The organism is Rubellimicrobium mesophilum DSM 19309, from assembly GCF_000600335.2.
Classification (GTDB): domain Bacteria; phylum Pseudomonadota; class Alphaproteobacteria; order Rhodobacterales; family Rhodobacteraceae; genus Rubellimicrobium; species Rubellimicrobium mesophilum.
This window is the reverse complement of sequence record NZ_KK088576.1, coordinates 1-50,170: the sequence shown is the minus strand read 5'-3', so window position 1 is coordinate 50,170 and position 50,170 is coordinate 1. Positions and strand designations below refer to the sequence as shown.

The following is a 50,170-nucleotide window of genomic DNA, read 5'->3' as shown; positions in this document are numbered from 1 at the left end:
CGCCGCCCCCGGCCGCCGCCCGACCGAGGAGCTCCTGGACGAGGTCGAGGCCCTCGTGGCCGACCTGCGCGCCCGCGCCCCGGGCCGCGAGGTGCAGGCCATCGGCATCGGCCTTCCCGGCCTCGTGGACCACGGGCGCGGATCGGTGGCCTGGTCGCCGCTCCTCGAAGGCACCGACCTGCCGTTCCGCGAGGCCTGCGAGGCGCGGCTCGGCGCCCCGGTCCAGATCGACAACGACTCGAACCTCCTGACCCTGGCCGAGCTCTGGTTCGGCGCCGGCCGGGCGCTCTCGGACTTCGCCGTCGTCACCATCGAGCACGGGGTCGGCATGGGCCTCGTTCAGGGGGGCCGCCTGTTCCGGGGCGCGCGCGGCATGGGGCTGGAGCTCGGCCACACCAAGGTCCGGCTCGACGGCGCGCTCTGCCGCTGCGGGCAGCGAGGCTGCCTTGAGGCCTACCTTGCCGACTACGCCCTGGCGCGCGAGGCCGCGACCGCGCTCGGCCGCGACCCCCGCCAATCCCAGAGCCCCCGCGCCATGCTGGAGACGCTCTTCGGCGAGGCCAAGGCCGGCCACGAATCCGCGCGCGAGATCTTCGCCCGGGCCGGCCGCTACCTCGCGATGGGCCTCGCCAACCTCGTGCAGCTCTTCGACCCCGGCCTCGTGATCCTGTCCGGCGAGCGGATGCGCTACGACTTCCTCTACGCCGAGGACGTTCTGGCCGAGATGCAGCGCCTCGTCCTCCCCGCCGGACGCCCACCAGTGCGGGTGGAGGTCCATGCCTGGGGCGACCTCGTCTGGGCGCAGGGCGCGGCGGCGCTGGCCCTGGTCGCCGCCACCGACGAGGCGCTCGGGACCTGAGCAAGCCGTTACTTTCGCGACGATCTTCTTGGGATAACTTGCGCGACTCATTTGACGGAGCGAACGGCCCGCCCTAGAACAAAACATGAACACAGGCCCGAGAGGATTCCGTGAGCCACGCCGAGCCCTCCCCCACCCCCGTCGGGGATCGCCCACCGACCCTCTGCGAGGTCTTCGCCACCACGGCGGCCGACGGGGCCGCGACAGGCTTCGTGCTGGCGCAACTGGGGTCCAGGCCGGGCCCGGTCCTCTGGGTGCAGGACCGGGTGTCGCGGCGCGAGGGGGGGCGACCGTCGGCGAGGGGGTTGGCGGCAGCGCTCGGCCATCCCCTGGACGTCCTCTATCTGGAGGTCGGACGCGCCGTGGACGTCCTCTGGGCCATGGAGGAGGCGCTGGGCTGCGCCGCCCTCTCGATCGTGATCGGCGAGGTCTGGGGGGATCCCCCGGCTCTCGGCTTCACCGCCACGAAGCGGCTCGCGATCCGCTCCGAGGCACGGGGCGTCGCGGCCTGGCTCCTCCGCCGCGCCGCCGCGCCCGACCTGAGCGCGGCGCGGGAAAGGTGGCGCGTGAGTTCACAGCCTGCCCTGCCCCATCCCGACGACCCTCGCACCCCCGGCGAGGCGCTCTGGCTGGCCGAGCTCTTCCGCTCGCGGGGGAGACGGACGGGGATCTGGGTGGCCCGTCGCGACACAACGACCAGGAGGTCCGCCCCCGACTCTCCGCCCATGCGGGAGACGCGGTCCGGGAGCAGGACGAAGGACGGACCGGACCGGACCGGGACAATCCTCCGACTCGCCGCCCGACCGGGAGGGTTCGGGTCCCTCGGGACGCAGACAGGCTTCGCGCCCGACCTCCGAGCCGTATCCGACGGGTCGGCCGTGGCCTGACGCGCCATGCCACCCAGTGTCCCCGGCGCTGTCATCCTCCCCTTCGCGAGCCTTGGTGACCGATCGGGCGGAGCCGGGCTGAAGGCCGGGCCATGGCCAACGGGATTGACAGCGGGAGGGATTGGCGGTCCGATTTCGGAGCAGGGCCGACCCGCTGACCGACGGATACTCTCCCTGGCCCTCCCCCGGCTGACCATCGAACGGCGCCTGCGGATCGGGGGCCAGGGTGACAACGTGCTCCTGGCGCTGACCGTTCCGGGACCGCACGGGCCCGTCATCCAAGCCGCGACCACGGTGGCCGAGGCGGCGGGCGCTCTGCCCGGCCTGCGCGTCGTGGACGCGCGCGGCGCCTGCCCCGCGCTGCGGGTGGAGGAAGCGGACCCGGAGGGCGACGCCCGCGCGCTCGGGCGCCTCATGCTTTGGGCGCGCCGCTGGTGCCCCTGGACCGCCCTCGAGGAGACGGGCGGCCCGGGCCTTGTGCTCGACGTGACCGGCTCCGCCCATTTGTGGGGCGGCGAGGCAGCGCTGCTCACGGAGATCGAGGGCCGCCTCTCCGATCTCGGCCTGACCGCCCGCCTCGCCATCGCTCCCACGCGCGGCTCGGCTTGGGCGCTGGCGCGCTTCGCCGGCCCACGCGCGATCTGCGGACCCGGGGAGGTCGAGGCTATGACCGCGCCGCTCCCCGTGCGGGCGCTGCGGCTGTCCCAGGACACGGCGCTCCTCCTCCAGCGACTCGGCCTCAAGACGGTGGGCGACCTCCTCGCCGTCCCCCGCCTCCCCCTCGCGCGCCGCTTCGCCCGGGCCGAGCCGTCCGACAACCCCCTCCTCCGCCTCGACCAGCTCACGGGCCGCCTGCCCGAGCCGCTGCATTGCCCCGACGACCCGCCCCGCTTCGTGGCCCGCGCGGTGCTCTCCGAGCCCGTGCAGGACCCCACGCCCCTCCTGCCAGCCCTCGCCAGGGAGCTCTGCGCCATGCTCGCCGCCAAGGGGGCTGGCACGCGCGGCCTGGCGCTCGCCGTCTACCGCAGCGACGGCGAGGTCTCCGGCGTGGAGGTCGCGACGGCCCGCGCCACGCGCGACCCCATCCACCTTGCGCGGCTCTTCGAGGGAAAGCTCGACCGGCTCGACCCGGGCTTCGGCTTCGACCTCGCGACCCTTGCGGCGACGGTCCCCGAACCGCTCGACGCCCGCCAGCCCGGCCTCGACGGCCGACGCGACGACGGCGAGGACCTCGCCCGCCTCGTGGACCGCCTCTCCGCCCGCTTCGGCCCCCGAGCCCTCCTCCGCCCCGCCCCGCGCGAAAGCCACGTCCCCGAGCGGGCCGAGAGCTGGGTCCCGGCCCTCGGCCCCTCGCCCGGCCCGGTGCCGCCGCCGCCCCGCCCGCGTCCCCTCCGCCTCTTCGACCCGCCGGAGGAGGTGCGCGTGATCTACGCCGTCCCCGAAGGCCCGCCCGCGCAGTTCGTCTGGCGCCGCGTGACCCACCGCGTCGCCCGCTTCGCGGGACCCGAGCGGATCGCGCCGGAATGGTGGCGCGATCCCCCCGGCACGCGGCTGCGCGACTACTGGCGGATCGAGGACCAGGAGGGGCGGCGCTTCTGGCTCTACCGCGAGGGGCTGCCCGGCGACGGCCGGGGCGGCACGCCGCGCTGGTTCATGCACGGGATCTTCGCGTGACCCATGCCCGAGAACGACCACCAGCACCCCAAACGCACCCTGGCGGAGGAGAACGACTTCCAGCCGAACCCCCGCGCGCCCTTCGTGGAGCTGGGCCTCGCCACCTGCTTCTCGTTCCTCCGGGGCGCCTCGGACGCGGTGGACCTCGTCACGACGGCCTCGGCCCTGGGCTACGACGCCATCGGCGTGGCCGACCGCAACACGCTGGCGGGCGTGGTGCGGGTCCATGCCGAGGCGAGGACGGCCAAGCTGCGCCCGGTGATCGGCTGCCGCCTCGTCCTTCTCACCGGCGAGGAATTCCTGGCCTATCCCCGCGACCGCGCCGCCTATGGCCGGCTCTCGCGGCTCCTCTCCAAGGGCAAGATGCGGGACGCCGAGGGGGATTGGCAGCGCAAGGGCCACTGCGACCTGACGCTGGACGACCTCGCGGCCCAGCCGAGGGGGTGCAGCTCATCCTCGTCCCGCCCGATGACCTAACCGGATTTCCCCAGAGGCTCCGCGGGTTGGGCCGCAAGCTTCCCACGTTGCGTCATGTCGCGGCGAGCCATCTCTACCGGGGCGCCGACCGCGCCCGGATCAACGCGCTCGACAGCATGGCCGCGCGGGAGGGCCTCTCGATCCTCGCGACCAATGACGTGCTCTACCATGTCGCCTCTCGCAGGCCCCTTCAGGACGTCATGGCCTGCATCCGCGAGAAGGTGCGCCTGGACGAGGCCGGGTTCCTCCTCGAACCCAATTCCGAGCGGCACCTGAAATCGCCGCAGGAGATGGCGCGCCTCTTCGCCGAATGGCCCAACGCGCTCCGCGCCACGCGCGAGGTGGCCGACGCCTGCGCCTTCTCCCTCGAGGAACTGGCCTACGAATACCCGCGCGAGGTGATCCCCGAGGGCTCCACCCCGCAGGAGCACCTGGAGCGCCTCACCTGGGAGGGCGCCGCGCGCCGCTACGAGGGCGACGTGCCCGCGCCGGTCCGGGCCACGATCCGCAAGGAGCTCGCCATGATCGCGAAGCTCGACATCGCGCGCTACTTCCTGACGATCCACGACATCATCCGCTTCGCGCGCGAGGGCGACGGCTCCGGGGAGCCTTGGACGCCCATCCTCTGCCAAGGGCGCGGCTCGGCCGCCAACTCCGCCGTCTGCTACGTCCTCGGCATCACCGCCGTGGACCCCGCCGCCCACCAGCTCCTCTTCGAGCGCTTCATCTCCGAGGAGCGCAAGGAGCCCCCCGACATCGACGTCGACTTCGAGCACGAGCGGCGCGAGGAGGTGATCCAGCACATCTACGGGAAGTACGGCCGCGACCGCGCCGGCCTCTGCGCGACCGTGATCCACTACCGCCCCCGCTCCGCCATCCGCGAGGTCGGCAAGGTCATGGGCCTGAGCGAGGACGTGACCGGGGCGCTCGCCCGCACCGTCTGGGGCTCCTGGGGTTCGGAGCTGGCCGAGCGGAACGTGAAGGAGGCGGGCCTCGACCTCTCCGACCCGCTGCTGCGCCGCGCGGTGAAGCTCGCCTCCGAGCTGATCGGGATGCCCCGCCATCTCTCTCAGCACGTCGGCGGCTTCATCCTGACCGAGCGTCCGCTGACCGAGACCGTCCCCATCGGCAACGGCGCCATGCCGGACCGCAGCTTCATCGAATGGGACAAGGACGACATCGACGCGCTGGGCATCCTCAAGGTCGACATCCTGGCGCTCGGGATGCTGACCTGCATCCGCAAGGCCTTCGACCTCGTGGCCGCCCACCACGGGCACCGCTACGACCTCGCTACCGTCCCGCAGGAGGACCCGCTCACCTACGCGATGCTGTCCCGGGGGGACTCCATCGGCGTCTTCCAGGTCGAGAGCCGCGCGCAGATGAACATGCTTCCCCGCCTCCGCCCCCACACCTTCTACGACCTCGTCATCGAGGTCGCCATCGTCCGCCCCGGCCCGATCCAGGGCGACATGGTCCACCCCTACCTCCGCCGCCGCTCGGGCCAGGAGGCCGTCGCCTTCCCCGCTCCCGCCCCCCCGCACCCCCCCGACGAGCTGAAGGCCATCCTCGGCCGCACCCTGGGCGTCCCCATCTTCCAGGAGCAGGCCATGAGGATCGCCATCGAGGCCGCCGAGTTCACCCCCGCCGAGGCGAACGAGCTCCGCAAGGCCATGGCCACCTTCCGCTCCAAGGGCCAGATCGGCCGGCTGGAGGGGATGATGGTCGGCCGCATGGTCCGGCGCGGCTACGACGAAGGCTTCGCCAAGCGCTGCTTCGACCAGATCAAGGGCTTCGGCGAATACGGCTTCCCCGAGAGCCATGCGGCGAGCTTCGCCCTCCTCGTCTACGTCTCGGCCTGGCTCAAGCGCCACTTTCCCGCCGCCTTCGGGGCCGCGCTGCTCAACTCGCAGCCCATGGGCTTCTACGCCCCCGCCCAGATCGTCCGCGACATGAGGGAGCACGGCGTCGAGGTCCGCGCGCCGGACGTGAACCATTCCGACTGGGACACGACCCTCGTCCCCGACGGGCAGGGCGGCGTGGCCGTGCGCCTCGGCCTCCGCGCCATAGGCGGCTTCCCCGAGGCGGCGGCAAGCCGCCTGCTGAAGGCCCGGGACGAGCCCTTCCGCGACCTCCCCGACCTCCACCGCCGCGCCGGCCTTTCCTCCGCCTGGATCAGGCGCCTGGCTGAGGCCGACGCCATGCACTCCCCTCTGGATCGACCGCCGCCAGGCCCTCTGGGAGGCCGGCGCCCTGCGCGACGCCCCCGACCTCCCCCTCTTCCAGGGCACCCCTGACGAGGGCGACGAGCCCGTGGTCCCCCTGCCCGTCATGCCTCTCCCCGAGCAGGTGGTCGCCGACTACCAGACCCTCCGCCTCTCGCTGAAGGCGCACCCCATGGCCTTCCTCCGCAAGTCCCTGCGCCAACAGGGCTACGCCGCCGCGCAGGACCTCGCCACGGCCCGCAACCACCAGCGCGTGAAGCTCGCCGGCCTCGTCCTCGTCCGCCAGCGCCCCGGCTCCGCCAAGGGCGTCTGCTTCATCACGCTCGAGGACGAGACCGGCACCATGAACCTCGTCGTCTGGCCCAAGGTGATGGAGGAGTTCCGCAAGACGATCATGCAGGCCCGCCTCCTCGCAGTGGAGGGCCGCGTCCAGCGCGAGGTCGAGATCGTCCACGTCGTCGCCGAGCGCCTGATCGACCGCACCGACGCCCTCCTCCGCCTCGCGCCCGAGGGCTTCGCGCCCGCCTTCTCCCACGCCGACGAGGTGGTCAGGCCCGTCCAGGGCTCCGCGCGCAGCCCCCAGACCGGCCACCCCCGCGACGCCCGCATCGTCCCGAAGAGCCGGGATTTCCACTAGCGGCGCGGTCACGCCAACCTGACCGCCCTCGCCTGCCCCAAGGGTCAACGGGTCTCGACTATGGCGCGCCCGCTCCGTATCAGCCCCCCCCGCGTCCGGGACCGGGGCGCCGTCCCGCCCCGGACAGGGCAGCGGATCGCCCGAAGGAGGTGTCATGACCTATTGCGTGGGACTCAAGCTCAACCGCGGGCTCGTGTTCATGTCGGACACGCGCACCAACGCCGGCCTCGACAACATCTCGACCTACCGCAAGATGTTCACCTGGGTGGACGAGGGCGAGTCCATGATCACCATGATGACCGCCGGCAACCTCGCCACCACCCAGTCCGTCGTCTCCCTCATCGACGAGCGGAACAAGGCCCCCACCGATCGCCACCCCGCGATCCTCGAGTTCCACTCGATGTTCCAGGTGGCCAAGTACGTGGGCCAGACCCTCAAGGAGGTGATCGCCCAGCACGGCGAGAACGGCGAGAGGGCCGAGAGCTACTTCAACGCCACGATGATCGTCGGCGGCCAGGTCAAGGGCAGCGAGCCGCGCCTCTTCCTCATCTACCCCGAGGGCAACTTCATCGAGGCGGGCGACGACACGCCCTTCCTCCAGATCGGCGAGATGAAGTACGGCCGCCCGATCCTCGTGCGGGCCTTCGACGCCGGCATGAGCTTCGAGGAGGCCGTGAAGCTCCTCCTCGTGAGCTTCGATTCGACCATCAAGGCCAACCTCTCCGTGGGCCTGCCGCTCGACCTGCAGATCTACGAGAGGGACAGCTTCCGGAAGGGAAACCAGCGGCGCTTCCGGACCAACGACGCCTACTTCCAGACGATCAGCCACGGCTGGGGGGACGCGCTCAAGCAGGCCTTCGACACCCTCCCCAACATCGTGCTCTGACGTGCGCCGCTACGCCATCGGCGACATTCACGGCCAGATCGACGAGCTGCGCCGCGTCCACGCCTGGATCGCCGCCGACCGCGCGCGGACCGGCGAGGACGCCCCCGTGGTCCATCTCGGCGACCTCACCGACCGGGGTCCGGCCAGCGCCGAGGTCATCACCTACCTCCAGCGCGGCCCGACCCAGGGCGGCCCCTGGATCACCATCCGGGGCAACCACGACTTCATGTTCCGGCTGTTCCTCGATGACCCGAAGCTCCGCGACCCCGGCCTGAACCCCGCCTACACCTGGCTCCACGAGCGCCTCGGCGGCCTGAACACCCTCGAAAGCTACGGCGTGGAGACCTCGCCCGACCGCCCCGTCGCCGACCTCTGGTCCGAGGCACGGGACAAGGTGCCCCTCGCGCATCGCATCTTCCTCGACAACCTGCCCCTTCTCCATCGCACCGACCGGGCCGTCTTCGTCCACGCCGGCATCCGTCCCGGCGTGCCGCTGATCGCCCAGGCGCCGCAGGACCTCATGTGGATCCGCCAGGGCTGGCTCGACGACAGGCGCGACCACGGAATCCTCGTGGTCCACGGCCATACCGCGCTCGATGCGCCCGCCCACTACGGCAATCGCGTGAACCTCGACGCCGGCGCGGGCTACGGCCGCCCGCTGGCGGCGGCCCTGATCGACGGCCGCGATGTCTGGCTCCTGACCGAGGACGGCCGAGTGCCGCTCCTTCCGGGGACGGTTCCGGCCACCTGACCGACGCGCCGCCCCCGGATGGCGGACGCACTTCGCCCTACTCGGCCGACCTTTGGATCGCCGGGAATGCAAGGTGTTGCGTCCCCCGAAAACCCACCGTTCGGTGCCCCCGGGGCGACGCAACACCCCCTCCGGCGGGTTTACAGTGATCCCACGATTCGATTGTGTGCCGCCAAACCCGAAGGAGGACGACATGGAGCAATGCTGGCGCTGGTTCGGACCCCGTGACCCGATTCCGCTCGCCCATGTCCGCCAGGCGGGCGCCACCGGCATCGTCACCGCCATCCACGAGCACTACCGGGGCGAGGTCTGGCCCGAGGACGCCATCGCCGAGAGGAAGCGCGTCATCGAGGAAGCCGGCCTCCGCTGGTCCGTGGTCGAGAGCATCCCCGTTCCCAACGCCATCAAGCTGGGCGGCGAGCCCGCCCGCGAGGCGACCGCCGCCTTCGCCGAGACGATGCGCCGCCTGGCCCGCGCGGGCCTTCGGACGATCTGCTACAACTTCATGCCCGTCGTGGACTGGACCCGGACCGAGCTGCGCCACCCCATGCCCTCGGGGGGCCTCGCGCTCCGCTTCGACATGACGGATTTCGTGGCCTACGACGCCTTCATCCTCGACCGCCCCGACGCCGGCCGCGACTACACGCCCGACCTCCTCGCCAAGGCCGAGGCGCGGGCCAAGGAACTGACGCCCGAGCAGGTCCAGCGCCTCGAGTCCACGATCATCGCCGGCCTCCCCGGCGCCGAGGACAGCCACAGCCGCGCCGGCATCGCCGCCATCATCGCCCGCTACCGTGACACGGCCCCCGACGATCTCCGCGCCCACCTGCGGGCCTTCCACGAGACCGTGGTCCCCATCGCGCGGGAGGAGGGCCTGAACCTCTGCATCCACCCGGACGACCCGCCGTTCCCGCTCTTCGGCCTGCCCCGCGTCGTCTCCACCGCCCAGGACCTCGAGTCGATCTTCGCCGCCGTGCCGGAGCGCGAGAACGGCCTCACCTTCTGCGCGGGCTCCCTCGGCGCGCGGGCCGACAACGACCTCCCCGCGATCCTCTCGGCCCATGCCGACCGCGTCCACTTCGTCCACCTCCGCAACGTCTCGACCGACCCGGACGGCAGCTTCGTGGAGGACGACCACCTCGTCGGGAACGCCGACATGGTGACGCTCCTCGCGATCCTGCTGAAGGAGGAGGCGCGGCGCCGGGACGAAGGCCGGACGGCCGCGACCATCCCCTTCCGCCCCGACCACGGCCACCTCCTCCTCGACGACCAGGAGAAGCGGACGAACCCCGGCTACTCCGCCATCGGCCGCCTCAAGGGCCTCGCCGAGCTGCGCGGCATCCTGACGGCGCTGGCCCACCCCACCTACGGAGCCCTCGCATGACCGCCCGCTTCCAGGGCCAGACCGCCCTCGTCACCGGGTCGAGCGGCATGGGCCTCGCCACCGCCCTGCGCCTTGCGAAGGGGCCAAGGTCCACCTCTGCGGCATCGACGAGCGCCTCAACGACGAGGCCCGCCGCGCTGCCGGCGACCTCCCCGTCACCGTGACCCGCGTTGACATCACCCGCGACGACGAGGTGGAGTCCTGGGTCCGCGAGGCCGGCGAGGCGAACGGCATCGACCACCTCGTCAACGCCGCCGGCATCCAGACCTACGGCGACCTCGACACGACGACCATCGCCGACTGGGACAAGGTGATGTCGGTCAACCTCCGCGCCTTCTTCACGGCCAGCCACTTCGCCTGGCCCCACCTCAAGGCCAGGGGCAAGGGCGCCATCGTCCACGTCTCCTCGGTCCAGGGGTTCGCCAACCAGAAGAACGTCCTCGGCTACGCCACCACCAAGGGCGCCGTCCACGCCATGACACGCGCCATGGCCGTCGATTGCGCCCCGCATGGCGTCCGCGTCGTCTCGATCAGCCCCGGCTCGATCCGCACGCCGCTCCTCGAATACGGCGCCGCCCAGATCGCCGGGCCCGAGGGCGACCCGGAGGAGGTCATCGCCATGTTCGGCCGAGGCCATCCCATCGGCCGCATCGGCACCGCCGAGGAGGTCGCCGGCCTCATCGCCTGGATCTGCTCGGACGAGGGATCCTTCGTGACCGGCGCCGACCTCCGCATCGACGGCGGCCTCACCGCCCAGCTCGGCGTCTGAGCCCCGTCCATGCTCCCGCCCGAACATCTCGCGGCAGCTAGCGGACCCTTGGGCGGCCCTTCGGGTGCGGAACCCTGCCGGCGCCGCCTAGGCGTCCTTGCTCCCCACGATCCGCCCGAGCCAGCCCTTCCGTTGCACCGGCCGCTTCTCGATGGCCGCCGCGAAGCGCTCCACGAAGCCATCGGCGACCTTCTGGGCGGCGAGCTTGACGACGAAGCCCGGCAGGTTCGCCAACTTGCCGCCCAGCTCGGCGGCGATCTCCCAGGAGAGCCGCGTCCCCTCCCCCTCCGGGACCAGCCGGATTCGCGCCCTGCCCTTCGCATGGCTCGCCCCGCCGCCCGAGCCGCCGCCGCTCAGGACGCAGCCCCGCCCGGGCTCCACCTCCGAGAGGTCGAAGAACCCCGTCAGCCGCGCCGTCATCCCGCCTACCTGCCGCGCGACGGTGATGTCGTAGCCGGTCTCGGGGCTTCCGGTCATCGACTCGCAGCCCGGGATCAGCGCCTTGAGGAACTCCGGGTCGATCAGGGCGGCCCAGACCGCCTCCGGTGCCGTCGCGACGGTCTTCTCTCCGGTGATCTGCATGGATGGCCCTCCTGGCCCCAAGCTAAGGTGACGCGCCGTCCCCCGCTAGATCCCGCGGATGTCCGTGGCGACCCGGTCGGGTCCAGGGACGGTCCCCAGCGATGGCCTCGGCCGTTATCAGCCTCAGGCCGTCCTGCCCCGTCCACCCGGCCACGGCCCCGGTGTCCCGCAGTGTCGTCGCGTCGAGCACGAGGCACGGCCTCCCGTCCGCTTCCTGATCCGTGACCAGGATCTCCGCACCGCCGCAGCCCTCGACGCCCGCAAGCGCCTGCTTCCCCCGCATGAGGAGCACGGACTCGCCCCCGACCTCCGCCCGCGCCGTCCGCTCCCCGAGCGTGGGGCCCGACCGTGCGGCGGCGTCCTCCTGCGTCGCGGCGTCGCCGTCGTTCTCGAGCCAGGTCTCCACCACGAAGCCGTCGCCGCTCGCCCTCGAGACCACGCGGCCGGCATCGGTCATGATCCCCATGATCCCGCCGGACGGGGCAACCAGCAGAGCCGGCCTCTCCGCCACGGTCCAGAGGCCGAGCGCCAGGGCCATCACGGGAAGCCCTGCCCAGCGAAGGCGCCCGCGCCACAGGATCGCGAAGAGCCCCCCGAGGGTCAGGAGCGGCAGGACCATCTGGGGCGGCGTCACGACGCCGCCTGTCGCGCCATCCAGCCCGGCCACGACCTCCGCCACCAGCAGGATCCAGCGGCAGCCGAGTTCCACGAGCAGGAGCGCGGGCTGCGTCAGGCCCAGCGGAGCACCAAGCGCCAGGAGCACCGCCCCCGGCATGACGAGGACCCCCATGGCCGGCACCACGAGCAGGTTGGCCAGGAGCCCGTAGGCCGCGAAGCGGTTGAAATGAGCCCCTGCGTAAGGCGCCGTGGCAAGGCCCGCGACGAGCGACGACATGATCACCAGCACGACCGGCACCGCCCAGCGCCACCGCCCGCCCAACCCGTGCAGCCAAGGGGAGCCGAACACGACGCTCAGCGCGGCCACGGCGGCGAAGGACATCTGGAAGCCCGGGTTCACCAGGCTCTCGGGCCGGAGGACCAGCACGATCAGCGCGGCGATCGCCACGGATCGGAGCGTCACCGCCTGCCGGTCGAGGAGCACCGCCCCGAGCATGACGGCGACCATGACGAAGGACCGTTCCGTCGCCACGTCGCGCCCGGCGAGCGCGAGGTAGAAGGCCGCTGCCAGCAGCGCGATCCAGGCCGCGACCTTCTTGCCGTTCACCCGGAGCGCGAGCGGCGGCACCAGCGCGATCCCCGTCCGGACGAGCGCGAAGACGAAGGCCACCAGCAGGCCCATGTGCGTGCCGGAGATCGAGACGAGATGGTAGAGGCCGGAGTCGCGCATCGCATCGCTCGCCGCCATGGACAGCCCAGAGCGGTCCCCCGTCATCACCGCCGCCGCGAGACCGCCGGCGTCGCCGTCGATGCGGGCCCGGACCCCCTCGCTGAGGCGGGTGCGTAGGCGGTGGATCCAGAGGCCCCCTCGGACGGCGCCTTGGCGAGCACGGGCGTCTCGGTCCAGCCCGTGGCCCCGAGCCCCTCGAACCAGGCGGCGCGGCGGAAGTCGAAGTCGCCGGGCTCGGGCGGCCCCGAGGGGGGCGACAGATTTCCGGTCAGGATCACCACGCGCCCAGGCTCCGGGACCAGCCAGCGCTGGTCGCCCCGGAGCGAGACGCGGACGCTGGCCGGCGTCCGTTCCGGTGGCACATCCTCCAGCACGACGTGGTCGAGCGTAAGCCTCAGGGCGTCCGAGGCCGAGCGGTCGATGCCCAGGATCCGCCCCTCGACAGGGCCGTAGTAACGGAAGTCGAGGACCGGCGCAGCGACCGCCCAAGCTCGCCACCCCGCGAGGCCGGCGCCCGCGCCGACCAGGGCCAACCCGAGCAGCAGCGGCGCCAAGGCCGGCGCCACGGCCCGGGACGTCAGCAGAAGGAGGATCACGGCAATGCCGAGCATGGTCCAGGCGGATGTCTCGGGCTCGACCGGAAGGGCGAAGTAGATGCCGATCCCGGTCCCGAGCGCGACGGGCGCCCAGGACAGGAGCTGTCCCCGCTGTGCGAGCAGCGCCGCCTCGGCCCGGCTCCACCAGCGGCCGAGCCTCGGGCCGCTGGTCCCGGCGTCCGGATGATCCGCCAACTCCACTTGTCCTGTCCTTAACCCCTCAGTAATGCGCGGCTGTCAGACTAGACCGGAATGGTGAAGGAGAGGTTAACAGCGATGACGGATTCCCAGGTCGTGACCCGCTTCGCGCCTTCTCCCACCGGGGCACTGCACATCGGCGGGGCGCGGACGGCGCTCTTCAACTGGCTCTACGCCCGGGGCCGGGGCGGCAGGTTCCTCCTCAGGATCGAGGACACCGACCGCGCACGATCCACGCCCGAGAACCGGCAGAAGATCCTCGACGGCCTGACCTGGCTCGGCATCGACTGGGACGGCGAGCCCGTCAGCCAGTTCGCCCGCGCCGACCGCCATGCCGAGGTCGCGCGCGAGATGCTGGCGCGCGGGCAGGCCTACAAGTGCTTCGCCACGCCGGAAGAGATCGAGGCCTTCCGCGAGCAGGCCCGCGCCGAGGGCCGCTCGACGCTCTACCGCTCGCCCTGGCGGGATGTCCCCGAATCGAAGCATCCCGACGCGCCCTTCGTGATCCGCATCAAGGCCCCGCGCGAGGGCGCCACCACGATCCACGACGCCGTGCAGGGCGAGGTCACGATCCAGAACGACCAGCTCGACGACATGGTCCTGTTGCGCGCGGACGGCACGCCGCTCTACATGCTCGCCGTCGTGGTGGACGACCACGACATGGGCGTGACCCACGTCATCGGGGCGACGACCACCTGACCAACGCCTTCCGCCAGAAGCTCATTTACGAGGCGATGGGCTGGCCCGTGCCGGTCATGGCCCACGTCCCGCTGATCTTCGGACCCGACGGCAAGAAGCTCTCCAAGCGCCATGGCGCGACCGCGACGGCCGATTACCAGGCCATGGGCTATCTCGCGTCGGCGATGCGGAACTACCTCGCCCGCCTCGGCTGGAGCCATGGCGACATGGAGGTCTTCACCGACGAGGAAGCCATGGAGGTCTTCGACCTGTCGGGGATCAACAAGTCGCCCGCCCGGTTCGACTTCAAGAAGCTCGAGAACATCTCGGGCCAGCACATGGCCCGCACCCCCGACGAGGCGCTGCTGCAAGAGGTCGAGTCGTTCCTGTCAGCCACCGGCGCTCCTCCGCTTACGCAGGGTCAGCGGGAGCGCTTCCTCCTCGCGCTGCCCGTCTGCAAGGTCCGCGCGAAGACCATCCCCCAACTCCTTGAGCAGGCGCATTTCGCCCTGACCGAACGACCCGTCCTGCCGGACCAGAATGCGTCAAAATCGCTCGATCCGGTATCCAATGGTATACTGCGTGATTTGACGTCGCACCTGCAGAATGCTAGCTGGACGCGCGACATCCTCGAGGGGGTGGTCGCCGCTGGGGCTGAGAAGAACGGCACGACGCTCGGCAAGCTGGCCGGGCCGCTTCGCGCGGCTCTGGCCGGTCGCACCGTGTCGCCCAGCGTCTTCGACATGATGCTCATCCTGGGGCGCGAGGAGACGCTCGCGCGCCTCACGGACACCGTAGAGCGCCAGGGGACTGAGTAATGGGACAACAAGGAGAGGCCTTCATGGCCGAGACCCGGACCGCGACGCTCACCATCGACGGCAAATCCTACGACCTGCCGGTCCTGTCGCCCACCGAGGGGCCGGACTGCATCGACATCCGCAAGCTCTATGGCCAGGCGGATGTCTTCACCTACGATCCGGGCTTCACCTCCACTGCGGCCTGCGAGTCCACGATCACCTACATCGACGGCGACGCCGGGGTCCTGCTGCACCGCGGCTATCCCATCGAGCAACTCGCCTCCAAGTCCCACTACCTCGAGGTCTGCTACCTCCTCCTCTATGGGGAGCTGCCCTCGGCGGCCGAGCTGGAGCAGTTCGAGACCACCGTGACGCGGCACACCATGCTGCACGAGCAGATCCACAACTTCTTCCGTGGCTTCCGCCGCGACGCGCACCCGATGGCGACCATGGTGGGCGTGGTCGGGGCCATGTCGTCCTTCTATCACGACAGCCTCGACATCAACGACCCGCGCCACCGCGAGGTCGCGGCCTTCCGGCTGATCGCCAAGATGCCGACGATCGCGGCCATGGCCTACAAGTACTCGGTGGGCCAGCCCTTCGTGTACCCGCGGAACGATCTCGACTACGCGTCGAACTTCCTGCACATGTGCTTCGCCGTTCCCGCCGAGCCCTATGACGTGAACCCGGTCCTCGCCCGTGCCATGGACCGAATCTTCACGCTCCATGCCGATCACGAGCAGAACGCCTCGACCTCGACGGTGCGCCTGGCGTCCTCCTCGGGCGCGAACCCCTTCGCCTGCATCGCGGCCGGGATCGCCTGCCTCTGGGGCCCGGCGCATGGCGGCGCGAACCAGGCGGCGCTGGAGATGCTGCGCGAGATCGGGACGCCGGACCGCATCCCGGACTTCATCGCCAAGGTGAAGGACAAGTCCTCGAACGTGCGCCTGATGGGCTTCGGGCACCGGGTCTACAAGAACTTCGACCCGCGCGCCAAGGTGATGAAGCAGTCGGCCGACGAGGTGCTCGACCTCCTCGGCGTCCACGACAACCCCTCCTCCAGGTCGCCAAGGAGTTGGAGCGGATCGCGCTCGAGGACGACTACTTCATCCAGCGCAAGCTCTACCCGAACGTGGACTTCTACTCGGGCATCATCCTCGAGGCGATGGGCTTCCCGACCTCCATGTTCACGCCGATCTTCGCGGTGGCGCGGACCGTGGGCTGGATCTCCCAATGGAAGGAGCAGCTCGCGGACCCGCAGCTCAAGATCGGGCGGCCGCGCCAGCTCTACCTGGGCCACTCCGAGCGCGACTACGTCGAGATCGAGAACCGCTGACGGACCCTGACTTCCAGACGTCGAGGCCGCCCTTCGGGGCGGCCTTTGCATTTCGGGGAGTGTCAGCGGCCCAGGAGATCGTCGAGCCGGGCCCGCTCCTCGGCCGTGAGATCACTTACATCCGGCGCAGTGCTTCGGCGGCGCACCACCGACCAGCCCAGGCCGAGCCCGGCCAAGAGAAGCGTCGGCGCGGCGAGCCAGAGGACGAGGTTCGCGCCCTCGGCGGTGGGTTTGAGGAGGACATACTCACCGTAACGCGCCACGACCGCGGCCTGCACCTGATCGTCCGTATCGCCGGCCAGCAGCCTTTCGCGGACGAACAGGCGGATGTCGCGGGCGACCTCGGCGTGGGACTCGTCGATGGATTCGTTGCGGCAGACCGGGCAGCGGAGGCCCTCGGAGATGTCGCGCGCCCGGGTCTCGAGCGCGGGGTCGGCGAGTTGCTCGCCGGGTTCCACGGCAAGGGCAGCCGTCGGGAGCAGGAGAAGCGCGAGGAGCAGGCCCTTCATTCGGCGGCCACCGCGCCGCGCGGCGCCTTCTTGGCTGCCCCTGCCGCGACCCGCAGGCGGCGGTCGGAGAGCGACAGGAGCCCACCAAGGGCCATGAGGATCGCGCCGCCCCAGATCCAGTTGGCGAAGGGCTTGACGTAGGTCCGGACCGCGTAGCCGCCGCCGTCCTGCGGATCGCCGATCACGACATAGACGTCGCGGAAGATGCCATTGTCGATGGCGGCTTCGGTCGTCGGCATCCCGGCCACCGGGTAGAAGCGCTTCTCGGGGAAGAGGCGAGCGACCTCCCGATCACCCCGCGTCACGGTCACGTCGGCGGTGAGGCTCTGATAGTTCGGGCCAGGGACCTGCTCCACGGCGTTGAGCGTCAGGGTGTAGGCGCCGACGTCGAAGCTCTGGCCCAATTGCGCGGTGCGGATGTCCTCCTCCGCCCAAGCCATCAGGAGCGAGACGCCGAGGATGGTCACGCCTAGGCCGGCATGAGCGAAGGCCTTGCCCCAGTCGGCGCGCGGAAGTCGCAGGAGACGGGACGGCCCCGAGCGGCCGATCCGCTGCCAGAGGTCCAGCGCGGCGCCGGCGATGATCCAGGTGCCAAGGGCGGCGCCCACGGGGGCGAGGATGGTGCGGCCCGTGCCGACCGTCCAGGCCAGGGCGGCCATCAGGAAGGCGAGGATCAGGGCGGGGAGAAGCGTGCGGACGGTCCGCCTCAGGTCGCCGCGCTTCCAGGCGAGGAGGCTGCCCACGGGCAGGGCGATCGCGATGGCGACCATGAAGGGCGTGAAGGCCGCCTGGAAGAAGGGGGCGCCGACGGAGAGGGTGCGGCCCAGGAGCATCTCGGCCACGAGCGGCCAAAGGGTGCCCACGAAGACGACGAAGGCGGCGACGGCGAGGAGGATGTTGTTCAGGACGAGCCCGGCCTCGCGGCTGACGATCCCGAAGACGCCCTTGGCCTCGAGCGCGGAAGCGCGGGCGGCGAAGAGGGTCAGGGCGCCGCCGACGAAGATGGCGAGCAGGAGCAGGATGAACACGCCGCGCGTCGGGTCGTTGGCGAAGGCATGGACCGAGGTGATGACGCCCGAGCGGACGAGGAAGGTGCCGAGCAGCGAGAAGCCGAAGGCGAGGATCGCGAGGAGGATCGTCCAGCTCTTCAGCGCCTCGCGCTTCTCGACCACGATGGCGGAATGGAGGAGCGCGGCGGCGAAGAGCCAGGGCATGAGGCTCGCGTTCTCGACCGGGTCCCAGAACCAGAAGCCGCCCCAGCCGAGCTCGTAGTAGGCCCACCAGCTTCCCAGCGCGATGCCGACGGTCAGGAAGATCCAGGCGGCGAGCGTCCAGGGGCGGACCCAGCGGGCCCAGGCGGCGTCGACCTTGCCCTCCATCAGCGCCGCGATGGCGAAGGAGAAGGACATTGAGAGGCCGACGTAGCCCAGGTAGAGGAAGGGCGGGTGGAAGGCGAGGCCCGGGTCCTGCAGGAGCGGGTTGAGGGCCCGCCCGTCCATCGGCGCCACGTCGAGCCGGGTGAAGGGGTTCGAGGTGAAGAGGATGAAGGCCAGGAAGGCCACGCCGACCGAGGCCTGCACCGACAGGACCCGAGCCTTGAGCGGCAACGGCAGGTTCGTCCCGAAGGTCGCGGCGGCGGCGCCGAAGCCCGAGAGGATCAGCACCCAGAGGAGCATGGATCCCTCGTGGTTCCCCCAGACGCCGGTCAGCTTGTAGACCCAGGGCTGCAGGCTGTTCGAGTTGGCGAGCACCACCTCGACCGAGAAGTCCGAGGTCAGGAACGCCCAGGTCAGCGCGGCGAAGGCGAAGGCGATGAGGAGGAACTGGGCGGTGGCGGCCGGGGCCGCCATCTCCATCCAGTTGCGCCAGCCCTTCTGGGCGCCCACGAAGGGCACCGCCATCTGGAGGAGCGCGACCCCGAAGGCGAGGATCAGCGCGAAATGTCCGAGCTCTACGATCATGGTAGGCATATACCGTTTCGGGGGTCGCGGGCCAAGGACGGTGGGCGGGTCAGATCGTCACGCCTTCGCGTTGCGCCAGGCATCGAGGGCGGCGTTCGGGCCGGAGCCTAGGGCATCGGGAAGGAGGTCGGCTTCGCTGTCGCGCGGGACGTCGGCGCGGGTCGTGGGTGCGGTGGTCGCCATCTCGCGCCGGAAGTCCTGGGAGCGGTCCTGGTAGCGGGCGCCGAAGTGCAGGGACAGGACGGCCCCGATGATCCACCAGAGCGCGTCGGGCATGTCGGAGAGGGCGTCCATGCGGGCGGCGAACCAGTCGGGAGCGACGAGGGCGGAACCGAGGAGGACGAGGCTGCCGAGGACCATGAGCGGACGCGGGAGGCGGTTCACGGCGTCCACCAGCCGGTCGTAGGCGGCGCGGCGCCGGGGGGAGAGGCCGGCGATGACGGGCGGCGGGACGGCGTCGGCGCGGGCGCGGAGCTCGTCGGCGAGGTCGAGGGCCTGCTCGGCGATGACAGGAGGCAGGGTCGGAAAGGTCATGATGGAAATTCCTCGGGAAAGGGGTCAGGCCCAGGCGGCGGTGCGGGCGCGGTGCTGGGCGTCGGTCAGGTGGTAGGCGGGCGAGATGAAGGCCTCGGCCCGGACGATCCAGCCGCCCTTCCCGCCATCCCGGCGGCGGCAGAACTTGCGCGAGGCGGGTCGGGCGTCGCCGAGCGCGTAGTAGTAGTTGCGCCGGGCGATGCCGTAGGCGTCGGCGATGTGGTCGGGCGCGAGGGCGGCGGCGGCCCGGGCGGCGGCGATGGTCCGGGGGCCGAGCACGCCATCCACGTCGCAGGGCTGGCCCATATCGGCCAGCAGCTTCTGGAGCAGGCGGATCGCCTGGGCGCCGGCGTTCACCTGCATGTCGAAGACCGAGGGCTGGAGGACCTCGGGCAGTTCGTCGATGCGGGGCGCGCGGTAGTAGTGCTGGATGAAGACCTGCGCGGCCTGGTCGGGGCTGAGGCGGCGGAGGTCGGCCTCGGTCACGCGGCCGTCGCCGGTCAGGTCCATGCGGACGCGGCGCAGCGTGGAGAGCGTCACGCCGTGGTTGGTGGCCCCGCCCGGGTCGGCCAGGTCGTTGGCCCAGCCGCCTTCGCGGGCGACGATCTCTCTCGCAACTTGTTCGACGGTGGTCATGCTGTTCCCCTTCAGGTGGCTGATGGGAACAGGGTCGCGGAATCGGGTTAACGATCCGTTACACTAACGAGCGTTGCGTGGGATCGCTTGCAATCGTTAATTTTGTTAACTTCCGGCCGTCTCCTGGCCCGGGACGGTGCCCTTGCAGTCGTAGGAATGCTGGGCCGTGGCGGGATCGACGCCCTGCGCCTGGAGCGATTCGGAGACCTCCTTGGGCATGTAGTTCTCGTCGTGCTTGGCGAGGACCTCGGTCGCCGTGAAGGTGCCGTCGGCGTAGGTGCCGGTGCCGACCATGCTCTCGTTCTCGGCGAAGAGGTCGGGGAGGAGGCCGGTGTAGGTGACGGGGATCGAGACGGAGCAGTCGGTGACGCGGAAGGTCACCGTCTCGCCCTGCCCGCGCACGAGGGAGCCCGCCTCCACGAGGCCGCCGATGCGGAAGACCTCGGAGGGGGATGGCGCCTCGGTCACGATCTGGGAGGGCGAGCGGAAGAAGTTGATGCCGTCGCGCATCGCGTAGCCGATCAGCACGGTCGAGAAGACCAGCGCGACGGCGGCGATCAGGATGATCTGGATGCGGCGCTTCTTCTTGAGGGGCATCATGGCGGTGGCCTCAGGGGAAGACGGGGGCGAGCATCAGCCCCTCGGTTTCGGGGAGCCCCAGCATCAGGTTGGCGTTCTGCACCGCCTGGCCGGAGGAGCCCTTGTTGAGGTTGTCGAGGGTGGAGACGACGAGGGCCCGGCCGGTGACGCGGTCGCCGGTGACGCCGAGGTGGACGAAGTTCGAGCCCTGGACGTGGGCCATGGCCGGCAGCTCGCCGAAGGGGAGGACGATGCAGAAGGGCTCGTCCGCATAGCGGGCGGCGAGGGCTGCATGGACCGCCTGGGCGTCGCCCTTGACGTAAACCGAGGCGAGGATGCCCCGGTTCACGGGCACGAGGTGGGGCGTGAAGATGATCCGCACGTCCCGGCCGGCGAGAGCGGAGAACTCCTGGTCGAACTCGCCGAGATGCCGGTGCTTGCCTCCCTGGGAGTAGCCGGCGACGTCCTCGCTCCGCTCGGCGAAGAGCATATTCTCCTTGAGGGAGCGGCCGGCGCCGGAGACGCCGTTCTTGAGGTCGCAGACGATGTCGTCGAGGTCGATGAGCTTGCCCTCGATCAGCGGGCGAAGGGCGAACTGGACGGTCGCGGCGTTGCAGCCCGTCCCGGCGACGAGGCGGGCGCCTTTGATGCGGTCGCGGTAGAATTCGGTCAGGCCGTAGACCGCCTCGGGCTGGAGCTCGGGCGCGGCGTGGGGCTGGCCGTACCACGTCTCGTAGGCCTCGGGCGAGAGGCGGAAGTCGGCGCCGAGGTCCACGACCTTGAGGTCGCGCGGCAGGCCCTTGACGAGCGCCTGGCTGAGGCCGTGGGGGAGCGCCACGAAGGCGAGGTCGATGCCGGAGAAATCCACCTGCTCGATGGTCGAGAGCGTGGGCAGGTCGAGGTGACGCAGGTGGGGAAAGACCTGGGCCATGCTCTGCCCCGCCTTGCGGTCGGCCGTGAGCGCGGCGATGCGCATCCCCGGATGGGTGGCGATTAGGCGGACGAGCTCCGCCCCCGTGTAGCCCGATGCCCCGAGGATCGCAATGTTGGCGGCCATGCCCAGTCCCCACTTGGTTCGGCGCCGATCTAAGCCCATGGGGGGCCGGGCGCAACGCCGGGGACGAGGGGCAGGCCCCGCCACGTTGACGCAGCGGGGCGGTGACCGGTCAGTCGGGCGAGGAGCGGTCCTCCTCCTCCTCGAAGAGCTCGGCGGCGTTGGCGCCGGTCGCGGAGAGGCGGACCCGGTCGCCCTCCACCTCGGCGACGAGGCCCAGCGAGATGTAGTGGTGGTGGCCCTCGTGGCTCTGGGTGTTGTCCTTCTTGGTCAGCTTGATGCGGTCGCCCTCGACCTGGTCCACGGTGCCGACATGGACGCCGTCCGCGCCGATGATCTCCATGTGCTCCCTGATCCCGCTTGCGTCCGCCATTGTGCCGCCTCCTTTGCGCGCGTGTTGACGTGCCTTAACGCACGATCGGTGATCTGGTGCCCCGCGGCGCGAAGTCAGGGCCGGAGACTGCCCCAGGCATCGCGGGGCACGGGCGGCGGGGCGGGAGGTCCGAGGCCGTCGCCGTCGCGTCCGACATGGCGGAGGAGCCAGAAGGGGTAGGCCCCGAGGGGCAGGATCGCGAGGAAGGTCAGGACCACGCCCAGCACGGGAATCTGCTGGCCGGGCTCGAGCGGCGGCGCGTCCCGGCCGATGAGGATCAGGCCGAAGTTCCAGGCGGCGTGGAAGAGGATCCCGGGCCAGAGCGACCGGAGCCGCAGGCGCAGCGCCATGAACATCAGGCCGCTCATCATGGCGGCGAGGCTCTGGAACAAGGCGGCGGCGATGTTCCCGATCAGGAAGGCGTTGAGGACGTGGATGATGCCGAAGAGGAAGGTCGTGACGAGGACGGAGGGCCATATCGCGAGGCGGTCGCGCAGGCCGGCGTAGAGGAAGCCGCGGAACATCGCCTCCTCGGAGAAGGCGCCGAGGGCGACGTTCACCAGGAGCACGAGAAGGACGGCGACGGGGGGCAGGCCCGTGGCGATGACGACGGCCGCGATGACGAGGAGGTAGAGCCCTGGCAGCCAGAGGACGCCGAGGCTGTCCCGTCGAGGTCGCCCGAAGCCGACGTCCGGCCATCGCAGGAGAGCCGCGGCGGCGGCGAGGAGCGCGCAGGCGAAGATGAACTGGACCGCGATTCCGCCGGTCACGACGGCGGCGATGGTGCGCGCGTCCTCGGGCGTGCGGCTGGTCGTCAGGTTGATCGCCAGCCACGCGACCAGCAGCAGGAGCGCGGTCGCGGGACGGGGGAGCCGGCGCCTCATGCGGCCTGGAACTCGATGCGGCGGCGGAGGAACTGGGTGGCGCGATCCGAGACCTGGCGCGGCTTGCCGGTGGTGAGGAACACCGTCTCGGCGCCCGGGCCGACCGTGTTGGGGCGGCGGCGCAGATAGTCGGCGAGCGATTCGGCCACGAGGCTCGGCTGGGAGAGGACGCGGACGCCGGGACCCAGCGCCTCGCGGAAGGCGTGCTCGACCAGCGGGTAGTGGGTGCAACCCAGGATTGCGGCGTCGGGGTCGGGCATCTTGCGCCTGAGGGCGTCCACATGGGCGCGGACCAGCGTCTCGGCGAGGATCATGTCGCCGTCCTCGATGGCGTCCACGACGCCGCCGCAGGCCTGCGATTCGACGTCGACGCCGATGGCGCGGAACGCGAGCTCGCGCTGGAAGGCGCGGGAGGCGACGGTGGCGGGCGTGGCGAAGAGCGCGACGTGCTTCACCGCGACCTCGCGCGGGGGGGAGTTGTCGCCCCACTGGCGCTCGGTCAGGGCCTCGATGAGCGGGACGAAGACGCCGAGCACGCGCTTGCTGGGAGGGACCCAGGACTCCTGCATCCGGCGCAGGGCTGCGGCCGAGGCGGTGTTGCAGGCGAGGATCACGAGGTCGCAGCCCGCGTCGAAGAGGCGCTGCGTGGCGGCGGTGGTCAGGCGGTAGATGTCCTCGGCGTCGCGGGTGCCGTAGGGCGCATGGGCGTTGTCGCCGAAGTAGACGAGCGGCAGGTCCGGAAGGCGCTTCTGCACCGCGTCCAGCACCGTCAGGCCCCCCAGGCCGCTGTCGAAGATGCCAACCGCCATGCCTATCCCGCCCCCCTGCCCCGTGTTCCCACAGGTCTAGGCCGCACCGCGACGGAAATCCACCGCCCGCTTGTGCCCGCTTCTCGTGCAACCCTGCCCGAATTTGGGGCGATCCATAAGCGTCATGCACAAATCGCAGGGCAGCCCGTGGAAAATGTCATAGAAAGGACATAGCTCGGTGCCAACCGCCCCCGATGCCCCGGAGGAGCCATGATGGATTGGGACAAGCTGCGCATCTTCCACGCCGTCGCCTCGGCGGGGAGCCTGACCCATGCCGGAGACAGCCTGCACCTGAGTCAGTCCGCCGTCAGCCGCCAGATCCGGGCCCTGGAGGAGAGCCTCAACACCACGCTGTTCCACCGGCACGCGCGCGGCCTGATCCTGACCGAGCAGGGCGAGCTCCTCTTCGAGGCGACGCGGTCGATGAACAAGCGGCTCGACGCCGCCGCCGCGCGCATCCGGGACAGCGAGGAGGAGGTCTTCGGCGAATTGCGCGTCACCACGACCATCGCCTTCGGGACGCTGTGGCTCGCGCCGAGGCTGAGCAAGCTCTACGAGCGGTTCCCCGACCTCAAGATCGACCTGAACCTCGAGGAGCGGGTGCTCGACCTTCCCATGCGCGAGGCCGACGTGGCCATCCGCATGAAGGAGCCCTCGCAGGCCGACCTGATCCGCAAGAAGCTGATGGGCATCCGCATCGGGCTCTATGCCTCGCGCGATTACCTGGACCGGGCGCCGCCCATCGAGAGGTTCGAGGACATCGCCCAGCACCGGGTCATCACGCAGGGGCCGACCTCGGCCCAGGTGGCGGCGGGGCAGAGCCTGGCGGAGCGGCTGCTGAGCCACGAGCCGCAGAGCCTCCTCACCATCAACAATTACTTCGGGGTCCTTCAGGCCACGCTGAGCGACCTCGGCGTGGGTGTGATCCCCGACTACATCACCGAGGACTTCCCGACGCTGGTCCGCGTCCTCCCGGAGGTCGAGTCCGGCGAGGTCCCGGTCTTCCTCGCATACCCGGAGGAGCTGCGCCAGTCGAAGCGGGTCGCCGCCTTCCGCGAGTTCGTGCAGGAGGAGGTGATCGCCCACCGCCGGCGCGTGCGGGAGATGGCGGCCTGAGGTTCCTCCGGCGGGCCAGGACGGGTCATGCTGCAGTTGCATGGCTGCCATGCTGTTAGCGGTCACGTTTGCGACTTGATGGTGCCGCAAACGCCTCTTATCTGGGCAGTCGAAGGCGATGATGCCTAGCGCTCATCATCTTCACCTCCCTGTTGGACTTAGCCGGGCCATCGTGCCCGGCTTTTTTTGCTTTTGCGGGATGACCGACGGGCCCGCAGCCCTTCCGCCCGCGTCCGCGAGTCCGTAAACGGCCCGCCATCAGAGCGGAGGACCCGATGGAACCCGAGATCACCCCCGACCTCGTCGCGGCGCACGGCATCAAGCCCGACGAGTACGAGAGGCTGCTGGGCATCATCGGGCGGACGCCCACCTTCACTGAGCTCGGCATCTTCTCGGCCATGTGGAACGAGCACTGCTCCTACAAGTCGTCGAAGAAGTGGCTGCGGACGCTGCCCACCACCGGGCCGCAGGTGATCTGCGGGCCGGGCGAGAACGCGGGCGTGGTGGACCTGGGGGACGGCGACGCGCTGGTCTTCAAGATGGAGAGCCACAACCACCCCTCCTACATCGAGCCCTACCAGGGTGCGGCGACCGGCGTGGGCGGCATCCTGCGGGACGTCTTCACCATGGGCGCGCGGCCCATCGCGGCGATGAACGCGCTGTCCTTCGGGGAGGTGTCGCATCCCAAGACCAAGCGGCTGATCGCGGGGGTCGTGGAGGGCGTGGGCGGCTACGGAAACGCCTTCGGGGTGCCCACCGTGGGCGGCGAGGTGCGGTTTCATCGGGCCTACAACGGAAACTGCCTCGTGAACGCCTTCGCGGCGGGGCTCGCGCGGACGGACGCGATCTTCTACTCGGCGGCCTCGGGCGTGGGGATGCCGGTCGTCTACCTCGGCGCCAAGACGGGGCGGGATGGCGTGGGCGGCGCGACCATGGCCTCGGCGGAGTTCGACGAGACCATCGAGGAGAAGCGCCCGACCGTGCAGGTCGGCGACCCCTTCACCGAGAAGCGCCTCCTGGAGGCCTGCATGGAGCTAATGGCCTCGGGGGCCGTCATCTCGATTCAGGACATGGGCGCCGCCGGCTTGACGTGTTCCGCCGTGGAGATGGGCGACAAGGGAGGGCTCGGCATCCGGCTCGACCTCGACCGCGTGCCGGTGCGCGAAGTGGGCATGACCGCCTACGAGATGATGCTGTCGGAGAGCCAGGAGCGGATGCTCATGGTGCTGAAGCCCGAGAAGGAGGTCGAGGCGCGGGCGATCTTCGAAAAGTGGGACCTCGACTTCGCCATCGTGGGCGAGACGATCCCGGAGGACCGCTTCCTCATCATGCTCGGCAACGAGGTGAAGGCGGACCTGCCGCTGTCGCAGCTTTCGTCGAGCGCGCCGGAGTATGACCGGCCCTGGGTGCCCTCCCCTGCCCCGGCAGCGCTGCCTGCGGTCCCGGAGATCGGCGCGGTCGACGCGCTGAAGCGGCTGCTGGCGGACCCGAACCACGCCAACAAGGCCTGGGTCTGGGAGCAGTACGACAGCCAGGTGGGCGGCGACACCGTGCGGCGGCCGGGGCTCGGCGCCGGGATCGTTCGGGTGCACGGGACGGGGAAGGCGGTGGCCTTCACCTCGGACGTGACGCCGCGCTACGTGAAGGCCAACCCCGTCGAGGGCGGACGGCAGGCGGTGGCGGAGGCCTGGCGGAACCTCGTGGCGGTGGGCGCGCGGCCGCTGGCGGCGACGGACAACCTCAACTTCGGCAACCCCGAGAAGCCCGAGATCATGGGGCAGCTCGTGGGCGCGGTTCAGGGGATTGGCGAGGCCTGCCGGGCGCTCGACTTCCCCATCGTGTCGGGGAACGTGAGCCTCTACAACGAGACGGACGGGAGCGGCATCCTGCCCACGCCGACCATCGGGGGCGTGGGGCTCCTGCGGTCGCTGGACGAGGTGATCGCGGGGCCGGCGCGGGACGGGGACGTGCTGGTGCTGGTCGGCGAGACGCGGGGTCACCTCGGGCAGTCGGCGCTGCTGGCCTGCCTGGGGGTCGAGGCGGGCGAGGCTCCGCCAGTGGACCTTTCGTCCGAGCGGCGGAACGGGGAGTTCGTGCTGCGCGTGCGGCCGCTGATCCGGGCGGCGACGGACCTCGGGGACGGGGGACTGGCGCTCGCGGCCTTCGAATTGGCACAGGCGGCGGGCCAAGGCGCGACGCTGGAGGCCAGCGACGTGCCGACGCTCTTCGGCGAGGATCAGGCGCGCTACCTGCTGGCGGTGGCGACGGAGAACGCCGAGGGGCTTCTCGCGGCGGCGGGCGAGGACGCGATTCCGGCGGCGATCGTGGGCCGGGTCGGCGGGACGGAGTTGCGGCTGGGCGGAGAGGCGACTCCGATGGAGGAACTCGTGCGGCTCTGGCGGACGGCCTTCGCCGAGGCCGTGGCCTGAGGCGATGCGGGCGCTTCTGCTCGCCCTGTGCCTGATCGCGGCAGGGCCCGCTCTGGCGTGGTGCCCGCTCGGCTGCGACACGACATGGACGGGCGCGGAGGCGGCGGAACGGCTGGCCTACCACTTCGGGTCGCTCCCGAAGGGGACGGAGGTCGTGGCCCTGGCCGAGGGCGGGTTCCAGGATATCACCTTGCAGGCCCGGCTGTCCACGGACGCGAAGGGGCTGAAGGACCTCCTCGCCGTCCTGGGGCTGAGCGAGGACGATCTGAGGCCCAAGGCTCATCCCTTCCTGGGCGGAGAGGGACCGGCCTGGTTCGACTACGCCGCGCAGGAGGGGCTCGTCTCGGCCGAGGGGCAGACGCACTGGCTCGACCCGGTGGCGGTGGCGGCGGCGCCCGACCCGGAGAGCCCGGAGCGCTGGCGCGTCTACCTCTGGGCCAACCTGACCTGAGGTCCCGCCCCTGCTTGCGCCTGGGCGTGCGGGCTCCTACCTTTGGTGCGAACGACAGGGGAGATTCAGAAATGGCCATGCAGGCTCAGGACATCGAACACCTGATCCGGTCGGCCTTTCCGAAGGCGCGGATCTCCATCACCGACCTCGCCGGCGACGGGAACCACTACGCCGCCGAGGTCATCGACGAGAGCTTCCGGGGCATGAACCGCGTCCAGCAGCAGCGGGCGGTCTATGCCGCGCTGAAAGGCCGCATGGACGGCCCCAGCGGGGAACTCCATGCGCTCGCGCTGACCACCAAGGCGCCCGATTGAGGATGGACCAGATGACCGACACCGTGACCGCGCAGGACCAGATCCGCGAGACCGTCAACAGCAACGACGTCGTGCTCTTCATGAAGGGCACCAAGCAGATGCCGCAATGCGGCTTCTCCTCGCGCGTGGCGGGGGTGCTGAACTACATGGGCGTGGACTACGCCGACGTGAACGTCCTCGCCGACCCCGAGGTCCGCCAGGGCATCAAGGACTTCTCCGACTGGCCGACGATCCCGCAGCTCTACGTGAAGGGCGAGTTCGTGGGCGGCTGCGACATCGTCACCGAGATGACCCTGTCGGGCGAGCTCGACGCTCTCTTCGACAAGGTCGGCGTCACCTACGACAAGCAGCGCGCCGAGGAGATTCGGGCCGCCAACGGCTGAACGCGGACCCGCGCGCTTTCGCCCAAGCCCTTGGCGCTTTTGCAACAGTCCCGCGCGGCCGGCGATGGCGCGGCCGCTCTCGGCTAGGCAGGCTTCGGGGCGGCATGGTTAGCTGACCCGACTGCTGCCACAGCCACTGGACGAAACCCTGTTGCAATCCCGGCCCCCGCCCCTGCCGCGCGGCCCCCTGGCGCTTTCCGCGGGACCGCCGGGCCTGGTCCGGGTCGTCCGTTCGGGCCCATGGCCCTACTTCTGAACCTCATCTTCGCGCTGGCCTTTGCGGGGTCGGTGGGCGGGGCCGTGCATCTGTGGCGCGCGCACCTCGACTCGACGCGACGCGACGGGATGCAGGCGCTCGCGGCCCGGCGGGGCTGGGCCCTGACCGTCACGGGCGAGAGGCTCGGGCGCGCGGGGACGCTGCGGCTCGTCCCGCGCGGGGGGCATCCCTGGATGGCCGAGGCGCGGCCGGCGGAGGGCAGACGCGGTGGGCCCGTCACCCTCTACGAGGCCGAGGAGCCCGCCTGGACCGAGGGCACCCTTGTCCTGATCGCCTGCGCACCCGAGGGGCCGCGCGACGCACAGCCGTCAGCCGAACCGCTCCCCCGCCCGCGCGAGGCGGCTCTGCGCGACCTCCTGGGCGAGGATGTGGCCCGTCTTGCGGGGCCGCTCGAGCAGGTGCCCGCGCCCGAGGGCGTCACGGCCCTTGCGAGCGGCGATCCGTCGCGTCGGCTCGAGCTGGAGGATCTCGCGCGCGTCATGTCGGCCTTTGCGCCCGTGGCGCGCGGGACCCGGGGGCGTCCGGTGCTGATTCTCTCGCCCGAGGGGATGCGGCTGCGCCTGCGACGAGCCCTCGCGCGCCCCGAGCAGATGGAGCGCTTCCTCGATCTCGCCTTCGCGATCAGCCGCCTGATCGGACCCTGAGGATCAGGCCGCCGATCCGGCCGCGCGCTCGGGCAGGAGCTGATTGACCGCGTGCGCGAGAGCCTCGGCCTCCTCGGCCACGTCGGCGAAGAGCTGGCGCAGCTCGGCCGGGATCGTCGGGATCTCGACGCGGACCTCCACGGGCACCTCGACCGGGACCTCGATCTCGCGCGGGCCGGCGGCAAGCTGGGCCTCGAGCTCGATCAGGCGGGCCTGCGCCTCCTTCAGGCGGTCCTCGAGGCCGGACGTCTTGTCGGCCAGCAGGAGCCCGGCCATCAGGAGCATCCGAGCCTCAGGCATCCGGCCGATCTGCCCGGAGATGGCCGAGGCTTCGGCGTCCAGCATCGCGGCGGCGGACTGGAGGAAGGGCTCCTCTCCCGGCTGGCAGGCGACCTCGAAGCTGCGGCCGCCGATGACGATCTCCACCTGCGGCATCAGCTCGCCTCCTCGACCAGGGGAATGAGTTCCGAGAGTACGGCGTCGATCTCGCCGCGCTCGGCCTCGCGGGAGGCCTTGAGGTCGGCCAGCTCGGCCCGCAGGCGCGAGAGCTCGACCTCGAGCGTGGCGCGCGACCCCTCCCGTTCGCGGAGCGCGCGGACACGCTCCTCAAGCTGGGCGTTGGCGAGGCGCTCGTCCTCCAGCTCGCCGCGGAGGCGGTCGAGCTCGGCGGCCTGGGCGGCGACGGCGGCCAGCGCTTCGGCGCCCGAGGCGATCCCCTCGAAGGCGGCGACGATCCGCCGTCGCGCCTCCAGAATATCCCCCAGATCGCCCAAACCCGCGTCGTCCATGCAACCCTCGCCCAAACCGTCGCGCCGGGCTTCCCGTCCCGGCCCGCCGCGCCCCTCGCGCCCATTTCCGGAGAGCCTACGGGAAAGCGTCGGCCCTCGCAACGCAGGAGTCCCCTGATTCGGGAAGGGCTTGGCGGGCGCGCTTGATCTTGCTTGTCGGGCTGGTAAGAGGCCCCGGACCCCTCAGGAGTGGACATCATGGACATCGCGAGCCTGCGCAACGCCCATTTCGAGCATTGGCGGCTGGCCGCCGCGATCCGGACGCTGACCCTGGACGCGGTCGCGGCGGCGAATTCCGGACACTCGGGGATGCCGATGGGCATGGCCGACGTGGCGACGGTGCTGTTCGACAAGCACCTCCGGTTCGACCCCAAGGCGCCGTTCTGGCCCGACCGCGACCGCTTCATCCTGTCGAACGGCCATGGGTCGATGCTGCTCTACTCGCTGCTCTATCTGACCGGCTACCCGGATATGACGCTCGAGCAGATCAAGGATTTCCGGCAGTGGGAATCGCGGACCCCGGGCCACCCGGAGGTTCACCACACCGCCGGGGTGGAGACGACCACCGGGCCGCTGGGCCAGGGGCTCGGCAACGCCGTGGGCTTCGCCATCGCCGAGGAGTCGCTGCGCGCGCGATTCGGTGCCAAGGTGATGGACCACTGGACCTATGTCTTCGCGGGCGACGGTTGCCTGATGGAGGGCGTGAGCCACGAGGCGATCTCGCTGGCCGGCAAGCAGCAGCTCTCGCGGCTGATCGTGTGCTTCGACGACAACGGCATCACCATCGACGGGAAGGTTTCGATGGCGGACGTGACCGACCAGGGCGCGCGCTTCGCGGCGGCCGGCTGGCACGTCCAGAGCATCGACGGGCATGACCCCGCAGCCATCGACGTGGCGATCCAGGCGGCGAAGGAGGACCCGCGGCCGTCGATGATCGCCTGCAAGACGCATATCGCGCTGGGCTCCTCGGCGCAGGATACGGCCAAGGGGCATGGGGCGCTCACGGACGCCAAGCTGATCGCCGACGTTAAGGCCGTCTACGGCTGGGACGCCGCGCCCTTCGAGATTCCCGCCGACATCAAGGCGCGGTGGGAGCAGATGGGGCAGCGCGGCGCCCAGGCCCGGACCGAGTGGGAGGCGCGCATCGCCGCCCTGCCCACCGCGCGTCAGGCCGAGTTCAAGCGCGTGGCCGAGGGCGAGGCGCCGCGCAAGCTGGCCGCCGCGATCCGGGGCGTGAAGCAGGCGGCCATCGGCGCGAAGCCAGTCGCGACGCGGAAGTCGTCGGAGCTGGTTCTGGAGGCTGTCAACGCCGTCATGCCTGAGACCATTGGCGGCTCGGCGGACCTGACGGGGTCGAACAACACGCTGACCAAGGACTTGGGCACCTTCGAGCCCGGCAACCGCAAGGGGCGCTACGTCTACTACGGCATCCGCGAGCACGGCATGGCCGCCGCGATGAACGGCATGGCCCTGCACGGGGGCGTGCTGCCCTATGGCGGCACGTTCATGTGCTTCGCGGACTACGCTCGCCCGTCGATCCGGCTCTCGGCCCTGATGGGGGCCAAGGTGGTCTACGTGCTGACGCATGATTCCATCGGGCTGGGCGAGGATGGGCCGACCCACCAGCCGGTCGAGCACCTCGCCATGCTGCGGGCGACGCCGAACCTGCGGGTGTTCCGCCCCGCCGACACGGTGGAGACGGCCGAGGCCTGGGAGATCGCGCTGACCCAGCCCGGCCCGTCGGTGCTGGCGCTGTCGCGGCAGAACCTCAAGCCCGTTCGGACCGAGCACACCAACAAGAACCTCTCGGCGCAGGGGGCCTATGTCCTCGCCGAGGCGACGGGCAAGCGTCAGGCGATCCTGATGGCCTCGGGCTCGGAGGTCGAGATCGCGATGGCCGCGCGCGAGCGGCTGGAGGCCGAGGGCGTGGGCACGCGGGTCGTGTCGGTTCCCTGCATGGAGCTGTTCGCCCAGCAGGACGAGAAGGTGCGGCGGCGGGTCCTGCCGCCCGGCGCGGTGCGGGTCGCGGTCGAGGCCGCCGTGCGCCAGCCCTGGGACCGCTGGCTCCTGGGCCAGGGCGGGCGCGAGGGCAAGGCCGCGTTCGTCGGCATGAGCAGCTTCGGGGCCTCGGCGCCGGCCGAGGTGCTCTACGAGAAGTTCGGGATCACGGCGGAGAACGTCGCCCGGACGGCGCAATCGCTGCTCTGACCTCCTGCGGGCCGGGGGCGGTCGAACGCTCCCGGCCTTCGAGCGCGTAGCGGCCCGGCCCGGCCGCCGCGAGCGCGAGGCAGCCTCCGGCGATGGCCCAGTTCTTGACGAAGATCGACATCTGCCAGCCGTCGCTGGGGATGTAGTGGAAGAGGCTCGTGACCCCGCAGTAGGCCGCGAGCAGGATCGCCAGCCAGCGCGTCCAAAAGCCGAGCGCCAGCAGGACACCGGCCACGAGATTGAAGGCCAGCGCGGGCCAGATGAGCCAATCCGGCCAGCCGAGCCCGGCGAGGAGTCCCTCGACGATGGCGGGGTCGAGCCACTTCTGCGCCGAGCCCAGCAGGAATAGTTGCGCGATCAGCAGCCGCGCGCCGAGGAGCGCGAGCGAGCGTGGATCCATGGACACCCCTCCCGATCCCGCAACCTAAGGCCGGAAACGAGGCGGGCCATGGTCTCGCGGCCCCTCTTCGGTTGACCTTCCGTCCGAAATCGCCATGTTGCCGCGCGACCGGTGCGCGAGGCGCGCGCCCTGAGAAGGAGAACGGACCATGGCGGTCAAGGTGGGCATCAACGGCTTTGGCCGGATCGGGCGCAACGTCCTGCGCGCCATCATCGAGTCGGGCCGCACCGACATCGAGGTCATCGCCATCAACGACCTCGGCCCCGTGGAGACCAACGCCCACCTGCTCCGTTACGACTCGGTCCACGGCAAGTTCCCGGCGACGGTGACGACCGGCGAGAACTCCATCGACGTGGGCCGCGGGCCCATGAAGGTGAGCGCCGAGCGTGATCCGGCCAAGCTGCCCTGGGGCGACGTGGACATCGCGCTCGAATGCACGGGCATCTTCACCGACGCGCAGAAGGCGGCGCTGCACCTGCAGAACGGGTCGAAGCGCGTGCTCGTGTCCGCGCCCGTCTCGGGCGAGGAATGGCAGACGGACCGCGCCGTCAAGACCATCGTCTTCGGCGTGAACGACGAGGCGCTGACCGCCGACGACCACGTCGTCTCGAACGCCTCCTGCACGACCAACTGCCTCGCGCCGGTCGCCTACGTCCTCAACGAGGCCATCGGCATCGACCACGGCTTCATGACCACGATCCACAGCTACACCGGCGACCAGCCGACGCTCGACACCATGCACAAGGACCTCTACCGCGCCCGCGCGGCGGCCCTGAGCATGATCCCGACCTCGACCGGCGCCGCCAAGGCGGTGGGCAAGGTGCTGCCCGAGCTGAACGGCAAGCTCGACGGCGTGTCGATCCGCGTGCCGACGCCGAACGTCTCGGTCGTGGACTTCAAGTTCGTCGCCAAGCGCACGACCACCATTCAGGAAGTCAACGAGGCGATCCGGGGCGCGGCGCAGGGCCGGCTGCGCGGCATCCTCGGCTTCACCGAGGATAAGCTGGTGTCGTCGGACTTCAACCACGACCCGCATTCCTCGGTCTTCCACATGGACCAGACCAAGGTCATGGAAGGCAACTTCGTCCGCGTCATGTCCTGGTACGACAACGAATGGGGCTTCTCGAACCGCATGGCGGACACCGCCGTCGCGATGGGCAAGTTCCTCTGAGCCTTCGGCCCCGCGTGGCCCCTGCGGCAGCCCCCATCGGGGGCTGTCTTGCTTTCTGCCCCTTGGATGGAGACCCGCCATGCCCTCCCCAACCGATGAGCTGAGCCGCCTCCTCGCCATCATGGCACGGCTGCGCGACCCCGAGACGGGCTGCGCCTGGGACGTGGAGCAGACCTTCGCGACCATCGCCCCCTACACGATCGAGGAGGCCTACGAGGTCGCGGACGCGATCCAGAAGGAGGACTGGGCAGGCTTGAAGGGGGAGTTGGGCGACCTGCTGCTCCAGGCGGTCTACCACGCGCAGATGGCCAAGGAAGCCGGGTATTTCGACTTCGGCGACATGGCCAAGGCGGTCTCGGACAAGATGGTGGCGCGGCATCCGCACGTCTTCGGCAGCGAGGAGGTGCGTTCGGCCGAGGAGCAGACCCGCGCCTGGGAAGCTCAGAAGGCCCGCGAGCGGGGCGGGCGGACCCTCGACGGCGTGGCGCTTGCGCTGCCGGCGCTGAAGCGGGCCGAGAAGCTGCAGGCGCGGGCCGCTCGGGTGGGGTTCGACTGGCCGGACGCGCGGCCGGTGCTCGACAAGATCGCCGAGGAGGCTCGCGAGGTCTGGGAGGCTCGGGACGAAGGCGCGGACCGGGTGGAGGAGGAGATGGGCGACCTCCTCTTCGTCTGCGCGAACCTGGCCCGATGGCTCGGCGTGGACCCGGAGGCGGCGCTGCGGCGGGCCAACGCCAAGTTCGAGCGGCGCTTCGCCATCGTGGAGGACCGCTTGAAGGAGCGCGGCCGGACCCCGGCGCAGAGCACGCTGGACGAGATGGACGCGATCTGGAACGAGGTCCGGGCGGCGGACAAGGCCTAGGATGGATCGTCGCGGCGCGCCGAAGTCCGCTCCACCTCCGATGCCATCTGGTGGGAGATCGCCGGCCTTTCCCCGGGTCATCCAGACCACAGGCCCGGGACAGGGAGCGATGCGCTTGGCGGAAGCGGTCTCCGCTTCTAGATTCAGCCCGGTGATGGTTCCTCGCGCGCTCTGCCTTGCGGCCCTGCTCTGCCTGATTGCGGTCCCTGGCCTCGGCGAAGCCGGCCAGGGGGTGACCTTGGACGAGGTCGAGGAGGTGGAGCCGGTGGCCCAGCAGGCCGCCCTCCGCCCCATGGCCCGGCCCACAGGGCAGCGCTGTGCCCGCGACGGGGCGGTCTGCATCGCCCAGATCAGCTACGACGCCGACGTCTGCCGGGCGATCGAGGACGCGGCGCGCTCCGAGGAGCTCGACCCCGGCTTCTTCGCCCGCCTCCTGTGGCGCGAGAGCCTGTTCGACGCGGGCGCGGTGAGCCCGGCCGGCGCGCAGGGCATCGCCCAGTTCATCCCCGCGACGGCCGCGCGGCGGGGGCTCGCCGACCCGTTCAATCCCGCCGAGGCGATCCTGGCCTCGGCCGACTACCTCAAGGACCTCGAACGGCAGTTCGGGAACCTGGGCCTCGCGGCGGCGGCCTACAACGCGGGCGAGGAACGGGTGGCCCGCTATCTCGCCGGTCTGAGCGGCCTGCCCGGAGAGACGCGGGCCTATGTCGTCGCCATCACCGGAGAGCCGGCCGACATTTGGCGGGACGGCCCCCTCCCCTCGCCCGACTATGCTCTCGAGCATGGGAAGCCGTTCCAGGACGCCTGCCTCGCCAAGGCGCGGAGCCGCCTCATGCCGAGCCTCGAGCCCGAGGCGCCACCCCTCCTGCCCTGGGGGGTGATCCTGGCGGCCCAGGGAAGCCGCGACGCCGCCGAGCGACAGGCGCGGCAGATGAGCGACCGGCTCGGCGACCTCGTGGCAGGCGAGCGGATCGACTACTCGCGCGGGCGCGTCCCAGGACTGGCCCAGCGGCGGCACATCGCCCAGATCGGGCGGGACACCCGGGCCGAAGCCGAGGACCTCTGCGGGCGCATCCGCGCGGAGGGGGCGGTCTGCATGGTGCTGCGGAACTAGCGGGGCTGCGAGGCCGGCGAGATGGCGTGCCGGAAAAGGGACGAGCCGCAGGACGGGTCCTCGATTGCGCGGCTTGCCTCCACCGCAGGATATGACGTGCAGGCACAGTTGCGATGTGGTCCAACTTGGGACAGCATTCCTGAGGAAATCACTCGGAAACTATTGACCCGAGAAAAACAGTCGGTTTTAAGAGACCTCGACACCTCCAACGTGACGAGGCCCTCATGACCCTTCGGACCCTTCTTCTCGCCTCGGCGGCGAGCGCCTGCGCCCTGCCGGCCCTGGCCGACGTGAACGTCTACACGACGCGCCAGCCCGAGCTGATCCAGCCGGTGGTCGACGCCTTCACGGCCAAGACGGGCATCCAGGTGAACCTCGCCTTCATCGAGGAGGGCATCGTCGAGCGCCTGGTTGCCGAGGGCGCGCGCTCGCCCGCCGACCTGGTCATGACGGTGGACATCGGGAACCTGGAGCAGATCGTGGACGCGGGCGTGATCCAGCCCGTGGACAGCGAGGTCCTGAAGGCCGCGATCCCCGAGAACCTCCGCGACCCCGAGAACCTCTGGTTCGCCCTAACCGAGCGGGCCCGCATCGTCTATGCGAGCAAGGACCGCGTGGCGCCGGGCGAGGTCACGACCTACGAGGACCTCGCGGATCCGAAGTGGCAGGGCCGCATCTGCACCCGGCCGGGGACGCACAACTACAACCTCGCCCTGCTGTCGGCCGTGATCGCGCACCATGGAGAGGATTCTGCGCGGCAGTGGGCCGAGGGGCTGAGGGCCAACCTCGCCCGCAAGCCGCAGGGCAACGACACGGCGCAGGTCCGGGCCATCTGGGCCGGCGAGTGCGACATCTCGCTCGGCAACACCTACTACATGGGCCAGATGCTCGAGGACCCGGAGCAGGCCGAATGGGCCAACTCGGTCCGCATCGAGTTCCCCAAGTTCGAGGACGGCGGCACGCACATCAACGTCTCGGGCATCGCCATGACCAAGGCGGCGCCAGACAGGGAGGAGGCGCTGCAGCTCATGGAGTTCCTCGTCTCGCCCGAGGCGCAGACGGTCTATGCCGAGGAGAACCACGAATACCCGGTGCTGCCCGGCGCCGAGATCCCGGAACTGGTGGCGTCCTGGGGGACGCTCGACGCCGACACGCTGCCCCTCGACGAGATCGCGGAGCATCGGGCCGATGCACTGCGGATCATGGAAGAGGTGAACTTCGACGGTTGATCCCGTCGCCGCGCAAAGGCAGGCTCCGGGGCGCGCCACCGCCCTGGAGCCTTTTCGCATGAGAGCCGCCCTTCTCCTCGCCCTGCTCCCCAGCGTGGGCGTGGCCGATGACCTCGCCGACACGCATTTCCGCATGAACTTCTGCTACCAGCAGACGTTCGAGGCGAGCGACCTCGCGGCGAATCCCGAGCAGAAGATCCGCCGGATCGCGGTGGGCCGGAAGCCCGTCGGCGTGACCGAGCACCTGGGCGAGGTGACGATGGAGGTGGCGGTCACGCTGCTCGACGGCGCCAGCCCGCTGGAGGGGGTGGCGCGCTGCCATCCCAACGCGGACGGCCTCACCTGCGACCTGGGCCGCGGCTCGGGTGGGTTCGAGCTGAAGGCGCAGGGGGCCGACCTGGCGCTGACGACCGCCGGGCCGGACGGGATGGTCTTCCAAGACTGGACCGACGAGGTCCGGCTCGGGTCCGAGGAAGGTGCGGACCAGTCCTTCCTGCTGCGGCGCTGCGGCTGAGTCAGGCCCCCGCCTCGGCCTTCTCCGCCAGCGTCAGCCACTCCTCCTCGGCCGACTCGAGGGCCCTCTGGCGCTGGGCCAGCATCTCGGAGGCCTTGCGGAATTTCACCGGCTCGCGGGTGAACAGGTCCGGGTCCGCCAGGAGATTGCCCAGGCGGTCGATCTCCTCGGTGAGCCGCTCGATCTCGGTGGGAAGGGCCTCGAGTCGGTGCTTCTCGGTGAAGCTGAGGCCGTTCCGGCGTGGAGCCGGCGCGGCGGCTGGAGCGAGCTTCTCGGGCGCCTTGGGGGTCGCGGGCGCAGGGGCCGCCGCACGGACGCCCAAGGGCTCGCCCCCGCGCTGCGCCATCATGTCGGTCCAGCCGCCGGCATAGGGAATAGCGCGGCCGTCGCCCTCCATGGCGATGGTCAGCGTCGCCACGCGGTCGAGGAAGTCGCGGTCGTGGCTGACGAGGATCACCGTGCCGTCGTAGTCGCCCAGCACGTCCTGAAGGAGGTCCAGCGTCTCGATGTCGAGGTCGTTGGTGGGCTCGTCAAGGACGAGGAGGTTCGAGGGCTTGGCCATGATCCGGGCGAGCAGCAGCCGCGCCTTCTCGCCGCCCGAGAGCGACTTGATGGGCGCGCGGGCCTGCGCCTCCTGGAAGAGGAAGTCCTTGAGGTAGGCCACGACGTGCTTCGGGGTTCCCCGCACCATCACCTGATCCGAGCGCCCGGCCTTGAGCGCGGGATCGGCGGCGAGCGCGTCCCAGAGCGTCATCTCGGGATCGAGGCTCGCGCGGGTCTGGTCGAGGACGGCCACCTCGAGGTTCGTGCCGTGGGTCACGGTGCCGGCGTCGGGCGCAAGTTGCCCGAGAAGGAGCCTCACCAGCGTCGTCTTGCCCGCCCCGTTGGGGCCGACGATGGCGAGGCGGTCGCCACGCATCACGGTAAGGTCGAGGTTCCTGACGATGTTGCGGCCGTCGAAGCCCTTGGTCAGCCCCTTGGCCAGGATCACGCGCTTGCCGGAGGTCGGCCCCGATTCCATGGCAAGAGCGGCCGTGCCCTGGCGACGGATCTGCTCCCGACGCTCGGTCCTCAGGGTCTCCAGCGCGCGGACGCGGCCCATGTTGCGCTTGCGGCGGGCGCTGATTCCCTCGACCGCCCACTTGGCCTCGATCTTGATCTTCTGGTCGAGCTTGTGGCGGGCGGTATCCTCCTCCTCCCAGACGCGGTCGCGCCAGGACTCGAAGTCCTGGAAGCCCCTGTCCTGCCGGCGCACGTCGCTCCGGTCGATCCAGAGCGTCGCGCGCGTGAGGTTCCGCAGGACCGCGCGGTCGTGCGAGATCAGGACATAGGCCGACTTCGTCTCGGAGAGTTGCGATTCCAGCCACTCGATGGCCGCGATGTCGAGATGGTTCGTGGGCTCGTCGAGGAGCATGAGGTCCGGCGCTTCGGCCATGAGGCGCGCCAGGGCGGCGCGGCGGCGCTCCCCCCCGGAGGCGGTCGCCGTGTCGCGGGACGGGTCGAGGCCCAGCCCCTCGGCGGCGATGGCGACGCGGTAGTCCTCGCCCGGGGGCAGGCCCGCGCTGGCGTAGTCGCCGAGCGTGGCGAAGCCGGTGAGGTCCGGATCCTGCTCCATGTAGCCCACGCGGATGCCCGGCGCGGTCGCGCGCAGCCCCCGGTCGGGCTCCACGAGGCCGGCCATGACCTTCATCAGGGTGGACTTGCCCGAGCCGTTGCGGCCCACGAGGGCGATGCGGTCGCCGTCCTGCACGGCGAGGGACAGGCCATCGAAGACGGGATCGCCGCCGAAGGTGAGGGAGATGTCGGACAGTTGGAGGAGGGGTGCGCGCGCCATGGCCGCGACCTATGGGCCGGGCCGGGCGGCGTCAACCGAGGCGCGGGGTCGTAGCGCGGCGGGCTTGGCCCATCGGGAGGCCGCGCCTACATCGGAGGCGAACGGAATGGAGGGAACGAGATGGAGAAGATCGTCAAGTCCGACGAGGAGTGGCGCCAGGAGCTCACGCCCGAGGCCTACCGCGTCACGCGCCAGCACGGGACCGAAAGGCCCTTCACCGAGCACCATTTCGCCAAGGGCCCGGGCACCTTCCACTGCGTGGCCTGCGGGCAGCCCCTCTTCGACGCGGCGACGAAGTACGAGAGCGGCTCGGGTTGGCCGTCCTTCTGGTCGCCCATCGACGGGGTGGGTGGCGAGGCCGTGGAAGAGGACGTGGACCGCTCGCACGGGATGACGCGCACCGAGGTCCATTGCGCGCGCTGCGAGGCGCATCTGGGCCACGTCTTCCCGGACGGACCGAAGCCCACGGGCCTGCGCTACTGCATCAACGGGGCGGCGCTGTCGTTCGATCAGGAGGACGAGGCGGCGCGCGGGGCCTGAACGCCTGCCCGGCCGGGGTCACTCGGCCGGGCGACTCCGCTCCTGGTCGGGACGGGTAGCCACCCAATAGGCCGCCAGCCCGACGAGGAGCCCTCCCACCGGGGTCATCAGAAGCGCGATCACCTGAAGAGCGGTCGTGGCACGAGCCTCCGAAGGTCGCGTCTCGCGATCGGATGCGGCGCAAGGGAGAGCCCGAAACGAATCCCGCTGACGACGACCGAGAGAACCCTGGGCCCTCCGTCGCTGGACAGGGCGGGAATCAGGGAGCCGAGGCAGCCCACCGCGACGGCCACCCCGCTGAGGTAGTTCGCGGAGTGCTTCGCCTGCTCGTTGCGGACGAGGCTCGCGTCACTCCTCGCCGAGGAGGCTCCCCGCGTCGAACCGGCCCACGTTGCCGAAGAGCTGGTTGATGAAGGTGCGGTCGGCGAAGACCTCGCCCGTGATGCGCGGGAGAGCTGGACCACGCGGCCGCGTTCGAGCCCGAACCTCTCGACGTTGCCGAGGCGGCCATCGGGCAGGAACGACAGCGCGAGGACCTGGCGGTTCACCTCCTCCGGGGGGAGGAAGGCGAAGTTACGGAAGCGGCTCTGGACGTAATAGAAGCTCTGGTCGCCCAGGACGCCCGTCGTGGTCGGCCGACCGAGCGAGGCGACCACGCTGTCGCGGGTGTCCACGCCAACCTGCAGCGACGACAGCGCCGTCTCCGGCGGGACGTAGCCGTGGTTGCGGTAGATCGGCGCGCAGGCGCCGAGCAGCAGCGACACGGCCACCACGCCGGCCAGACCCTTCCGCATCGCCGCCCCCTTGCCTTGTCCTTTTCCGCTTCATATCGCGGCTTAGGGCATGGAGCGAGCCCCTTCAAGGACAAGGAGGCCCCCTTGAGCGACGCGACCCGACTTCCCCGTCACATCCTCCGCCTCGCCGACCCCGGCCAGAGGCAGGCGACCCGCTTCGACCTCGCCCCGGAGGCCGAGGAGCGGGAGGCCATCGCCGCCGATCTCGGCGTCCCTGCCGTGAGGAAGCTCCGTTTCGAGGGCTGGCTGCGGCCCGAAGGGCGCAGGGACTGGCGACTGGAGGGCCAGCTCGGCGCGACGGTGGTGCAGGAGAGCGTGGTCTCGCTCGAGCCCGTCACGACCCGGATCGACGAGAGGGTGGAGCGCCGCTACCTGGCCGACTTCGTCGAGCCGGAGCCGGGCGAATCCGAGATGCCCGAGGACGACTCGGTCGAGGAGCTCCCCGCGAGCCTGGACCTCGTGGGCGTGATGCTGGAGGCGCTCGCGCTCGCCCTGCCCCCCTATCCCCGCGCCGAGGGCGAGGAGCTGGGCGAGATCGTCGTGACCGAGCCGGGCGCCGAGCCGCTGACCGAGGAGAAGGCCAAGCCCTTCGCCGCCCTGAGGGACGCGCTCAAGCCCAAGGAGTAGGTCACCCCCACCCTTGCGGCGCCCGCGAAATCCGCTATGTTCGCGGCCTTCCGTCGAGGCTCGACATTCCGGCGGGGAGGCCGTATTGCCGCCCCCGGACCCGCGAGCTTTCGCGAAACTTTCATATCGGGCCATGCGCCCCTGAGACGAACCGAGGTTGTGACATGGCCGTCCCGCAGAACAAAGTCTCCAAGTCGCGCCGCAACCAGCGCCGCGCCCACGATTTCCTCGTTGCCGCCAACCCCAACGAGTGCAGCAACTGCGGCGAACTGAAGCGTCCGCATCACGTCTGCCCGACCTGCGGCCACTACGACTCCAAGGAGATCGTCCCGCCGCACGCCGTCGCCGAGATCGACGAGGACGCGGCCTGAACGGCTGACCGCGTCACCCGTCGATGACCGACAGCCGTCCGTCCATCGGGAGCGCCCCGGCCCAGGCCGACGGCGTCGTCATTTCCCTGGACGCGATGGGGGGCGACAAGGGGCCGCAGGTCGTCGTCGCGGGGCTCGAGGCCTTCCTGGCCGAGACGCCGGGGGCCCGCGTCCTGCTGCACGGGCCTGAGCAGGTTCTGACTCCGCTCGTCCGGAAGCTGGGGGATCGCGTGCGCATCGTCCATGCGCCCGGGGCGGTCGCGATGACCGACAAGCCGTCGCAGGTGATGCGGACCGGCAAGGACACGTCCATGTGGTCCGCCGTCGACGTCGTGCGCGACGGTCGGGCCCAGGCGGTCGTTTCCTGCGGGAACACCGGCGCTCTCATGGCGGTGTCGATGCTGCGGCTCCGCAAGGTGCCGGGCGTCAACCGGCCCGCCATCGCCTGCCTCTGGCCCTCGCGCAACCCGACCCGGTTCAACGTCATGCTCGACGTGGGCGCCGATATCCGCGCGGACGCGGAGGATCTCCTCGTCTATGCGCTGATGGGCACCTCTTACGCGCGGCAGGGCCTCGGCATCGCGCGTCCGCGCGTGGGGCTCCTCAACGTCGGGACCGAGGAGCACAAGGGACGGCAGGAGCTCAAGGACGCGCTCGAGCTCATGCAGGAGGCCGCGCCCAAGGGCGAGTTCGACTTCGTGGGCTTCGTGGAGGGGAGCGACATTCCCTCGAACCGCGTGGACGTGATCGTGACCGACGGCTTCACCGGCAACGTCGCCCTCAAGACCGGCGAGGGGACCGCGACGCTGATAGCGGGCCTCCTGCGCGAGGCGCTGAACCTCGGGCCGCTGTCGAAGATCGGCGCGCTCTTCTCCATGCGGGCGCCGGACCGGCTGCGGCTGCGGATCGACCCGCGCCGGGTGAACGGGGGCGTCTTCCTCGGGCTCAACGGCACCGTCATCAAGAGCCACGGCTCGGCCGACGCGACCGGGGTGGCGGCGGCCTTGACGCTCGCCCACCGGCTGGCGACGGCGGGCTTCGCGGGGCGGCTTGCGGCACGGGTTGCGTCGGCGGTCGCGCTCGCTCAGGATAACGGGACGGACGGGGGGGCAACCCCCGCCACCGGCGTCGAGGCGCCTCAGGAGCAGCAGAGATGACCATCAGGGCCGTGGTGACGGGCGTCGGGCATTACCTGCCTGACCGGGTGGTGCCGAACGCCGAGTTCGAGGCGACGCTCGACACCTCGGACGAGTGGATCCGCGAGCGGACGGGGATCGAGCGGCGGCACTTCGCGGCGCCCGGGCAGACGACCTCGGACATGGCAACGCGCGCCGCGCGCGCGGCGCTGGCTATGGCGGGACGCGAGCCTTCCAAGGTGGATGCCATCGTGCTCGCCACCTCCACCCCGGACCTCACCTTCCCCTCGGCCGCGACGATGGTGCAGAGGGCGCTCGGCATGACCGGGGGATTCGCCTTCGACCTGCAGGCCGTCTGCGCGGGGTTCGTCTATGCGCTGACCACCGCGAACGCGCTGATCGTGGCGGGGCAGGCCCGGCGCGTTCTGGTGATCGGGGCCGAGACCTTCTCCAAGATCCTCGACTGGACCGACCGGACCACCTGCGTCCTCTTCGGCGACGGTGCGGGCGCCGTGCTCCTCGAATGGCAGGAGTCCGACGGAACGGCCGCCCGTGGCGTCCTGGCGACCGACCTCCATTCGGACGGGACCTTCAAGGACCTCCTTTACGTGGACGGCGGCATCTCCACCGGCACGCAGGGCGTGCTCCGGATGGAGGGCAAGGAGGTCTTCCGCCACGCCGTCGGCAAGCTCGCCCAGACGGCCGAGTCCGCTCTCGAACGGGCGGGGCTGACCGGCGAAGACGTGGACTGGATCGTTCCGCACCAGGCGAACCTTCGGATCATCAAGGCGACCGCCCAGAAGATGGGCGTGCCCATGGACCGGGTCGTCGTGACCGTGCAGGACCACGGCAACACCTCGGCGGCGTCGATCCCCCTCGCCCTCTCGGTGGGGGTCGAGCGGGGGCAGATCAAGCGGGGCGACCTCGTGGTGATGGAGGCGATCGGCGGCGGGCTCGCCTGGGGGTCGGTCGTCGTGCGGTGGTGAGCCACCGACGATCACGGAGGCGCGATTGACCGCGTGAGTCCCCTGCCGTAGTCTGGGCGGCACATTGTGGGGGGCTTTCAGAATGTCGGACAAGACCTTGACGCGCATGGACTTGGCCGACGCGGTTCACCGCGAGGTCGGGCTGTCCCGCAACGACTCCGCCACGCTGGTGGAATCCGTGCTGAACCACATCTCGGACGCGCTGGTGCGGGGGGAGACAGTCAAGATCTCCTCCTTCGGGACCTTCTCGGTCCGGGAGAAGGCCGCCCGCGTCGGCCGCAACCCCAAGACCGGGGAGGAGGTGCCGATCCATCCCCGGCGCGTGCTGACCTTCCGATCCTCGCACCTGATGAAGAACCGGATCGCCCATGGCAACCGGGGCTGAGGCCGTGGGCAAGTCCCCCGACGCGTTCCGCACCATCAGCGAGGTGGCGGCCTTCCTCGAGACGCCGGCCCATGTGCTGCGCTTCTGGGAGTCCAAGTTCCCGCAGATCAAGCCCGTGAAGCGGGCCGGCGGGCGGCGCTACTACCGCCCGGACGACATCGCGCTCCTGTCGGGGATCAAGGTCCTGCTGCACGAGCAGGGCATGACCATCCGGGGCGTCCAGAAGCTGCTCAAGGAAAAGGGCCCGCGGCACGTCGCCACGCTCTCCGCCCTGCCCTGGGAAGGGACGGAGGAGGCCACGGAGGAGGCTCCTGTCGCCGTGATCGTCGGGCCCTGGCCCCGGGCCGGGGAGGAGGAGCCTGCTGACGCGGAGGCGGGCGAGCTCGACATAGATGAGGAATCGGTCGGGTTCACGTTGGAGGCGGAGTGCGAGCCGGACCCCGCGCCCGGCCCCGCCCCCGAGGCGACGCCGGTCGCCGCCCCGGTGAGCGAGTTCCTGGCGGGGACGCTGGATCGCCTGAGGGCCCCGGTCCGCGCCTCCGGAGAGGGTTCGTTGGCTCGCCTTCGCGAGGCGTTGGCCGGGGCCGACCGGGACCGGCTGCGGGCCGAGGCCGCGCGCCTGGCCCCTCTCGTGCGTCGGCTCGCGGAGTTGCGCGAGGGGGCGTCACCGTCGCGCTGAGGGGTGGCTTTTGCCCTTGCCCCCGCCGCCTGAATCGGTAAGAAGGCGCCCGTGTCGGGCTATAGCGCAGTCTGGTAGCGCGTCCGTCTGGGGGGCGGGAGGTCGCAGGTTCAAGTCCTGCTAGCCCGACCATCATCCACCCCCCCGAAGCTTCCGAGATCATCCGACCCTGACCGCGTGGAGAGCCAGCGGACGGCCCTCGTCGTCCTTGAAGAACGCCATCCATTCCTCCGAACCGTCGGCGTGGCGGTGGACGACCTGCGGGGCCTGGAGGAAGGTCACTCCCCTCGCCGCCAATCCGTCATGCGCGGCGGCAATATCAGGGACGCGGAGGTAGAGGAGGTCGGCCTCGTCGCGCGCTCCGGTCTCGCGCAGCATCAGGCGCGTGCCGCCCAGGTCGAGGAAGGCAAGGCCCGGGAAGGCGTAGAGCTCCCTGATCCCCAAAGTGTCGCGCCAGAAGGCGCGGGCCCGGTCGAGCGATTCGACGCGGCGGGCGATCTGGCTGAGCTGGTCCATGGGCTCCCTCCCCTGCTGCTCCTATCCCACACCGTCGAGCCCCTTCCACGCAACTGTCCGGCCAGACGTCCGGCCGGCCTTGACTCGGCGGCACGTCGGGCGTCGTCGTGGAGGCCGTCGAGCCAAGAGGAGATGCGTCGTTGGGTGTTCTGCCGAGCCAGCGGCTCCGTGGGCTGATCGCCGAGGGAGGGATCGCGGCCGCAGAGCCGGTGCTGCCGGCGCAGGTGCAGCCGGCCTCGCTGGATCTGCGGCTCGGGCGCTTCGCGGTTCGGGTGCGGGCGTCGTTCCTGGCCGGAGAGGGGAGGACGGTCGAGGAGCGGCTCGGGGCCTTCGAGATGCACCGCTTCCGCCTGGACGACGGGGCGGTGCTGGAGAAGGGCTGCGTCTACCTCGTGCCGCTGATGGAGGAGCTTGCGTTGCCCGGGGGGCTGGAGGGGGTCGCGAACGCCAAGAGCTCGACGGGGCGGCTCGACCTGCTGACGCGGACGATCTGCGACGGAGGGACGGAGTTCGACCACGTGCCCCAGGGGTATCGCGGGCCGCTCTGGGCGGAGATCTGCCCCCGGTCGTTCAGCGTGCTGGTGCGACCGGGAATGCGGCTGAACCAGCTCCGGCTGCGGGAGGGGGAGGCGCGGCTCTCGGACGAGGAGCTGCGGGAGCTGCAGGGGCGGGTGCCGCTGGTGCAGGGAGCGGAGGCGGCGATCGACGACGGGCTCGCGTTCTCGGTGGACCTCAAGGGGCCGGGACGCGTGGGGTGGCGGGCCAAGCCGCATACCGGGGTGATCGACCTCGACCGGATCGGGCATTACGACCCCCGTGCCTTCTGGGAGGAGATCGTCGCGGAAGACGAGCGGATCATCCTCGATCCGGGGGCCTTCTACATCCTGATGAGCCGCGAGGCGGTGACGATCCCGCCGGACCATGCGGCGGAGATGGCGCCGTATCTGGCCATGGTGGGCGAGTTCCGGGTGCATTACGCCGGGTTCTTCGATCCGGGCTTCGGGCATGGGACGGCCGGGACGGGCTCGCGCGAGGTGCTGGAGGTGCGGTGCCATGAGGCGCCGTTTGCCTTGGAGCATGGGCAGGTGGTGGGGCGGCTGCTCTACGAGCGGATGGCGGAGGTGCCGGACCAGCTCTACGGGCGGGGAATCGCGAGCAACTACCAGGGACAGGGGCTGAAGCTGGCGAAGCATTTCGCGGAGGTCGGGGCCTAGGGCGCGGTGGCTTGCGCTTCGGCCCGGGGTGGTTCGGGCCAGGGGGTTCCTACGAATGCTTCAATCCCGCGGGGCCTCCGGGTTGCCTCGTCCGCCCCGGCGCGAGGGGGTTTTCGGGACCTATCCGGACCGCCTCTTCAGCGGGCTTGAGTCTATGGGGGACGCGGGGAGGATCTCCCGTTCCCGGTATGTGGGCCCCTCTCCGGGGCCGGCTCTGCGCGGACAGGTCCGTGCGACGTAGTTCCATTCACCTCTCTTTGGCCCGCTCTTCGGGGGTGCTGTCCCACAGCCGGCACCCGGGGCGTAGCGCCCTGGCCGTCGGGACGGGCCTGATTCGTTGCGTTGCGCCCAGAGTGCCCGCGCCGGGTTAACGAGTGGTAAACGTGGCGTTCGGTGGGGGGTGGGGCGACGCAACACCTGGGGCGCAAGTCTCTGATTGGACAAAGGGAGTTCCCACGCATGGGTGTTGCGTCGCCCCAGGCGGGCAAGGTCCCGCGCGCCCCGTCAGCCACCCGAATCAGGGCAGTCGCAGGCCACCGGCGCGGCGCGTGCGAGCACGCACCCCATGGGGCAGCCTTCTGGCGCTGCGCCCGGCCCATTCGTCGCATGGGGACGCGGCACCACCCGTCCTGTTGGGAACGCGTGGCGCGATGGCGGGTGGCGCACGGTGAGGTGGAGCGCCACCCCACGCGACGGAGCCGGTGTGCCTCCTGTTCCGCAACTGGTGGTGCGTCTTGCGATGGCGGGGACACGCGCGGTGCCCGATTCACGGCTCCGGGTCGGGGAGCGGCAGGTTCTCCTGAACCGTAGGCTCGCCCAGGAAGCCGGCGGCGCGGAGGTCGGCGAGGCTGGGGAGGTCGGCGGCGCTTTCGAGGGCGAAGTGGTCGAGGAAGGCGTCCGTGGTGACGTAGGTCGCCGGACGGCCGGGGGTCTCCCGCCGGCGGCCGAGGCGGACCCAGCCGAGCTCAAGGAGCTGGTCGAGGGTGCCCTTGGAGACCGAGACGCCCCGGATCTCCTCGATCTCGGTGCGGGTGACAGGGCCGTGATACGCGACGATGGCCAGGGTCTCGATGCCGGCGCGGGAGAGCTTGCGGGTCTCAACCACCTCGCGGGAGAGGAGGAAGCGCAGGTCCGGCGCGGTGCGGAAGGCCCAGGCGCCCCCGGAGCGGACGAGGTTGACCCCCCTGCCCTCGTAAAGGCGCTGCAGGCGGGCCAGCGCGGCGCGGGGATCGCAGCCGGGGGGGAGGCGCTCGGCGAGCTTGGCGGTGGGGAGCGGCTCGGGGGAGGCGAAGAGGAGCGCCTCGACCATGCGCTCCTGCTCCTCGGGGGTGGGGACGTCGAAGGGGGGCTCGGCGGTCATGGGCCGACGAGGAGGAATTCGGGCCGTCGGGATGGGACGCGGCGCGTGGGACAGGCCGTAGGTCGGGCTTCAGCCCGCCACGCCGGAATGGCAGGCGCTACGCGAGTGGATGAGGGAACATGGCGGGCTGAAGCCCGCCCTACGAGGTCGCACGCCCGGGGCTTCGCGCTCATGCCGGAGCCCTCGCGCGCAGGTGGATCGGGGCGAAGGGGCCGTCCTGGCGGATGTCGGCGAGGCCCTCGCGCACCAGCTCCAGCGCGGCGGCGAAGGTGGCGGCGGTGGCGGCGCGGCGGCGGGGGCCGTCGGTCCAGCCGGGGGGGAGCCAGTCGCTCAAGGACGCCCAGTCGGCCCAGTCGCCGATCAGGGGGCGGAGACGGTCGAGCGCCTCCTCCATGGTGTAGACGCCGACGCGGTCCATGGCGAAGGGGCGGAACTCGTCGCGGGTGCGCAGGCGCGCGTAGGCGGAGAGGAGGTCGTAGAGGCTCGCGGTGAGGCGGGTGACGCGGGTCTCCTCCATCGCCTCGACCTCCCCGCGCGGGAAGACGTCGCGGTTCAGGCGGGGGCGGTCCATGAGGGCCTGGGCGGCCTCGCGCATGGCTTCGAGGCGGGCGAGGCGGAAGGCGAGGTCGCGGGCGAGGTCCTCGGCCTCGGGCTCCTCCTCCGGGTCGGGAGGAAGGAGAAGGCGGGACTTCAGGTAGGCGAGCCAGGCGGCCATCACGAGGTAGTCGGCGGCGAGGTCGATGCGGGCGCGCGCGGCGCTCTCGATGAAGGCGAGGTACTGCTGGGCGAGGGCGAGGATGCTGATCTCGCGCAGGTCCACCTTCTGCTGGCGGGCGAGCGTGAGGAGGAGGTCGAGCGGCCCCTCGAACCCGCCCACGTCCACGATGAGCGCGTCCGGGACGGGGATCCGGAGCGAGCCGCCGTCCATCAGGCCCCTTCGGGGAGGAGCTCGTGCAGCTCCTCGGCGAGCGCGGCGATGTCCACGGGCTCGGGCGGGCGGCGGAGGGCCAGGGCGCGGACGGCGCGTTCGAGGGCGGGGCCTTCGAGGGGGTGGCAAGCGGAGACGGTTCCGACGAGGTCCGGGCGCTCGCCCTTGCAGTAGAGGACGAGGTCCACGCCGGCGGCGAGGGAGGCGGCGGCGCGCTCGGCCATGGTGCCGGTGAGGGCCTCCATGCCGATGTCGTCGGTCATCAGGAGGCCGTCGAAGCCGATCTCCTCGCGGATCATGCGGATCGCGACGGGGGAGGTCGTGCAGGGGCGGTCGGGGTCCACCGCATCGAAGACGATATGAGCGGTCATGCCGAGGGGCAGGTCGCGCAGCGCGCGGAAGGGGGCGAAGTCGCGGGACTGGAGCACCTCGCGCCCGACGGAGACGCGGGGGAGGTCGAGGTGGCTGTCCACGCGGGCGCGGCCATAGCCGGGGATGTGCTTGAGGACGGGGAGGACGCCGCCCGCGAGGTGCGCTTGGGCACAGGCGCGGGCGGCGGTCACCACGGTCGGGATGTCGGCGCCGTAGAGGCGGTTCCTGAGGATCGGGTGGGTCCCATCCTCCACGAGGTCGGCCAGAGGGACGCAGTTCACGTCGATGCCGACGTCCTGCAGCTCGGCGGCGATGAGGCGGTTCCTCACCCACTGGGCGCGGAGGGGCTCGGTCGCGCGCTCCATCTGCGTCAGGGCGGGGAGGTATTCGCGCCAGAAGGGGGGGCGCATCCGCTGCACGCGGCCCCCCTCCTGGTCGATCAGGATGGGGGCGTCGCGGCCGACGGTGTCGCGAAGCTCCGCCGTCAGGCGGCGGAGCTGGTCGGGGTCCTCGACGTTGCGGGCGAAGAGGATGAAGCCCCAGGGATCGGCGTCGCGCAGGAACCCGCGCTCCCAGGCGTCGAGGGAGGTGCCGGAGACGCCGAGGATCGCGGAGAGCGGCATCAGTCCACCGTCACGGGGATGCAGTCCGCGCCCTCGGCCGTCAGGGCGGCGCAGAGGCGGCGGGCGTCGGCGCGGTCCTCGAAGCCCTCGGCGCGGAGGCGGTAGAAGGTGCGGCCGCCGCTCTGGGTCTCCTGGATGACGCGCTCCCTGGAGCCCAGGAACTCGCCGAACTTGCCCTGGAGGCGTGTCCATTCGGAGGCGGCGATCTCGGCCGAGTCGAAGGCGCCGAGCTGGACGAGGTGCGTGCCGGCGGGGAGGCTCGCGGTGACGGCGACGGAGGTCGACTCCTCGGCGGCGGGGGTCGATTCGGCGGGGGTCGCTTCGGCGGGGGTCGCTTCGGCGGGGGTCGCTTCGGCGACGACGGCGGGACCGGATTCGGCTGGCGCGGCGGCCCGGGCGGGGCGCAGGTGCGGACGCGGGGCGGCGACGACGCCGGCCACGCTGGCGGGGATCGGCGCGGGCGCGGCTTCGGCACCGGGAGCGGCGGC

The 50,170-nt window shown here is 71.0% G+C and carries 50 protein-coding genes, 1 tRNA gene and 3 pseudogenes; 32 read left to right on the top strand and 22 right to left on the bottom strand.

Features of this window, described 5'->3' with window-relative positions:
- From RUMESO_RS12895 to RUMESO_RS12860, 9 genes and pseudogenes are all read left to right on the top strand, one after another.
- On the top strand, window positions 1-859 hold an 859-nt coding region (locus RUMESO_RS12895), incomplete at its 5' end, for an ROK family protein (protein WP_037280789.1).
- A gap of 110 nt (window positions 860-969) precedes the next feature.
- Window positions 970-1,746: a hypothetical protein gene (locus tag RUMESO_RS12890; protein ID WP_051521304.1), complete on the top strand. Its 777-nt coding sequence runs from the start codon at window positions 970-972 to the stop codon at window positions 1,744-1,746.
- A 234-nt stretch (window positions 1,747-1,980) separates the two neighbouring features.
- Window positions 1,981-3,420, top strand: coding sequence for a Y-family DNA polymerase (locus tag RUMESO_RS12885; protein WP_245639267.1), 1,440 nt, complete (start codon window positions 1,981-1,983; stop codon window positions 3,418-3,420).
- A 3-nt stretch (window positions 3,421-3,423) separates the two neighbouring features.
- A pseudogene (locus RUMESO_RS12880) lies at window positions 3,424-6,756 on the top strand (error-prone DNA polymerase).
- A 154-nt stretch (window positions 6,757-6,910) separates the two neighbouring features.
- Window positions 6,911-7,642, top strand: a complete 732-nt coding sequence (locus RUMESO_RS12875) for a proteasome-type protease (RefSeq protein ID WP_037280787.1) — start codon at window positions 6,911-6,913, stop codon at window positions 7,640-7,642.
- A 1-nt stretch (window position 7,643) separates the two neighbouring features.
- Window positions 7,644-8,393 carry a metallophosphoesterase gene (locus tag RUMESO_RS12870; RefSeq protein ID WP_037280785.1) on the top strand — a complete coding sequence of 250 codons (750 nt, stop codon included), beginning with the start codon at window positions 7,644-7,646 and terminating at the stop codon, window positions 8,391-8,393.
- Between the two features lie 193 nt (window positions 8,394-8,586).
- Window positions 8,587-9,777 (top strand): mannonate dehydratase, encoded by a 1,191-nt coding sequence (gene uxuA / locus RUMESO_RS12865; RefSeq protein ID WP_037280783.1) that lies wholly within the window; start codon window positions 8,587-8,589, stop codon window positions 9,775-9,777.
- Window positions 9,774-9,941, top strand: coding sequence for a hypothetical protein (locus tag RUMESO_RS26410; RefSeq protein ID WP_211262883.1), 168 nt, complete (start codon window positions 9,774-9,776; stop codon window positions 9,939-9,941). Before uxuA ends, RUMESO_RS26410 begins: the two co-directional genes overlap by 4 nt.
- Window positions 9,881-10,546: an SDR family NAD(P)-dependent oxidoreductase gene (locus RUMESO_RS12860; RefSeq protein ID WP_211262884.1), complete on the top strand. Its 666-nt coding sequence runs from the start codon at window positions 9,881-9,883 to the stop codon at window positions 10,544-10,546. The genes RUMESO_RS26410 and RUMESO_RS12860 overlap by 61 nt, the downstream gene beginning before the upstream one ends.
- Before the next feature lie 87 nt (window positions 10,547-10,633).
- Here RUMESO_RS12860 and RUMESO_RS12855 read toward each other — a convergent pair whose 3' ends face one another.
- The 3 genes from RUMESO_RS12855 to RUMESO_RS28185 are packed head-to-tail and all read right to left on the bottom strand — an operon-like array spanning window position 10,634 to window position 13,273.
- Window positions 10,634-11,128 carry an SRPBCC family protein gene (locus RUMESO_RS12855; protein WP_051521303.1) on the bottom strand — a complete coding sequence of 165 codons (495 nt, stop codon included), beginning with the start codon at window positions 11,126-11,128 and terminating at the stop codon, window positions 10,634-10,636.
- A 22-nt stretch (window positions 11,129-11,150) separates the two neighbouring features.
- On the bottom strand, window positions 11,151-12,521 hold the full coding sequence (locus RUMESO_RS12850) for a ComEC/Rec2 family competence protein (protein ID WP_342670778.1): 1,371 nt from the start codon (window positions 12,519-12,521) through the stop codon (window positions 11,151-11,153).
- Window positions 12,521-13,273 (bottom strand): DUF4131 domain-containing protein, encoded by a 753-nt coding sequence (locus RUMESO_RS28185; RefSeq protein ID WP_342670777.1) that lies wholly within the window; start codon window positions 13,271-13,273, stop codon window positions 12,521-12,523. The genes RUMESO_RS12850 and RUMESO_RS28185 overlap by 1 nt, the downstream gene beginning before the upstream one ends.
- 75 nt (window positions 13,274-13,348) lie before the next feature.
- Between RUMESO_RS28185 and gltX the strand changes: the two are divergent.
- Window positions 13,349-14,766, top strand: a pseudogene (gene gltX / locus RUMESO_RS12845) (glutamate--tRNA ligase).
- A gap of 23 nt (window positions 14,767-14,789) precedes the next feature.
- Window positions 14,790-16,081: pseudogene (locus RUMESO_RS12840) on the top strand (citrate synthase).
- Between the two features lie 62 nt (window positions 16,082-16,143).
- Here RUMESO_RS12840 and RUMESO_RS12835 read toward each other — a convergent pair.
- The 9 genes from RUMESO_RS12835 to murI all read right to left on the bottom strand — a co-directional run bounded on the left by RUMESO_RS12835 (window position 16,144) and on the right by murI (window position 23,420).
- Entirely contained in the window at window positions 16,144-16,590 is a 447-nt protein-coding gene (locus tag RUMESO_RS12835) for a cytochrome c-type biogenesis protein (protein WP_037280781.1), read from the bottom strand.
- Window positions 16,587-18,551 (bottom strand): heme lyase CcmF/NrfE family subunit, encoded by a 1,965-nt coding sequence (locus RUMESO_RS12830; protein ID WP_037280808.1) that lies wholly within the window; start codon window positions 18,549-18,551, stop codon window positions 16,587-16,589. Before RUMESO_RS12830 ends, RUMESO_RS12835 begins: the two co-directional genes overlap by 4 nt.
- A 57-nt stretch (window positions 18,552-18,608) precedes the next feature.
- Window positions 18,609-19,085, bottom strand: a complete 477-nt coding sequence (locus tag RUMESO_RS27840) for a 3TM-type holin (RefSeq protein WP_051521302.1) — start codon at window positions 19,083-19,085, stop codon at window positions 18,609-18,611.
- A 24-nt stretch (window positions 19,086-19,109) separates the two neighbouring features.
- Window positions 19,110-19,721: a holin-associated N-acetylmuramidase gene (locus RUMESO_RS12820; protein ID WP_037280779.1), complete on the bottom strand. Its 612-nt coding sequence runs from the start codon at window positions 19,719-19,721 to the stop codon at window positions 19,110-19,112.
- 105 nt (window positions 19,722-19,826) lie between these two features.
- The gene (gene ccmE, locus RUMESO_RS12815; protein WP_037280777.1) at window positions 19,827-20,321 is read right to left on the bottom strand and encodes a cytochrome c maturation protein CcmE; all 495 of its coding nucleotides are present in this window, start codon (window positions 20,319-20,321) and stop codon (window positions 19,827-19,829) included.
- Window positions 20,322-20,331: 10 nt separating this feature from the next.
- A complete protein-coding gene (gene argC / locus RUMESO_RS12810; protein ID WP_037280776.1) occupies window positions 20,332-21,357 on the bottom strand; it encodes an N-acetyl-gamma-glutamyl-phosphate reductase in 1,026 nt (341 codons plus the stop codon).
- 109 nt (window positions 21,358-21,466) lie between these two features.
- Window positions 21,467-21,727: a DUF2171 domain-containing protein gene (locus RUMESO_RS12805; protein ID WP_037280774.1), complete on the bottom strand. Its 261-nt coding sequence runs from the start codon at window positions 21,725-21,727 to the stop codon at window positions 21,467-21,469.
- 74 nt (window positions 21,728-21,801) lie between these two features.
- Complete coding sequence (locus RUMESO_RS12800; RefSeq protein ID WP_051521301.1) at window positions 21,802-22,611, bottom strand: CPBP family intramembrane glutamic endopeptidase; 810 nt, start codon at window positions 22,609-22,611, stop codon at window positions 21,802-21,804.
- On the bottom strand, window positions 22,608-23,420 hold the full coding sequence (murI, locus tag RUMESO_RS12795) for a glutamate racemase (protein ID WP_037280771.1): 813 nt from the start codon (window positions 23,418-23,420) through the stop codon (window positions 22,608-22,610). Before murI ends, RUMESO_RS12800 begins: the two co-directional genes overlap by 4 nt.
- Window positions 23,421-23,633: 213 nt before the next feature.
- Here murI and RUMESO_RS12790 point away from each other — a divergent pair, with 213 nt between their 5' ends.
- The 6 genes from RUMESO_RS12790 to RUMESO_RS12765 all read left to right on the top strand — a co-directional run bounded on the left by RUMESO_RS12790 (window position 23,634) and on the right by RUMESO_RS12765 (window position 29,034).
- Window positions 23,634-24,536 carry a LysR family transcriptional regulator gene (locus RUMESO_RS12790; RefSeq protein ID WP_037280769.1) on the top strand — a complete coding sequence of 301 codons (903 nt, stop codon included), beginning with the start codon at window positions 23,634-23,636 and terminating at the stop codon, window positions 24,534-24,536.
- Between the two features lie 275 nt (window positions 24,537-24,811).
- On the top strand, window positions 24,812-26,965 hold the full coding sequence (purL, locus tag RUMESO_RS12785) for a phosphoribosylformylglycinamidine synthase subunit PurL (RefSeq protein ID WP_037280768.1): 2,154 nt from the start codon (window positions 24,812-24,814) through the stop codon (window positions 26,963-26,965).
- 4 nt (window positions 26,966-26,969) lie between these two features.
- Complete coding sequence (locus tag RUMESO_RS12780) at window positions 26,970-27,416, top strand: hypothetical protein (protein WP_051521300.1); 447 nt, start codon at window positions 26,970-26,972, stop codon at window positions 27,414-27,416.
- 71 nt (window positions 27,417-27,487) lie between these two features.
- Entirely contained in the window at window positions 27,488-27,730 is a 243-nt protein-coding gene (locus RUMESO_RS12775; RefSeq protein ID WP_037280802.1) for a BolA/IbaG family iron-sulfur metabolism protein, read from the top strand.
- An 11-nt stretch (window positions 27,731-27,741) separates the two neighbouring features.
- Complete coding sequence (grxD, locus tag RUMESO_RS12770) at window positions 27,742-28,113, top strand: Grx4 family monothiol glutaredoxin (protein WP_037280800.1); 372 nt, start codon at window positions 27,742-27,744, stop codon at window positions 28,111-28,113.
- Between the two features lie 240 nt (window positions 28,114-28,353).
- A complete protein-coding gene (locus tag RUMESO_RS12765; RefSeq protein WP_037280765.1) occupies window positions 28,354-29,034 on the top strand; it encodes a hypothetical protein in 681 nt (226 codons plus the stop codon).
- A 3-nt stretch (window positions 29,035-29,037) separates the two neighbouring features.
- Here RUMESO_RS12765 and RUMESO_RS12760 read toward each other — a convergent pair whose 3' ends face one another.
- Window positions 29,038-29,469: a cell division protein ZapA gene (locus tag RUMESO_RS12760; RefSeq protein ID WP_037280763.1), complete on the bottom strand. Its 432-nt coding sequence runs from the start codon at window positions 29,467-29,469 to the stop codon at window positions 29,038-29,040.
- Window positions 29,469-29,822: a hypothetical protein gene (locus tag RUMESO_RS12755; protein WP_245639266.1), complete on the bottom strand. Its 354-nt coding sequence runs from the start codon at window positions 29,820-29,822 to the stop codon at window positions 29,469-29,471. Before RUMESO_RS12755 ends, RUMESO_RS12760 begins: the two co-directional genes overlap by 1 nt.
- Window positions 29,823-30,020: 198 nt before the next feature.
- Between RUMESO_RS12755 and tkt the strand changes: the two genes are divergently transcribed.
- Window positions 30,021-32,030: a transketolase gene (tkt, locus tag RUMESO_RS12750; RefSeq protein ID WP_037280761.1), complete on the top strand. Its 2,010-nt coding sequence runs from the start codon at window positions 30,021-30,023 to the stop codon at window positions 32,028-32,030.
- Here tkt and RUMESO_RS12745 read toward each other — a convergent pair.
- Entirely contained in the window at window positions 31,987-32,430 is a 444-nt protein-coding gene (locus RUMESO_RS12745; protein ID WP_082484011.1) for a DoxX family protein, read from the bottom strand. The genes tkt and RUMESO_RS12745 overlap by 44 nt on opposite strands.
- Window positions 32,431-32,578: 148 nt before the next feature.
- Between RUMESO_RS12745 and gap the strand changes: the two genes are divergently transcribed.
- From gap to RUMESO_RS12720, 5 genes are all read left to right on the top strand, one after another.
- Entirely contained in the window at window positions 32,579-33,601 is a 1,023-nt protein-coding gene (gap, locus tag RUMESO_RS12740) for a type I glyceraldehyde-3-phosphate dehydrogenase (RefSeq protein ID WP_037280758.1), read from the top strand.
- A 79-nt stretch (window positions 33,602-33,680) separates the two neighbouring features.
- A complete protein-coding gene (mazG, locus tag RUMESO_RS12735) occupies window positions 33,681-34,460 on the top strand; it encodes a nucleoside triphosphate pyrophosphohydrolase (protein ID WP_037280756.1) in 780 nt (259 codons plus the stop codon).
- A 154-nt stretch (window positions 34,461-34,614) separates the two neighbouring features.
- Window positions 34,615-35,574: a lytic transglycosylase domain-containing protein gene (locus RUMESO_RS12730; RefSeq protein WP_051521298.1), complete on the top strand. Its 960-nt coding sequence runs from the start codon at window positions 34,615-34,617 to the stop codon at window positions 35,572-35,574.
- Between the two features lie 224 nt (window positions 35,575-35,798).
- Window positions 35,799-36,803: a Fe(3+) ABC transporter substrate-binding protein gene (locus tag RUMESO_RS12725; RefSeq protein ID WP_037280754.1), complete on the top strand. Its 1,005-nt coding sequence runs from the start codon at window positions 35,799-35,801 to the stop codon at window positions 36,801-36,803.
- Window positions 36,804-36,861: 58 nt separating this feature from the next.
- Window positions 36,862-37,317 (top strand): hypothetical protein, encoded by a 456-nt coding sequence (locus tag RUMESO_RS12720; protein WP_037280752.1) that lies wholly within the window; start codon window positions 36,862-36,864, stop codon window positions 37,315-37,317.
- Window position 37,318: 1 nt separating this feature from the next.
- On the opposite strand, the gene RUMESO_RS12715 is transcribed toward RUMESO_RS12720, so the two are convergent.
- The gene (locus RUMESO_RS12715) at window positions 37,319-39,151 is read right to left on the bottom strand and encodes an ABC-F family ATP-binding cassette domain-containing protein (RefSeq protein ID WP_037280750.1); all 1,833 of its coding nucleotides are present in this window, start codon (window positions 39,149-39,151) and stop codon (window positions 37,319-37,321) included.
- Window positions 39,152-39,271: 120 nt separating this feature from the next.
- On the opposite strand from RUMESO_RS12715, the gene msrB reads away from it, so the two are divergent.
- Complete coding sequence (msrB, locus tag RUMESO_RS12710; protein WP_037280748.1) at window positions 39,272-39,691, top strand: peptide-methionine (R)-S-oxide reductase MsrB; 420 nt, start codon at window positions 39,272-39,274, stop codon at window positions 39,689-39,691.
- Between the two features lie 119 nt (window positions 39,692-39,810).
- Here msrB and RUMESO_RS12705 read toward each other — a convergent pair whose 3' ends face one another.
- A complete protein-coding gene (locus RUMESO_RS12705; protein ID WP_245639265.1) occupies window positions 39,811-40,485 on the bottom strand; it encodes an outer membrane protein assembly factor BamE in 675 nt (224 codons plus the stop codon).
- A gap of 84 nt (window positions 40,486-40,569) precedes the next feature.
- Here RUMESO_RS12705 and RUMESO_RS12700 point away from each other — a divergent pair, with 84 nt between their 5' ends.
- The 7 genes from RUMESO_RS12700 (at window position 40,570) to RUMESO_RS12670 (ending at window position 44,801) form a co-directional block, all read left to right on the top strand.
- The gene (locus RUMESO_RS12700; protein WP_037280746.1) at window positions 40,570-41,112 is read left to right on the top strand and encodes a YceD family protein; all 543 of its coding nucleotides are present in this window, start codon (window positions 40,570-40,572) and stop codon (window positions 41,110-41,112) included.
- Between the two features lie 164 nt (window positions 41,113-41,276).
- Entirely contained in the window at window positions 41,277-41,483 is a 207-nt protein-coding gene (gene rpmF / locus RUMESO_RS12695) for a 50S ribosomal protein L32 (RefSeq protein WP_037280743.1), read from the top strand.
- 23 nt (window positions 41,484-41,506) lie between these two features.
- Window positions 41,507-42,640, top strand: a complete 1,134-nt coding sequence (gene plsX, locus RUMESO_RS12690; protein WP_051521297.1) for a phosphate acyltransferase PlsX — start codon at window positions 41,507-41,509, stop codon at window positions 42,638-42,640.
- Complete coding sequence (locus RUMESO_RS12685) at window positions 42,637-43,605, top strand: beta-ketoacyl-ACP synthase III (protein ID WP_037280741.1); 969 nt, start codon at window positions 42,637-42,639, stop codon at window positions 43,603-43,605. Before plsX ends, RUMESO_RS12685 begins: the two co-directional genes overlap by 4 nt.
- A gap of 82 nt (window positions 43,606-43,687) precedes the next feature.
- On the top strand, window positions 43,688-43,990 hold the full coding sequence (gene ihfA, locus RUMESO_RS12680; RefSeq protein ID WP_037280739.1) for an integration host factor subunit alpha: 303 nt from the start codon (window positions 43,688-43,690) through the stop codon (window positions 43,988-43,990).
- Window positions 43,974-44,669, top strand: a complete 696-nt coding sequence (locus RUMESO_RS24295) for a MerR family transcriptional regulator (RefSeq protein ID WP_037280735.1) — start codon at window positions 43,974-43,976, stop codon at window positions 44,667-44,669. The genes ihfA and RUMESO_RS24295 overlap by 17 nt, the downstream gene beginning before the upstream one ends.
- A gap of 55 nt (window positions 44,670-44,724) precedes the next feature.
- Window positions 44,725-44,801: transfer RNA gene (locus tag RUMESO_RS12670), tRNA-Pro, on the top strand.
- 27 nt (window positions 44,802-44,828) lie between these two features.
- Here the strand turns inward: RUMESO_RS12670 and RUMESO_RS12665 are convergent.
- Window positions 44,829-45,185, bottom strand: a complete 357-nt coding sequence (locus RUMESO_RS12665; protein ID WP_037280734.1) for a VOC family protein — start codon at window positions 45,183-45,185, stop codon at window positions 44,829-44,831.
- Window positions 45,186-45,325: 140 nt separating this feature from the next.
- Here RUMESO_RS12665 and RUMESO_RS12660 point away from each other — a divergent pair, with 140 nt between their 5' ends.
- Window positions 45,326-46,399 carry a 2'-deoxycytidine 5'-triphosphate deaminase gene (locus RUMESO_RS12660; RefSeq protein ID WP_037280732.1) on the top strand — a complete coding sequence of 358 codons (1,074 nt, stop codon included), beginning with the start codon at window positions 45,326-45,328 and terminating at the stop codon, window positions 46,397-46,399.
- Window positions 46,400-47,165: 766 nt separating this feature from the next.
- On the opposite strand, the gene scpB is transcribed toward RUMESO_RS12660, so the two are convergent.
- The 4 genes from scpB to RUMESO_RS27835 all read right to left on the bottom strand — a co-directional run.
- Window positions 47,166-47,759, bottom strand: coding sequence for an SMC-Scp complex subunit ScpB (scpB, locus tag RUMESO_RS12655; protein WP_051521296.1), 594 nt, complete (start codon window positions 47,757-47,759; stop codon window positions 47,166-47,168).
- Window positions 47,760-47,928: 169 nt separating this feature from the next.
- Window positions 47,929-48,687 carry a segregation and condensation protein A gene (locus RUMESO_RS12650; protein ID WP_037280730.1) on the bottom strand — a complete coding sequence of 253 codons (759 nt, stop codon included), beginning with the start codon at window positions 48,685-48,687 and terminating at the stop codon, window positions 47,929-47,931.
- Window positions 48,687-49,682, bottom strand: coding sequence for a glycoside hydrolase family 3 N-terminal domain-containing protein (locus RUMESO_RS12645; protein WP_037280728.1), 996 nt, complete (start codon window positions 49,680-49,682; stop codon window positions 48,687-48,689). Before RUMESO_RS12645 ends, RUMESO_RS12650 begins: the two co-directional genes overlap by 1 nt.
- On the bottom strand, window positions 49,682-50,170 hold a 489-nt coding region (locus RUMESO_RS27835; RefSeq protein ID WP_037280726.1), incomplete at its 5' end, for an SPOR domain-containing protein. The genes RUMESO_RS27835 and RUMESO_RS12645, both read right to left, overlap by 1 nt.

What these genes read in the sequence shown, in the direction of transcription:
- RUMESO_RS12875 (WP_037280787.1), top strand. Translation starts at nt 6,911, where the DNA reads ATGACCTATTGCGTGGGACTCAAGCTCAACCGCGGGCTCGTGTTCATG.
- RUMESO_RS12645 (WP_037280728.1), bottom strand. Translation starts at nt 49,682, where the DNA reads ATGCCGCTCTCCGCGATCCTCGGCGTCTCCGGCACCTCCCTCGACGCC.
- RUMESO_RS24295 (WP_037280735.1), top strand. Translation starts at nt 43,974, where the DNA reads ATGGCAACCGGGGCTGAGGCCGTGGGCAAGTCCCCCGACGCGTTCCGC.
- RUMESO_RS12725 (WP_037280754.1), top strand. Translation starts at nt 35,799, where the DNA reads ATGACCCTTCGGACCCTTCTTCTCGCCTCGGCGGCGAGCGCCTGCGCC.
- RUMESO_RS12765 (WP_037280765.1), top strand. Translation starts at nt 28,354, where the DNA reads ATGGCCCTACTTCTGAACCTCATCTTCGCGCTGGCCTTTGCGGGGTCG.
- RUMESO_RS12775 (WP_037280802.1), top strand. Translation starts at nt 27,488, where the DNA reads ATGGCCATGCAGGCTCAGGACATCGAACACCTGATCCGGTCGGCCTTT.
- purL (WP_037280768.1), top strand. Translation starts at nt 24,812, where the DNA reads ATGGAACCCGAGATCACCCCCGACCTCGTCGCGGCGCACGGCATCAAG.
- RUMESO_RS12730 (WP_051521298.1), top strand. Translation starts at nt 34,615, where the DNA reads ATGGTTCCTCGCGCGCTCTGCCTTGCGGCCCTGCTCTGCCTGATTGCG.
- RUMESO_RS12715 (WP_037280750.1), bottom strand. Translation starts at nt 39,151, where the DNA reads ATGGCGCGCGCACCCCTCCTCCAACTGTCCGACATCTCCCTCACCTTC.
- plsX (WP_051521297.1), top strand. Translation starts at nt 41,507, where the DNA reads ATGACCGACAGCCGTCCGTCCATCGGGAGCGCCCCGGCCCAGGCCGAC.
- RUMESO_RS12820 (WP_037280779.1), bottom strand. Translation starts at nt 19,721, where the DNA reads ATGACCACCGTCGAACAAGTTGCGAGAGAGATCGTCGCCCGCGAAGGC.
- RUMESO_RS12650 (WP_037280730.1), bottom strand. Translation starts at nt 48,687, where the DNA reads ATGGACGGCGGCTCGCTCCGGATCCCCGTCCCGGACGCGCTCATCGTG.
- RUMESO_RS12850 (WP_342670778.1), bottom strand. Translation starts at nt 12,521, where the DNA reads ATGACGGGGGACCGCTCTGGGCTGTCCATGGCGGCGAGCGATGCGATG.
- RUMESO_RS12760 (WP_037280763.1), bottom strand. Translation starts at nt 29,469, where the DNA reads ATGCCGCAGGTGGAGATCGTCATCGGCGGCCGCAGCTTCGAGGTCGCC.
- RUMESO_RS12830 (WP_037280808.1), bottom strand. Translation starts at nt 18,551, where the DNA reads ATGATCGTAGAGCTCGGACATTTCGCGCTGATCCTCGCCTTCGGGGTC.
- RUMESO_RS26410 (WP_211262883.1), top strand. Translation starts at nt 9,774, where the DNA reads ATGACCGCCCGCTTCCAGGGCCAGACCGCCCTCGTCACCGGGTCGAGC.
- RUMESO_RS12800 (WP_051521301.1), bottom strand. Translation starts at nt 22,611, where the DNA reads ATGAGGCGCCGGCTCCCCCGTCCCGCGACCGCGCTCCTGCTGCTGGTC.
- uxuA (WP_037280783.1), top strand. Translation starts at nt 8,587, where the DNA reads ATGGAGCAATGCTGGCGCTGGTTCGGACCCCGTGACCCGATTCCGCTC.
- RUMESO_RS12745 (WP_082484011.1), bottom strand. Translation starts at nt 32,430, where the DNA reads ATGGATCCACGCTCGCTCGCGCTCCTCGGCGCGCGGCTGCTGATCGCG.
- msrB (WP_037280748.1), top strand. Translation starts at nt 39,272, where the DNA reads ATGGAGAAGATCGTCAAGTCCGACGAGGAGTGGCGCCAGGAGCTCACG.
- gap (WP_037280758.1), top strand. Translation starts at nt 32,579, where the DNA reads ATGGCGGTCAAGGTGGGCATCAACGGCTTTGGCCGGATCGGGCGCAAC.
- RUMESO_RS12755 (WP_245639266.1), bottom strand. Translation starts at nt 29,822, where the DNA reads ATGGACGACGCGGGTTTGGGCGATCTGGGGGATATTCTGGAGGCGCGA.
- RUMESO_RS12665 (WP_037280734.1), bottom strand. Translation starts at nt 45,185, where the DNA reads ATGGACCAGCTCAGCCAGATCGCCCGCCGCGTCGAATCGCTCGACCGG.
- mazG (WP_037280756.1), top strand. Translation starts at nt 33,681, where the DNA reads ATGCCCTCCCCAACCGATGAGCTGAGCCGCCTCCTCGCCATCATGGCA.
- RUMESO_RS12855 (WP_051521303.1), bottom strand. Translation starts at nt 11,128, where the DNA reads ATGCAGATCACCGGAGAGAAGACCGTCGCGACGGCACCGGAGGCGGTC.
- RUMESO_RS12835 (WP_037280781.1), bottom strand. Translation starts at nt 16,590, where the DNA reads ATGAAGGGCCTGCTCCTCGCGCTTCTCCTGCTCCCGACGGCTGCCCTT.
- argC (WP_037280776.1), bottom strand. Translation starts at nt 21,357, where the DNA reads ATGGCCGCCAACATTGCGATCCTCGGGGCATCGGGCTACACGGGGGCG.
- RUMESO_RS12790 (WP_037280769.1), top strand. Translation starts at nt 23,634, where the DNA reads ATGGATTGGGACAAGCTGCGCATCTTCCACGCCGTCGCCTCGGCGGGG.
- RUMESO_RS12705 (WP_245639265.1), bottom strand. Translation starts at nt 40,485, where the DNA reads ATGCGGAAGGGTCTGGCCGGCGTGGTGGCCGTGTCGCTGCTGCTCGGC.
- RUMESO_RS12720 (WP_037280752.1), top strand. Translation starts at nt 36,862, where the DNA reads ATGAGAGCCGCCCTTCTCCTCGCCCTGCTCCCCAGCGTGGGCGTGGCC.
- murI (WP_037280771.1), bottom strand. Translation starts at nt 23,420, where the DNA reads ATGGCGGTTGGCATCTTCGACAGCGGCCTGGGGGGCCTGACGGTGCTG.
- grxD (WP_037280800.1), top strand. Translation starts at nt 27,742, where the DNA reads ATGACCGACACCGTGACCGCGCAGGACCAGATCCGCGAGACCGTCAAC.
- scpB (WP_051521296.1), bottom strand. Translation starts at nt 47,759, where the DNA reads ATGACCGCCGAGCCCCCCTTCGACGTCCCCACCCCCGAGGAGCAGGAG.
- rpmF (WP_037280743.1), top strand. Translation starts at nt 41,277, where the DNA reads ATGGCCGTCCCGCAGAACAAAGTCTCCAAGTCGCGCCGCAACCAGCGC.
- RUMESO_RS12685 (WP_037280741.1), top strand. Translation starts at nt 42,637, where the DNA reads ATGACCATCAGGGCCGTGGTGACGGGCGTCGGGCATTACCTGCCTGAC.
- ihfA (WP_037280739.1), top strand. Translation starts at nt 43,688, where the DNA reads ATGTCGGACAAGACCTTGACGCGCATGGACTTGGCCGACGCGGTTCAC.
- RUMESO_RS27840 (WP_051521302.1), bottom strand. Translation starts at nt 19,085, where the DNA reads ATGACCTTTCCGACCCTGCCTCCTGTCATCGCCGAGCAGGCCCTCGAC.
- ccmE (WP_037280777.1), bottom strand. Translation starts at nt 20,321, where the DNA reads ATGATGCCCCTCAAGAAGAAGCGCCGCATCCAGATCATCCTGATCGCC.
- tkt (WP_037280761.1), top strand. Translation starts at nt 30,021, where the DNA reads ATGGACATCGCGAGCCTGCGCAACGCCCATTTCGAGCATTGGCGGCTG.
- RUMESO_RS12780 (WP_051521300.1), top strand. Translation starts at nt 26,970, where the DNA reads ATGCGGGCGCTTCTGCTCGCCCTGTGCCTGATCGCGGCAGGGCCCGCT.
- RUMESO_RS12805 (WP_037280774.1), bottom strand. Translation starts at nt 21,727, where the DNA reads ATGGCGGACGCAAGCGGGATCAGGGAGCACATGGAGATCATCGGCGCG.